A 57,671-nucleotide genomic window follows, 5' to 3' on the forward strand; every position below is an offset into this window, starting at 1 on the left:
CGGGGTCAGGCCGCGGATGTCGGCGGTGGTGGTGGTGTAGCGGTAGTAGGTGGCGCCGGACATGTCGGGCTTGGTGGAGAACTGGATGCGGTAGCGCGGTGCGTTGTTCCAGGCGTTCCAGGCGAGCTTGATGCCGAACTCGCTCTGCTCGGTGAACTTCAGGCCCGTCGGTGCCGGCGTCGCCGTGGGGGCAGCCGCGGTGGTTTTGGCGGTGATGGCGCTGGAGTAGGGGCTGAGGCTGGTGGTGCCGTCGGCGGAGATGGCGGAGACCCGGAAGTAGTAGGTGGTGTTCGGGGTCAGGCCGCGGATGTCGGCGGTGGTGGTGGTGTAGCGGTAGTAGGTGGCGCCGGACATGTCGGGCTTGGTGGAGAACTGGATGCGGTAGCGCGGTGCGTTGTTCCACGCGTCCCAGGTGAGCTTCACGCTGGTGAGTTCCTGCGAAGGGGAAACGAGTCCTGTGGGTGCGGTGGCGGTCGTCTGGCTGACAGTCGTGGCCGGCAGCGGCGCGGCCGCGCCACTTTGCACTCCCAGAACGAGCAGAAGGATCAGCAACGCGGCTACGACGCTGGTCGCCTTTGCGACGAAAGAACTGACTGAGAGGGAGCTATTCATGATTCCTCGTGGGCTAGGTATTTCGGAGGCGCGGGATGATGCATTCAAGGGACTTCGGGGCTGGAGCGCGAGGAGGCGGCGTCGGTCGTTCGGGCAGCGCAGAGGAGGAATCGCCCATTTCATGGGCGACCTCGTCAGCCGATACGACGGCGGCGTCAGCCTCTACAGGATGTTGGCGGAAAGCTCTTGGACTGGCGCCGGAGACAAGACGCCGTGGAGTAGTAGTGGCAGATGAGTCTGAGCACAGGCGCCGTGCCTGGTCCTCTCCTCGAGGAGGGATGCAGTTACGGGCCGTGGCAGTGCACTTGGGGGTATGAGCATGATGAGACCTCGAAGAACGGTAGTGCCCCCAGCGGGCATGACGAGATCATTCCACTTCCCATCCGACACAAGCCCTGAACTGCGGCAAAGTTGTCGGAATACTGCGCGCGACTTCAAGCGACACCAGCGCAGCGAGGTGGCAAGTGACCTGTCGACGTAAGACGGCTACGTGATCATGGGAGCTTGAGGCTTAGCAACAATGACAAGCTGAAGCTCATGCGACCCACGCGCCGGCGTTGCTCGATTACGTGAGCCGATACCGCCCATAACCATGGCACGGACTGGCAGCGGCGGTCTGCGGCTCGCGAGCATGTACCGGCTGCCTGAGCAGGCAGGAATCTAATCATCACTTCGGGTACCGGCTCTCCACCGAACTGCCGCCGCCTCACTAACCATGCCGGGAGACTCCATTCTCACAACTTCCCTGAAACATCTGTCTTGAGGAAACAGGTACCTACTCAAAGGGCGGAGGGAGCCGACCTGCGGGGCTCGCCGAGGCAAAGCTGTGTGATCCGGGTCGCGCCGTCAAGCCGTTGTGAAGGACGATAGGTAGGTAGCGTCGGTGCGCCGGCCCCAAACCGAGCTCAGCGGAAGGGAGCGTAGGCCAATCGAGTCGATCACGGGCACAAGTGCATCCACTGGAGCAGCGGCGTGATTCACGCCGGTGGCGTGCTGACGGCTGAAACCGCCCGCCTGAAAAACGCCGCTGCTCGACGTTGGCCTCCCGCTGCATCGATAGAAGAACGCAACTAGTGACGCTCTACCGGAGCCTTGGAAGACGCGCTTGGCCCCATGGCTCTTGTCAGACGGGCCTCTACAGCACCCGCAGTGTAGAGTGAGCCGCCCGTCCACGATAAACCTATGCCTACTTGGCTCGAAGGAAAAAGCGTGTCAGATCCCAATCTCGAAGCCATCCTCGCTCCTTTGACGGAGATTCGGAATCATCTTGCAACTCAAAACAAGCTGATCGAACATCTCTTGGCAGAAGCTAAGAAGCAGAATGAGGTGACTGCTAAGCTTCAAGTCGAAGCAATCCTATCTCGCCAGATTCAAGAATCCATGAGGAAAGCCGTCGCGGCACCCCTTCTCACCCGAATGCGAGAATCAATTCTTCCTCGCCAACTCGGGTTCTTGGAAACCCTGCAGGCGATCAAGCGGGAGAGCCTCAGTTTGACCCGCTTCGGCGACGGAGAGTTTCGGCTGATGACCCGCCCCGAATTCAATCTGTCTTTCCAGAAAAGTTCCCATCCGCTCCGCCTGGCACTCCGTTCAGCTATCCAGGCGGAAAATGCGCCGACATTGCTTGTCGGGTTTCCTATAATATTCTCCGACGTTCATTGGACGACAGTGCATCACGAAGTCTGGGATCAGATTGAGCCACTTGTCGATCGGAACTCCAGGTTGGGCGTTACTCACGTAACCCGCCCCGTCATGTTTCAGGTTTTTGGGCAGGATGCTGTAGATGATTGGCGTAGCCTCTGGGAAGGCAAGCATGCCGTGATAGTGACTGGGCAGGGATCACGTTTCGAAATGGAGCCCGCATTGTTCGACGGTCTTGCCTCGAGCCAATTTATACACTCGAAGTCCCGTGACGCATTCGTCGATATCGAGCGTCTCTTCAATGAACTTATGCATCGCGACGACGAAGTCGTCCTCATTTCCTTGGGGCCGACTGGCTCAGTGCTAGCTCACCGACTTGCTCAAGTTGGACGCCAGGCACTCGACATCGGCCACCTAAGCAGTAGCTATCACAACGTGCTCCGTGGCGGAGTCCCCCCAGAGCAAACACCGATGCACCGCTAGACGAAAACAATGTGCGCGATGATTTCATGCTCCATAGCCATCATCTCGTCATTGCGGTAACCAAACTCATTCCGTCCACCGGTGGAATAACGCAGACACCATCCGTTGAAGGGTCCATTCTGACAGTGACTCGCGAGTCCTGCCTTATGCGAATGAAATTCGAGAACGCCGCCATACCTTCGTTGCCCATCTCAAAGTACTCATTATCATCGTCGATTCCTCATTGAGCCGCCCGATTCTTGCACGTGGCGCGACGACTAGCGTGTCACCTGAAACTCGCGGGGTGAGTTTTAGACCTCTTACGGACTTGTCGCAATAACATTGTTTACACGCTCGTCCCGCTCATTTTCTAGTCTTGTGAGTAACGTCATTCCAACTACTCTTGCAACTCAAGTATCTGAAAGTGGCGCAGGAAACCGCGGCAAACTCGTCGAATCTGACGTTATTGAGGATGGTTTTCGCCGTGTTCGCCATCACAGGCGACAATCAACGCTGACTCTCGAGCAGCGCGCTCTCGATGCCACTACTCTCCGCCGACAAATCGATTGTGAAATTTGACCTGAAAGCTTCCGCCGTCCAGCGACCACTCGGGTATTGCAGGTCCGATTTACCCCAGACATAGTGAACGCGATCACCCAAGATGGACGATATAAGGTGCTCGTTCATGGCGATGTAGTTCTCACCAGCAAGGATTATCTTTAGTTTGGGCTGTGTTGCGTACATCATGTTGAAAAGTCCGCTACCGGCGAATCCGGCAACGACATCAGCGTCTCGAAAGATTCCAATCTGTTCAGATATCGCATACTGCTCGGGAAAAACTATCTCGAAGCCATGGCTGACGAAGAAGCCTTCCACTTCTGCTGTGTTGTTGCAAGACCTGGAAGGCAGCTGAGGTCGAGATATGAAGATTCGTCGCGCGTGAATAGGCGACTTGACGGCGATCTGATCAGCTATTTTCACCCAGGTTTTCGTGATCTCCGGGCTTGCCCAATGCGGGTTGCTGAACTGCGGGGTCACCCCGATCAATGTCTCGACGACAGCTTCGGTGTCGCTTTCCAAGTAGGTTACTTCCGACATCGAAATGCCAAACGCTTCAAACAGATCCCGCTGAAAACTCGGCATTGACTCCTGGTTTCGCTTTAGGCTCAGAAGAGCGCGTAACCCCGGATTAGTTGCTTTTGCCTGAGCCCAGCCCCAAAGACGAGCAAGTACCTCGGTGGATATGTGGCCGAAATGAGCAGGGTATTCTGTGTCCAGATAATAGTAGGTTCCCTCTAATTTCTTCCGGTGAAGACTAGACGGTATTTCGGTGAACCGTAAATTCGCTTCCGGCAATCCTTCGTTCGACAGTCGATGGGCGCGCGAGTGTCTGAAGGAGTCAGGGAGAGCGAACAGTTCGGTACGGCATACTTGTCTCGGGGCGCACACGACATCTTTGTATTCGCGAACAATGAGGTCTGGGATTTCCAAAGTGTCTTTGAACCGATGTGCTAGATCGGGCCGGTTCGTCGTTACCGTTGCACGTGAGGCGTACTTAAAACCCTTCGTGCGGTATAACTCCTGGCCCCAATTCTGCCCATAATGCTTCTCAAGAATTTCGGTAGCTTCGTAATCACGTAACTTGAAGAGGTGATGCCCCGACTTCTCTACTAGGCCTATTTTGCCAAAATGTTGGTAGCTTGATATAGATCTCGAAAGAGCATTCTCGTCCCGAGACAGGCTCGACGGTTTCTGACCTCGTCTTTTTTCATCGAGGAGGCGGAAGATGAACTCAGAAACGTCTTCACCGGGAATATCCGCAAGTTCTTCAATGTTCTTGGCGTGAAGGTCCTCGATAATGTACTTACCGGCGTGCGGCAAATAGTAGAACAGTTCGCGAAAGTGCGATAACTTATGGCTTTTTTTATTGGTTCCATCTTCTATAATGACTTGAGGCCGGGGGAGTCGGCTCATCACCTCGTGAGTTAGGGCGGTACTGGAGCAAGCGAATATGCTGACGTTTGGCTTTAGCTGCTCGCGGTCGTAATTAATCTGCGGACGCACCCATAGGATGCTGATTGCAACATCTGGTAGGAACTCTGCGAATGTATTGCCGGTGGCAACAGGATCTCGGCCGCTGACCAGGACTAGATGTTTAAGATCGACCTTGAGGCGACTAAGTTGGTCTTCGTAGATCGACAGGTAATCATGTTTGTTGGAGGCCTGATCGATGCTATTTTTTAGTCCGATTCGGTCCAGCGACGACGGTTTCACTTCGCTTGCCATCCTCCCTCAGTGAGCGTCGAACTCCATGTCCGAAAGTCGCAATCATAACCATTCAGCAATATTTTGTCCCTTAGATACATCTTCTGATTTTCTTATAATCTTGAGGTCAGCCGCTACATATTGCCCGCTACAGGAATTTATGTAGTTGCTTCTTCGTGGTCGAATGACCATGACCTCTAACTTGCGGTGAGGTTAGGGCCACGCGTACCGGCATGCGACGTCTGTAGGTTGGAGCGCCGGGAAGCAGTCTTTCATCTGTTTGAACGACTATCGATTTGTTTTGTCGCCCCGACCAATTCCCAGCAACGGTCCGTTCGACAATTTGTCGCGAATGATTTCGGCCTTACAAGCTGTCTTACTCAAAAGGACGCGAGCCATGCGATTTCTGCTTTTGCGCCCGACGCAGCGATCGGCGCCGATCTAGCCCTAGTCCAGCACCTCGTCGTCGGACAATCTGAGCACGATGTTGGAGAAGGTCGAGAGCGCCTCGGCTTCGTAGGAGGAGTAGTCGAATGCCCGTTGAGGGGGCCAGTCGGAGATGAAATTAGCCATACCGTTCGTGAGACCATCGACGGAATTGTCGACAAGGAGCCCGTAGCCGTCCTGCAAGATGCTGCGGGGGCCTACGACGTTCGTCGAGATCACGGGCTTACCCAGGATGAGAGCTTCCAGTACAGCCAGTCCCTGGCCCTCGTAGTTCGACGAGAAGACAAAACAGTCACCCCGCTTTATCACTGGGAAGGGATTGAGCCGTAGCCCTGCAAGAAGCACCTTCGACGTCAGTCCGAGCTGTTCTATCTGCCTCTCCAGGCGATTCCTCAGCGGCCCGTCGCCGAGAACGATGAGTTTCGCCTCCGAATGATGCTCAGTGAGAAGGGCGAAGCTCTGCAGTAGTTTGGCGTGGTCCTTCTCGGGTGAGAGGCGCCCAGCTGTCACGAAGACCGTCGGGCAGTCGCCGATCCACTCCTCGATGTCGGAAGGCACCGGTTCCTGTGCCAGTGCGACCGTTGCATCCGCGTTCACGAGGTTGTTGCTGTAGTGGAATTTTCTGGGATCCAGACTGAACCGATCCGACAACTGCTGCTTGTTCTCCTCCGCGACGCTCTCCGTGACCGAGATCAACGCATCGTAGCGAGGGTACAGACGGAACATCGATTCCAGGTACCGGAAGCGGTGCAGCCATTCGCTGTGCATGTCATTGTGCAGGAAGATCGACTTCTTTGTGGACTCTGACGGCGCCGCCGCGAAGAGTGCGGCCCAGAAGCGTGCGTACCCTTCGAAGCAGACGAGTGCATCGAAGTGCGCCGTACCGAACATGCGCCTGAATTCGCGGGCGAAGGCAGCGTGGTAGATGTCCCACTGTTCGTCGCTCTGGAGGTCACCCTGGGCGTTGAACTTGTCGACGATCCAGCGTTCCTCGGCGCTGATGAGCTGCCCTCCCACACGGGGAAGCACACGGACATGATCTGGGTTCTGTCCGAACTTCTCGATCCGCCGTTCGTCCGAGGAGACGGAGGACGGCTCGATGGCCACATAGACCTGGGTCTCCGTGGGATCGAGGTGCGAGGTCAGATTCAGGTACGAGGACGTTATCCCGTTCGGGATGAACGAGCCCTGATACATGAGCACGGTCTTCCTGTCGTCCTTTTTCCGGGGCATCGTCCACTCCGACGATCCGAAGAAGAAAAATTCCACCGCGCGGGACGACGACTCGCCACACTCCAGGCCTACGTACTCGTCAGGTGTGCCAGCGGCGACCGCCTGGGGCTCAAGTGCTCGGCGCAGCCCCTCGCGGAGCTCCGAAGCGTCTCGGCACAGGATGCCGGGCAGGGTCGCGATGTCGAGGCACAGGCCACGGCTCTGCCGGTATTCCTCGAGATCGTAGGCGTAGTAGATGACTGGGCGTCCCGTAGCCATGAAGTCGAAGGCCACGCTCGAGTAGTCGGTGATGAGGACGTCGACGACGGACAGCAGATCGTTCGTGTCGACTTCCGCCGGAACGAGGTGCGCCGCAACGCCGGCTTCGTCGAGGAGGGCCTCGGTGACAGGATGGCCTCGGAACAACAGACGTGCATCGGTTGATGACATGGCGCGTATGTCGCTCATCAGCCGGTCATTGTCGAGTTTCCTGTCCGCGAGCGAACCGCGCCAAGTGGGCGCGTACAGGATGACCTTCTGCGAGGGATCCAGTCCCAGCCGGGCGCGTAGTGTCGCTCGGGCGGCCTCCGGTAAGTCGACCGTGGCGTCGACCCTCGGGTACCCCGTCACAGCGACCTGACCATCGAAAAGCCCGGCGACTTCGTACTTGTCGAGCAGCATCGTGGCGGTGAATTCGTTGGGCGCCAGGAGATGCGTCGCATGCAGGAAGTTCCGGGTGGCATTCCGGTAATCCATGAAACCGTCCTTGATATCGCGTCCGAGCGACTTCATGGGCGTTCCATGCCAGGTGTTCAGGTACTGCTGCTCGGGGCGACGGCAGAAGTAAGGAGGGAATGTGTTGTTGTTGATCAGTCGTGCAGCCGACGCCAGGTAGCGCAGGTAGAGGTCGCTGTCCCGGGCCGCGAAGATGACGTTCGGAAGACCACGAAGCTCGTCGGGGACCCTTGTGCGATCGTTCACCACCCAGACGTGGGTCATAGTTGCGAAACGGTCGTCCTGGAGCAGGTTTCGGAAGATATTGAGCGGATTGCAGCCGATCGAGCTGCCCTGACTGCTCTCGTAGAGGATGACGTCCTCGAGGACGGGTAGCGTCTCCATGTACTCGACGTAGATCATTGCTTGTCGTTGCGCGGGGTTCTTGAGGTATGTCGCGGTGTTGACGCCGTGGGGTCGCTTGAGGAGGCGTGTCTCCTGGAAGGCTGCGGTCGCGTCCTCGAAGCGGCCGAGACGGTAAAGGAGTGAGCCGAGGGAGAAATACAGGCGGGGCTGGTGTCTTTCCGATCGTCTCACCGCCGCCTCGTAAGCCACCGCTGCTATGTCCAGGGCGCCGTTGTCCTCCGCGAATACGGCCAGACGCGAGCACTGCTCCGATGTCTGTGCGGACTGCGCTGCGGCTAGCCCGCCGGCGAGAACACCGCTGAGGTATTCGCTGGGCACGGCCGGCGACTCCTGTTGCGCTATCGGCGTCGAGTCGGTGTCCTTCTGCCCCATGAAGGCCGCACACGCTTCCTCATGGCGATGAGCGCTGGTCAGCACACTGCCCAAGCGGTATGACCAGTATTCGTTGGGCGTATTCGTGAGGGCCAGAGCATAGGAGTATGCATCGGCGGCATCTTCCCATTGACCACTGCGCTCGAGCGAGAAGCCGAGTCGGTAGTGCCACTGGGCTTGCATCGGATCCAGAGAAACGGCCATTTTGATGACGTCCGCCCCACCCTGCCAGTCGTAACAACGCTGCAGCGCGAAACCCCATCGATAGGCGACCTCGGCGTCACCCGGATTATGGCGGAAGACTGCCTCGTAGTGTGTAGCGGCCAGCCGCCATTGGCCCTTCTTCTGGAAGAACGCCCCGATTCCGAATCGTGACGACTGAAGCTCGGTGTCGGCGGCAATTGCTTGCTGGTAATGCCTCTGAACGAGGTGTTCCGAACCCGCGAGGTGGTGCGCCCAGCCGGCCTGGAAGTGAAGGTGCGCGTTGTCAGGTACCAGCCGAGCGGCCGCGGCGAAGTTGTCAGCAGCCGCTGAATGACGGTTCATGAAGAACAGCGCGTCGGCGAGTGCCGTCAGCCATTCGGGATCGTCGCGGTAGTAGCGCTTTCCGGCGGAAAGCACGTCGATCTCCTGCCACTTCGGTGCTTTCCGCTCGCGCAGCACGCGACGTCGCTCGGCGAAGACAGCTCGTAACTCGGCCGTCTCGGCCTTCTCTGCAGCACGCTGCCGTTCCAGCGCTGCTTCGATGGATTGCCGGCGATGTTCCCAGCGTTCGTGTCCCGGTTGCAGCCGCAGCGCTTCGGTGTAATGCTCTCGTGCAACCGTGAGAAGGCCCTGCTTCTCCCTGATGTAGCCGAGCCGATAGTGCCAACGCGCAACGAGCGGGTTGGCATCCAGTGCCACGGTCACGTGGTGTGCAGCAGCTTCGAGGTCGCCTTCGTGGAATCGGGCGTGGCCGAGGAGGAACTGCTCCTCCGCGGTACCTGGAGCGTCGGCGCCGGGAGCTACAGCTGGAGCATGGGCGTCGGGAATCCGGTCCTCGGACATATCGGACTCGCGTGGGGCGTGCGGGGAGGGTATCCCGATGGACATGGGTCTCCTGTTGAGGAATGAGAAGCCTGCGGGCTGGATCGAGGCTCATGGCAAGGCGGTGGACGGGCATGCCCGGTCGTCAGATAGCGTTCACCGGAATCACGGAGCCCAGCGGAAGCGAATCGACCACGCGCTGCGTCGCCGAACCGTCGCACATCGGCGCGTACGTCTCCACGAAGGCTCGGTACCGGTCTGCGTAGCGCATCCGGATGGACGGCAGGGCCTTGATGGCATTGACGACATCCGGCGTCGTCATGAGCAGCGGACCGGGAGCCTGTTCCTCGAGGTCGAAGTAGAAGCCCCGTGTGGAATCGCGGTACTGCGCGATGTCGGGGGTCAGGAAGATGATCGGCTTTCCCGTCACACAGAAGTCGAACATCACCGACGAGTAGTCGTTGATCAGGACGTCGGCGGCGAGATAGAGGTCGTTGACCTCGGGATATTCCGTCACGTCGATGACGAAGCGGTTGCCGGCGGTCTGCCGCTGGCTGGCGATGTTGTGGTGCCCGCGCAGCAGGATGACGTAGTCGTCGCCCAGTTGTTCGTGGGCGGCCTCGAAGTCCAGGTAGGTCACCATCTCGTACTGCTTCGACGTGTTCTTGGCGTCATCGCGCCAGGTCGGAGCGTAGAGAATCGCCTTGCGGCCCTCGGCGATGCCGAGAAGGTCGCGGACCGCCGTGCGCCTGGCGTCGGCGTCGGGAGCCTTCAGGGAGTCGTTCCGGGGATAGCCCTCGGCGATGACCTGCCCGTCGAATCCGAAGCAGGTGGACAGGACGTCCGCTGCGTACGGGTTCTGGGCCAGCAGGGCGTCCCAATAGGTAGCCTCCCGGTGCATGAGGTTCCAGTAGGAGAGCGAGAAGTTGGTCCGCGCAACATCGTTGCCCAGCTTCTTCAGCGGCGTCCCGTGCCAGGTCTGGATGTAGGTCTGGCCCTCGCGCTTGCGGAAGTAGAAGGGGAAATTGTTGTTGTTGACGAGCAGCTTCGCCTCCGACAGCAGCTGGTACCAGAGCCGCGAACCGATCAGGACGGGATGTGCCCCGTCGGGCACCGGCACCGAGAAGTCCGCGATGGACCAGTACATGTCAGCAACGACCCCGCGTCGCTGGAACTCCTCCAGGATCCGGCGCGTGCTGTCGGTTGCCCGGCGACCACCGAAGCACATGAAGAGGATGGCATCGCGCAGGGGGAGGTCCGCCTGCGCGATATCGTTGCGGAGCGACTGCTGGTTGAACCTGCCCAGCTCCTCGGGTGCCAGCGGCGGGCGGAAGTGTACGGTGAGCGCTCCAGCCGCGGCGGTCCTGCTGAGACCGACCTCGAGCGTGTCGCGGAGCTCCCGGGAGGGCAATGACGCCTGCAGCGAGGGGGCGGCCGGAATCCAGTATCCCGCGTTGTCCTCGGTCTTCTGCGGGATGTACCGCACGCTGTACGCGCCCGCCTCGGGCATCAGTTCCTGGCCGTCCCAGGGGGTGGAGACGAGGGGGAACCGTACGGTGAATCGGTTGCTTCCCTGGTTACGCGTGACGTTGAGGGACACCTGATCCGCTTCGATCACCGATTTGCCGCTGGAGAGCACGAGGCGCGGGGCGTGGATGCTCGTGAAATCGGCCGTTCCCAGAACCGTCAGGTACCGCCCGTCAGCGGAGACGGTCAGGTCGTCTGCTTCGACCCGGTAACGCCGTTCCTCGAGAGCGAGGAAGCCATAACCGGTGAGCCTCAGCCGCAGTCGCCGTGACCGGTCGAGGTCATGCTCGAAAGCGGCACTGCCCGGACGCCACGCGATCGGCTGGGGCGTCTTGAATCCGCTGTCCAGTCGCAGGTCCCACTGGTGTTCGGTGCGGGGAGAGGCATCGGCAGAAAGGCGCGGGACGACCAGGCGGTAGTCGGCGACGTTCCCGCGGACGTCCACGCAGACGGCGGTCTTGCGGATGGCGAGCTTCGCGCACTCGACCGTGATCTTCGACGCCAGCGGCGCGGAGTGTGCCTCCACCGTGATCGTGAGGGTGCGCCCTTCGAGCTGGACGGCCGTTGCCGAATACATGGGCGCGACCCGGACGAGGGTGAGACCGGTTCTCGGCTTGAACTCCAGAGCGACGCGGCGTTCTCCGACCATGGGCGCGATGGGCACCGTGCCGGCAGCACCCGCTGTCTCCCGGCGGGTGACGGCCGACTCCAGCACACGGTCGTATGCCTTCAACCGCAGCTTCAGCGACCAGGACGAGGTTGTCGAGTCGGCGGCAAGAAGTGTCGCGGGGTCGATGGTTGCCGTGAAACCGCTGTCCGCGTAGCTCGTCCAGTTGTCGTTGGCATCCCAGTCGATGCCGGGCTCGCGGTATCTCTCGACGCCGAGCGTCTGGATTTCGACACCGTCGGGATCGATGACGGCGGCCTCGATCGCCAGGGCGCCTGCCACGGGATCGATCGATGGGATGTAGGCGTGGCCGGTGACCCTGAGGCTCCCGTCGTCGTTCCAGTCCAGCCCGGTGATCTTGCTCGTGACCCGCAGGTCGACGTCCTGGCAGGTGAGCAGCTCCTCCGACGGTCGCCGGGTCAATTCGGCGAGGTAGGGCGGTTGCGCGAGGAGCGCCCCCTGCCGGAACGCCGTGGCGAAGGAGGACCCCAGGTCGCTGCGTGAGCCGCAGATGGTGATGACGTCGGCTCGATTGTCATCGAGCACGGCCGCGAGGATGAGGCGGTTGTGGAGTCGCACATCGTCCCAGGCGATGGACCCGAGAGCCGCCAGCTCCTGCGTCCCATGGACGAGGACTGACCAGTAGGAGTCGTCCGTGCGTGGGACGACCTCGTAGAAGGGGAAGAGGTCCGAGCCGAGGAGGCGTGTGAGCCAGCGATCCGTCAGGTCCGGCGAGGACCAGCCGGCAGCTTCGGCCATCACCCGAGTCATCCGCTGCAGGTATTCGGCCAGGATCTCGGTGCTGCACAGCTGTTCCCGGGTGAGGGAATCGCTTCCAGCGTCGCCGACGACGTCGCTGATCCTGCCAGGCAGGAGATCGATGGTCGCCGCCCGCAGATACGCGGTGCGGACCACCTCGGCCTGCCAGAGTGCGCCATCGGTATCGACGCCTGCCAGCTCCTCGAGCCAGAAGGACCTCGAGAAGACCTTGTTGCTCAGGTACGCATCACCGGCCAGGTCCGGTGAGTGCTTCAGGGTTGTCGTGAGGTTCTCGGTCCCGTGCAGCGCACTCTGGTCCACCGGCGTCACGAACTTCTGGCCCTTCCGCACTCCGACCGTGCCGACGGCAAGCTCAGCCCCGGAGGCCTTCAGGGACCTGATCGCGGCGGCGACGGCACCGGCGGCCAGGATGTCCCCCGCGGTCAGGGACATGACCCAGCGGGTGGTCGCATTCGCGACTGCCAGTTGGCGGGCTGCCGGCGTGGACAGCCCTTCCTCCGACCGGAAGGTGATGCGGCCGTCCCGCTGCACGTACGGAGCTACGCCACCGGCGATTCGGTCGTCCCCCGTCGTGTCGAGCACCACGACTTCGAGGGGAGCAGATTTCTGCGCGAGGATGCTCTTGAGCGTGGCTACCACGTTCTGCGTGCTGTCCTCGACGATCACGGAGATGGCGATCACCGGCTTCTGGACCGGAACAGCGGACAGGGCTCCGGCCGAGGCGAGGGTCGAGACCGTGCGCTTGACTTTCGCGGCGTCCGCCGGGTGGATGGACTGCCGCAGCTTCTTCCGTTGTTCCGCCGGCAGCTTCTGCCACGCCGTGCGCAGCTGCCGTTCGGCTAGCCGGCGGATGCCGGACACGGCGTCGTCTGCGGTGGTCCAACGTGCCATAAGTGCTTGTCCTTCGAGAGGTCGATCAGGCGTTCACGGTGACTCGTGCGTCGAGCTCCTGGTTTGCCCGCTCCAGGTCGTCGGCGAAGTCGACCTCCACAGCATAGAAGTTGCTGATGTCCACGGGCGTGTACTGCACGCCGTCCTTGGCGATGGTGAGCTCGATGCCGCGCTCGAAGTAGTCCTGATCGCCGACCTGCGCCAGGCGCTTGATCAGCTTCTTCTTGTCCCTGGACGAGATGTAGTTGATGCCGACGGCTTCACCCAGTGCGTTCTCGACGGACTTGGAGAGGTGCTCGATGTGTCCGTTCTCATCGACCGTGTACTTGACTTCCTCGTCGCTGACGGAGGACATGTCCACCGATACGAAGGAGAGATCCTGCTCGATGAAGGGCCGCAGGTACTTGACGATCTCGGGAGCGAAGACGACGTCACCGTTCATCCAGAGAACGCCGCCCTTGGTCGAGTTGCGCAGCGCCTTGAGGAGACTCTTCGAGGTGTTCGTCTGGTCGAAGGCCTCGTTGTAGACGAAGGATGCGTTCGGGACGTGCTCGAGGATCATCTCCAGCTTGAATCCGACGACGATCGAGAGGCGCAGCTTCTTCTTGAACTCGGAAGACAGGTTCTGCACCTGCTGCTGCATGATCGTCCGTCCGTCGCTCAGTTCGGTGAGCGGCTTCGGATGGGGGCGCGCGAGTCGAGTTCCCATACCCGCAGCGAGGATTACTACCTGCACCGTCATAATGTGTCCTGTCGAGAATTGCGCTGTGTGGGCAGGGAACATGATCGACGAGACGCCACACCACGAGACCTTTTCCAGTCGCACCACTATGCTGCGGTACCCCCGGCCACGATGATACAGGAGCGGGGCTCGATAGTAGATCCCCGGGGCTGACCCGGCTGTCATTCGGAGTTCAGAACGGCGCCGTTATCAGCAGCTCCACATTCTGGTCCTCGGCTCCGCCCGTCACCGACCCGGCGTCCAGTCCCGGACGGTTCGCTGCGAGCTCCAGGCTGAGTGCGGCCAGCGATTGCGGCGTCTGGCCGGCGTCATGCCGGACATCATCGGCGGAGGAATGATCGACGAGTGTGGCGACGATCGACAGCGTGCCGTCCTGGTTGTCCAGGAGTTCGACGACGCGCGACTGCTGGGGGAAATCGATCAACGAGGCCGTGGTGATCTCCCATATGCCCCCTGAGGCCGAACGGCCGCGATGGGCTTCCACCTTGTGGCGGTGCTCGTGACCGTTCATCCAGAGCACGAGATTCGGGAAACGCGTGAGGATCCCGAGGACGTCGTCGCGTGCAATGGATTCTCCGCCGTCCTCGTGCGACGATGCGTCGTCCTCGAAGGCCCGAAGGGGATGGTGGCTGAAGAGCACCACGAGCTTGTCCTCGACATCCGCTGTCACGGTGTTCCCCTCGTCATCGTGGTAGGTGCTGGACACCCCCTGCAGTTGCTCGGTCAGCCAGGAGGCTTGTTTCCGGTCCAGGACAGCGCGGCCACCGCCGTCGGGGCTCGTCGTGTTGAGCATGATCCCGCGGACCTCGGCCGAGAGGTCGAATGCATAGTAGAGGGCGTCCATCGCTGCCGGTTGGTCGACAGTGTCGCCGGAAGGCAGGAGAGCGGCCCTGAACCTCGGTTTGTCGAACACCTTGCGCGTGCTGGATGCGGCGATGCTCCGTGACGGCATCGCGGCGACGAGTCGCTCCCGATCCTCGTCAGTGCCGTCGGCCTCTTTCCAGAACTCGTCCTCGGTCATCCCCTCCGGCAGTTCCACCGGAAGACGGGACCCTGTCCGCACCAGGTCGGTGAGCCGTTCCCCTCCGGAGATGCGCGAGCCGCCGAACCGGCCGGTCTCGTCATGGTTGCCGAAGCCCGGATAGTGGGGGAAGGCCGCCCCCGGGGCCTCGATGGCCCGGCTCGCGGCGGATAGCAGCCCGGGGACGGTCGGGTAGCCGTACTGCTTCTTCCAGTTGTCGGGCTCGGAGTCGTCGGGCTCGGGGTCGGGGTGCCAGACGTCGGCAGCAAGGGCGCGTGGAGCCCGGCCGTGGTCCTGAATGCCCTCGTAGGAACCTCCGGGGTTCGACGTCGCGCTACCGCCGTCGAGCACCGCCACTGCCGCATCCAACTCGCTGATGGCAAAGGAGTTCGTGATGTCTCCGGTAATCACCAGGCCGTCGAGCGGACGTCCGCTCTCGGGTCCCCGCCCGAGAGCGTTGAACGCCCTGACGGTCGCGTCGAGTACGTGAAGGGTGAGGACGTCCTGCGGCCGGAACCTTCCGGATGTCGGGTAGCCGTCCGGGAAGTCCAGGTACTGCCACAGGAAGGAGAGCCGGCCCGGATTCGCCGCGTCCAGGATGTGTGGGTCCGTGATGTGTCCGAAGGCCGCTCTGGCCACCGGTTCCGGCCCGGCTCCGTCAGGTCGCGACGCGAGGTCATCGCGCAGCAGGGTCTTCATCCCATCACCGTTCTCGAGCACCCGGTAGGGCAGGTCCTCGGACAGTCGGGCCCCCAGCCGGACAGATCGTTCGCGGGTGCTCGCGCGGCGCGGCGGAGTACTCGGTAGGTCCTCGGCGGAGCAGCCACTGAGGGGCGTGAGCGTCGCGGCAGCCGCGGCCAGCGAGAGTTGCAGGAGTCTGCGGCGCGCGATGGGACGGGGCGGATTATTCGGGGACAGGGCGGGGTCCTTCAGGAGCGTCGGGGCGAGGGAGGGGGCGATACTGTGCTCCTCCGGTGGTGTCACTGCATCGCTGATCTATTGCGCGCTGAGGACACCTGTCGTCGCCTCATCTGTTCGCGGCATGAAGTCCGGAAGTCGCGTGCCGACGCCGAGCAGCTGCTCGAGTGCGGCCACCACCCGTTCGGCAGCCCTGCCGTCTCCATAGGGGTTCACCGCCGTAGCCATCGACGAGTAGTGGTCGTCGTCGTGGAGGAGCGCCGTCACCCTCTCGACGATGAGGTTTTCATCCGCCCCGACGAGCGCGACGGTACCCGCGGTGACCGCCTCCGGCCGCTCCGTGTTCTCCCGCATCACCAGGACCGGCTTGCCGAGGCTGGGGGCTTCCTCCTGCACTCCACCCGAATCCGTCAGCACGACGGCGGCCAGGGAGAGGAGGCGGGCGAACTCGCCGTAGGCGAGGGGCTCCGTGAGGACCACGTTCGGAAGCTCCCTGAGCGGAGGGACGATCGCCTCCCGCACCACCGGGTTCATGTGGAGGGGCAGCACCACGATCAGGTCCGGCTCGTTGACCGCGATCCGGGCGATCGCGCGTGCCATGCCGCGCATGGCCGCTCCCTGGTTCTCCCTCCGGTGCGTCGTGACGAGCAGGATCCGACGGCCCGTCCCGGCCAGCGCCTCGAGCCGGGGATCCGAGAACGGGTGGTGCTGTCGGACCACCTGGAGCAGCGCGTCGATGACTGTGTTCCCGGTGATGACGATGTCCCCCGCCGGGACGTTCTCCGCGAGGAGGTTCTTCCGGCTGATGCTGGTGGGGGCGAGGTGGAGTGCGGCGATCTGCGAGGTGATCTTGCGGTTCGCCTCCTCCGGGAAGGGGGACCGCAGGTTCCCCGACCGGAGTCCCGCTTCGAGGTGCACCACAGGGATCTGCCGGTAGAACGCCGCGATCGCCGCGGCGGTGGACGTGGTCGTGTCGCCCTGGACGAGTACCGCTGCGGGCGGGTCCTGAAGAAGCAGGGGACTCAGGCCGTCGATCGTCCTCGTCATGATGGAGTGCAGTTCCTGTCCGTGCTCCAGGATGTCGAGGTCGTGATCGGGCGTGATGCCGAAGAGTTCGTTGACCTGGTCGAGCATCGCGCGGTGCTGGCCCGTGACGGTCACACGGACGTCCAGGGTCCTGGACCTCCTGAGCGCGGTGATGACCGGTGCGATCTTGATGGCTTCCGGACGGGTACCGAAGACGAGCATGACAGTTTTCAAGGCATCCCCCGACGCGGCGAATAGGGCAAATCCCGAGTATAGGCGGTAGGGCAGGACGGCACGGCCGCCCGAAGATCGACGTCGGCCACTTCGGGGCTACCAGGACGCCGCGTCCTCCGTGTCGGTGTCGGCACGTACCGTGGACGCATGGCCAACTCGGACCCGATGCCCCACCCGCATGCACAGACCGCGGGGATGCTCGTCGGTGACGTGACGGAAAGCGTCCTCCTCTCGAAGATCCTGCCACTGCTGGACCAGGGCGGCGGTGCCCTGCTCGGCCCCGGCGACGACGCCGCCATCGTGGCGTCCCCCGACGGCAGGACCGTGATCAGCATGGACACCCTCGTCGAGGACCACGACTTCCGGCTGCTCCGGCCCAACGGCTTCCACACCACCGGGTACGACGTCGGCTGGAAATCCGCGGCCCAGAACCTGAGCGACATCAACGCCATGGGCGGCTCGGCGACCTCCCTGGTGGTGAGCCTGACCCTCCCGCCGCAGACACCTGTGGACTGGGTCGAGGACTGCGCCCGGGGTCTCGCCGCCGCCATCCGCGATCTCGGTGCCGCCGGTTGCGCCGTCGTCGGCGGTGACCTCGGCGCCGGAGCGCAGCTCGTCATCACGGCGGCCGTCACCGGGACACTGGGAGGCAGGCCTCCCGTGCTCCGCTCGGGAGCGCAGGAGGGGGATGTCGTCGCCGTCGCGGGGACACTCGGCCGCGCCGCGGCGGGCCTCGCCATCCTCGAGGACGGCCGGCCGGTCGGGGAGTTCGGTCCGCTGGGCGAGGAGCTCGTCGCCGCGCAACTGCGGCCCTGCCCGCCGCTCGCCGCCGGACCGGCAGCCGCGGCCGCCGGGGCGCGCGCGATGCTCGACATCTCCGACGGGCTCGTTCGCGACGCCGGGCGGATCGCGACGGCGAGCGGCGCCGGGCTCGACCTCGACCCGGAGGTACTGCGGGAGTACGCAGCTCGGCTGGCACCGGCAGCGGAGCAGCTGGGGGAGGACCCGATGGACTGGGTGCTCGGCGGCGGCGAGGACCACGGGCTCCTCGCCGCCTTCCCGCGGAATGCCCTGCTGCCCCCCGGGTTCACTGCGGTAGGCTCGATGGTGTCGGGCAAGCCGCTGGTGACACTGGCGTCACGGCCGACAGCTCTCCGGGGATGGGATCACTTTGCACACTAAGGTCACCGCTAACGCTGTTGCGATGAAGCGATGGTTGGGCAGGGCCGAAGAGTCGCTCGGCAACCACAGCGACCGGCTCAACGCCATCAACATCTTCCCCGTGGCGGATGGCGATACGGGGACCAACCTGTACCTGACGGTCCGCTCCGCAGCCCGCGCAGCACACGACGCCGAGACCTCCGACCTCGGGGAACTGCTCACCATCGCGGGCCGGGCAGCGATGGAGGAGGCCCTCGGCAATTCGGGGACCCTGTTCGCCGTCTTCCTCACCGCCTTCGCCGAGCCCCTCCACGGAACGACCCGCCTGACCTGCACCCTCCTCGCGGCCTCCCTGCACCGTGCGCAGATCCGCAGCTGGTCCGCGTTGAGCGATCCCGTCCCCGGCACCATGCTCTCGGTCCTCGAAGCGAGCGCGCGGGGATCGGCCGAGACCGCCGCAGGCCTCACCGCCGACGACAGCAACCATGCCCTCGCCCTCACGCTGAGGGCCTCCGTGCAGCACGCACTCCGGGCGGTCGTACGCACCGAGAGCCAGCTGGGCCCGCTCACCGACGCGAAGGTGGTCGACGCCGGGGGTGTGGGCTTCCTGCTCATCCTCGACGCGCTCCGTGCCTCCGCCCTCGGCGAGGAGCTGCAGGACGAATTGCTCGACGGCCTCCACGGCTACGACATCCAGTCCCCGCACATCCACAACGGTGGGGACGCCGACGGCGTCGAGGTCATGTGCACGATCAACCTCAGTCCCCTCGACGCGGCCACTCTGCGCCTCCACCTCGACGAGCTGGGCGACTCCGTGATCATGAGCGCCGTCACCGCGGTGGAGGAGGGCTACCGCTGGCGCGTCCACGTCCACGTGCCCGACGCCGCCCCCGCCCTCGCGCTCATCCACCAGGCCGGGAACCCCGTGAACATCACGGTGACCCAGCTCGCCTCGCCCCCCGTAGGAGCCGAGGCCGGTGACTCCTGACACGGTGCGGTCGGTGGCCGCCTCCGAGCTCGACGCGCCGCTCGACCGTCACCTCGGGCCGGTCGCGAAGCAGCTGGCCAAGCACTTTTCCATCTCCACCGTCGGCGAACTGCTCAACCATTTCCCGCGCACCTACCTCAAGCGGGGCGAGCTGACGCCCATCGCGGATGTCCCGGTGGACGAGGAGGTGACCCTGATCGCCCGCGTGCAGTCGGCGAACTCGCGCAGGATGCACACGCGCAAGGGGATGCTGCTGGAGGTCATCATCACCGACGACGCCGACGGCGGCATCGGCGGCATGAACCTGACGTTCTTCAACGGTTATGCCGCGGAGCGCGAACTGCGCCCCGGCGTCCGCGCCACGTTCTCCGGCAAGGTGACGGTGTACCGGGGGAGGCTGTCGCTCACCAATCCGCGCTACGTCCTCCTCGACGAGGGCGACGACGACCCCGAGTACCTCAACCGGCCCATCCCCGTCTATCCGGCGGTGGAGAAACTCGCCAGCGACCAGATCGCCGTCGCGGTCGGCACCATCCTCGACACCCTGCAGCTCTCGGACCTCGACGATCCGGTGCCCGCCTCGATCGCGCGCCGCGACAAGCTCATGAGCCTCGCCACGGCCTACGAGCTCGTGCACCGGCCGCCCCAGGTGGAGGACGCCTACCGCGCCCAGCACCGCTTCCGGTACCAGGAGGCCTTCGTCCTCCAGGCGGCACTGGCGCGCCGTCGGGCACTGGCGGCCCGTGAGGAGGCCACCGCACGGCCGCCGCACGCGGGGGGCCTGCTGGACCAGTTCGACGCGCGCCTGCCCTTCACCCTCACGCAGGGGCAGCTCGACGTCGGACGGACACTCGCCGAGGACCTCGCCCGCGACCACCCCATGAACCGGCTGCTGCAGGGGGAGGTCGGCTCGGGCAAGACCCTGGTGGCACTGCGCGCCATGCTGCAGGTCATCGATGCCGGCGGACAGGCGGCACTTCTCGCACCCACCGAGGTCCTCGCCGCCCAGCACCTCCAGTCCATCACCCGGACCCTCGGCCCGCTCGCCGAGGGCGGGATGCTCGGCGGTGCCGCGGACGGCACACGCGTGGTCCTGCTCACCGGATCGATGTCCACGGCGCAGCGGAAGAGATCCCTCCTCGACGCCGCGTCCGGAGACGCCGGCATCGTCATCGGGACGCACGCCCTCCTGTCCGACAACGTGGAGTTCTTCGACCTCGGCCTGATCGTCGTGGACGAGCAGCACCGGTTCGGGGTGGAGCAGCGGGATGTGCTGCGCACCAAGGCCCGCACCTCCCCGCATGTGCTGGTCATGACGGCGACGCCCATCCCGCGGACGGTCGCCATGACCGTGTTCGGGGATCTCGAGACCTCCACGCTGTCGGAGCTGCCCGCGGGCCGCTCGCCGATCTCCACCCACGAGGTCGGCCTCACCGAGCACCCGGCCTGGATCGACCGCGTCTGGTCTCGGGCGCGCGAGGAGATCGACGCGGGCCGGCAGGTGTATGTGGTGTGCCCGAAGATCGGCGACGACGGGAAGGCGGAGGAGGATGCCGCGGAGGCGCTCTACGCGGAGCCCGGCGCCGAGCGGAAGTCCGGAGGCCCGCAGGAACTCACGAGCGTCGTCGGGCTCTTCGGGTCGCTGGCCGGGGTCCCGCAGCTCCAGGGCGTCTCCAGCGGGATGCTCCACGGGCGCATGGACCCGCAGGAGAAGTCGGAGGTCATGGCGCGCTTCGCCGACGGCGCCGTGCAGCTGCTGATCGCCACGACGGTGATCGAGGTCGGCGTCGACGTCCCGAACGCCACGCTCATGGTCATCATGGACGCAGACCGCTTCGGCATCTCCCAGCTCCACCAGTTGCGCGGGCGCATCGGTCGCGGCGGGCACGCGGGCACGTGCCTCCTCGTGACCAAGCTCGAGCCCGACCACCCGAGCCGTGAGCGCCTCGCCGCCGTCGCCTCCACGACCGACGGCTTCGAGCTCTCCCAGAAGGACCTCGAACTCCGGCGGGAGGGCGACATCCTCGGCGCTTCGCAGTCCGGTGGCCGGTCGGCCCTGCGGTTCCTCAAGATCACGCAGCACGGGAAGGTCATCGAGAAGGCGCGCGCGGATGCCCAGGAGATCGTGGCGGGGGACCCGGACCTGCGCGACTACCCGGGTCTCGCCCTCGCGATCGACCTCTACCTGAACCCCGAGAAGGAAGCATTCCTCGAGAAGGGCTGAGGATTTCTTCTCCGCACCTGAGGATGTAGCATCCTTTCCATGACGCAGATACGGATCGGTGACGCCGCTCGCTTCCTGGGCGTCAGCGACGACACCGTCCGCCGATGGATCGACGGCGGCATCCTCGGAAGCGCCAGGGACTCCTCGGGAAGGGCCGTGGTCGACGCGCTGGAACTGGCCCGGCTCGCACGCCGGAACGCCGTCCTGCCCGGGGACCCCTCGGACATCGGGCGTTCCGCCCGCAACCGGTTCGTCGGCATCGTCACCGACATCGTGATGGACACCGTCATGGCGCAGGTGGAGCTCCAGTGCGGGCAGCACCGCGTGGTGTCGCTGATGAGCAGCGAGGCCGTCCGCGACCTCGGGCTGGAGCAGGGATCCATCGCCATCGCCGTGGTCAAGGCCACCACCGTGATCATCGAGACCCCTGGTGGGAAGGCCTGATGATGCCGCGACCGGCCCCGGCTCCGCGCCGGCGCGCCGCCCCGCGATCCGTCGCCCGATCCGCCGCCCGATCCGCCGTCGTGCCGGTCGCCGTCGTCCTGTTCACCGCCGCCTGCGGCTCGTCCGGCGTGCCCGCCGGGGATGCCGGGGGACCGGACGGGTCGGTCGACGGCAGCGTGACGGTCTTCGCCGCAGCCTCCCTCCGGGCGTCCTTCACCGACCTCGCGGCCCGGTTCGAGGAGGCGCACCCGGGCGCGGACGTCCGGCTCAACGTCGCCGGTTCGTCCGATCTCGTCACGCAGATCATCGAGGGTGCTCCCGCGGACGTCTTCGCCCCGGCCGACACCGCGAGCATGGACCGGGTCGAGGCCGCGGGCCTGCTGCGCGGGACGGCGGTCGACATCGCCACCAACACGCTCCGGCTGGCCGTCCCGTCCGACAACCCCGCCGACATCGCCTCGCTCGCCGACGCAGCCCGCCCGGGCGTGAAGACGGTCGTCTGCGCGGAACAGGTCCCGTGCGGAGCGGCCGCGGCGAGGATCGAGGAGGCCGCAGGCATCGACCTGGAACCCGTCAGCGAGGAATCGTCCGTCACGGACGTCCTCGGGAAGGTGGCCTCCGGTGAGGCGGACGCCGGCCTCGTCTATGCCACCGACATCCGGGCGGCAGGAGACACGGTCCTCGGTATCGACGTCCCCGAGGCCTCCGACGCCGTCACCACCTATCCCGTCGCGGCACTGGCCGATGCGGCGGACCCCGCGACGGCGCAGGCGTTCGTCGACTTCGTGGCCGGTCCGGACGGTCGGGCCGTCCTCGGGGCAGCGGGTTTCGGTGCGCCCTGACCCGCGCCCTGACCCGCTGTCGGTCCAGCCATGGGAGGCACAGTGGTGAGGACGACGGCGGCCCTTCCCCGCTGGGTGGTGCTGATCGCCGTCATCGGCGGTCTGTTCGTCGTCGTCCCGCTCGCGGCCATGGCGCTCCGGGTCGACTGGCCCCGGTTCATCCCCCTCGTCACCTCCGAGAGCGCCGAGGCGGCCCTGCTGCTCAGCCTGCGGACCTCCCTCACCGCGACGGCCCTGTGCATCGTCTTCGGCGTGCCGATGGCGCTCGTCCTCGCCCGGACCTCGTTCCGCGGACAGCAGGTCCTCCGGTCCCTCGTGCTGCTGCCCCTGGTCCTCCCACCGGTCGTCGGCGGCATCGCCCTGCTGTACACCTTCGGCCGGCGCGGGCTGCTGGGGAGCAGCCTGGACGTCCTCGGGATCGACGTCGCCTTCTCGACGACGGCGGTCGTGATGTCGCAGGCCTTCGTGGCCCTGCCGTTCCTCGTCCTCAGCCTCGAGGGGGCGCTCCGCTCGGTCGGTACGCGCTACGAGGCCGTCGGAGCGACCCTCGGCGCCGGACGGTGGACGGTGCTCCGGCGGATCACGCTGCCCCTCGTGCTGCCCGCACTGGTCTCGGGGTCCGTGCTGTCCTTCGCGCGGGCGCTCGGAGAGTTCGGAGCGACGCTGACCTTCGCGGGCAGCCTCCAGGGGACCACGAGGACGCTGCCGCTGGAGGTCTACCTACAGCGTGAGACGGACCCGGACGCCGCCGTCGCGCTCTCCCTCATCCTCGTGCTCGTCGCCGTCGCCGTGGTGGGTGTCGCGCACCGCGTGAGGCCCCTCGACGGGGCGGCAGGACCGTTGCCCTTCCGCGCACCCGCCATGGCACGGCCATGAGCCTCACCTTCAGGGCCACGCTCCCGGAGCGGGGTTTCGACGTCGCCTTCGACCTCGCCCCGGGGGAGACCCTCGCCGTCCTCGGGCCCAACGGGGCGGGGAAGTCGACGCTGCTCACGCTCGTCGCGGGGCTCCTGGCGCCGGCGGAGGGCCGCGCGGAGCTCGACGGGAGGGTCCTCTTCGACGTCACCGCCCGCCGGAGCGTCCTCACCGAACCCCGCCACCGCGGCGTCTCGCTCCTCGCGCAGGAGGCCCTGCTGTTCCCCCACCTCACGGCACTGGAGAACGTGGCCTTCGGTCCGCGCAGCCGCGGACAGCACCGGGCGGCGGCCCGGTCCACGGCCCGGGACTGGCTCGACCGCCTCGGGATGGGCGAGCTCGCCTCCCGCAGGCCGTCCCAGCTGTCCGGTGGACAGGCACAACGCGTCGCCGTCGCGCGTGCGCTCGCCGCCGATCCGTCGCTCCTCCTGCTGGACGAGCCGCTCGCCGCCCTCGACGTCACCGTGGCCCCCGCCCTCCGCACCCTCCTGCGGGACGTCCTCGCGGACCGCTCCGCGATCATCGTGACCCACGACCCGCTCGACGCCTTCCTGCTCGCCGACCGCCTGCTCATCCTCGAGGACGGCAGGATCGTCGAAGCCGGCGCCACGGCACACGTGCTCACGCGACCCGTCACGCCCTTCGGTGCCCGGCTGGCCGGACTGAACCTCGTGGACGGACAGGCGACTCCCGCGGGATTCAGGGCGGCCAACGGGCTGGAGGTGCCGCTGGCCGAACACGCACCGGTCGGGGCGCGCCTCGCCCTCACGGTTCGTCCGGCGGATGTGGCCGTGTCCCGCAGGGCGGAGAGCGGGCAGGGCTTCAGCTCCGTCGGAGCGGACATCGACGACGTCGAGCACCGCGGCGACCACGTGCGCGTGCACGCCGCGGGGCTGGCGGCCGACGTCGCCCCCGCCGCCGTCGTGGCACTCGGCATGGCGCCCGGCGTGCCGGTGTTCCTCGGCTTCCGGCACGAGGACGCAACCGTCTATCCGGTGTAGGACGGCGGTCCGCGCCGTGCCCCGACCGGCGATAGAGTCGGAGGCATGACGCGCATCATCTCAGGAGCCGCAGGAGGCACGACGCTCACCAGCGTCGACGGAAACGGCACGCGGCCGACGACGGACCGCGTCAAGGAAGCACTGTTCTCGAGCCTCGAGTCCTACGGCGTGGTGCACGGGGCGCACGTCCTGGACCTCTATGCCGGTTCGGGCTCGCTCGGGGTGGAGAGTGCGAGCCGCGGCGCCGCCTCCGTGGACCTCGTCGAATCCGCCGATCGGGCCGCAGCCGTCGCCCAGCGGAACGCCGACCTCGTGAACCGCGTCCTCGGCTGGACGGCCGTCCGCGTGCACCGCACGAAGGTCGAGACCTACCTCGATCGGGTGGCCCCCGAACTGACCTGGGACCTCGTCCTCATGGATCCGCCCTACACGGTGCGTGAGGACGGCGTGGTCGCCGTCCTCGATGCCCTCGAGACGCGCCTGGCGGAGGGTGCCGTCGTCGTCGTCGAGCGATCGGCGCGGACCCCGGAACCGGCGTGGCCCGCGTGGCTCGAACGCTTCTCGGACAAGAAGTACGGGGAGACACGCCTGTGGTTCCTGGAGCCCGTCGTGGAGCCCGATGTGGGGTCCGATGTGGATTCGGATGGTGACTCCGCCGGGGAAGCCTCCGCCGACTAGCAGCTCTCCCTCGCGCGGGCGCAGATAGTGCCGGGCGCAGAAAGGGCCGAGCGCAGAAGGCGCCGTGCCGGTCCTCCGGCACGGCGCCTTCTGCCATGGGCTAGGCCCGGCGTCGTGTCCTCAGCAGGGCGGTCACGCCGGCGGCGAGTCCGAGCAGGCCGGCGATGAGGCCCGCCCAGCCGACGGCCGACGTCGACCCCGGCGTGCTGGACGCCGTCTGCTCCGCGTCGATCGCCTCCGGGGATGCTTCCGGGGTCGCCTCGGCCGCGTTGTGGGACCCGCCGTGGGCGTCACCCTCGACGGCGGCCGTGGTCACGAACGAGGGCGCCGGCTTGTCGGGTTCCTCGGCGCCCTCGACGGTCTCCTGGTCCCACGCGACGACGTCACCGTCCGTATAGGACTGGGAGGTCGGGAGCAGCACCGTGGATCCCGCCTCGGGCAGGCGCCCCACCGAGATCGAGAACGTCTGGTACTCCTGCTGCGAGATCTCGGCGCCCGCCTCCGCCGTCCACACGACGGACAAGGGAGCCTCCGTGATGGTCGCGCCGTCGGAGGTGGTCACCGGCTCCGGCAGGGCACCGGTCACCACCTCCGCCGTCCACCCCTCGACCGGCTTGACGCGGACGGACGTGAAGGGCTCGTCGGTGGGCAGCTGCACCTCGAGCTTGTTCGTCGCCGCGGTCTCCGATTCGTTGGGCACGCTGAAGGTGAGTTGCGCATAGCCGTTCTCCGTGGTGGACGCCGGCGCCACGGTCACGTGGGCGCTCGCCGCGCCGAGGCCGAGGGCCATCAGGCCGGCAGTGGTGAGGGCGACGGCTCCGGTAGTGAGGGTACGCCTGGGGTAGGAAGTCATGGAAATGCCTTTCGGGGATGCTGCTCCACGTCCGCGACAGCGGGATCGCGCGGGGCAGCAGGGAAGTGGGAAGGGTGCATCGGGAAGGCCCGCCGACGTACCCCGGTCCCTGTCAGGACGGGCCGGTTCAGGCGGGCAGCGGCGACGGACGCGGCGGACCGCGCAGGGTCGGCACGGAGGCGTGCACGGACAGCGGCGCGACGGGATGCGGCACGTCGGTCACGGCACGGGGCGTCGCCGGCACCGGGGAAGTGATGGAGGGCAGGGTCAGCAGGGGCCGTAGCCAGGCCAGGAGAAGCGTGACCGCCCGGTCGCTCCGCGCGACCGCGAGGGCCAGGACCACGGTGGCTGTCGCGTGCAGGACGACCATGGCGGGAGTGCCGACCGCACCGGCCATCCCGGTCGGCGCCACCGTGGAGCAGGCGAGCTCGAAGGCGGCGTGGTGGTCCGGCATCGTCGAGGAGCTCTGGCAGACCGCCGGGACGGAGGTCAGCGCGAAGACGTGGTGCAGCAGGAACTGCCCGCCTCCCATCGCCAGGAGGGCGGGCCGGACGGAGAGCGCCCGCCGGGCGAGCAGCGTCGCGGGCGCGAGGAGGAGGACTGCGAGCAGCAGCATCACCCCGGGGGCGGGCAGGTGCCCCGACGCCAGGACGTGGGACGCCGAGGAGACCGAGAGGATCAGCGAGACGAGGATCACGGACCGGACGTAGGTCAGGCTCGTTGCAGGCACCCGTCCCTCCTTCCCGTCGCTCCGCGCAGTCGTGGAAGCCTCGCTGGATTCAGCGGCTCCATCTCAGGTTACCGTCGGCGCGCCGGCTTCCACGTCAGTACTTCGCGCGGGGCGGTCCCGTGGATGGGCACGGAAGCCGCTGCGCTCCTCCTAGTTCTTCGGGTTCGGCTGGCGGGGATCCTGCTCGCCCATGTCCGCCGCACCGAGCGCGCCGGCGGCAGGTGAGTGGCTGGTCTCGTTGAAGCGCGCCACCAGTTCGGGGTGGTGGAGATCGAGCGCAGGGCGCTCCGAGCGGATGCGGGGGATGGACACCAAGTTGTGGCGCGGCGGCGGGCAGGAGGTCGCCCACTCCAGCGAGGCACCGAAGCCCCACGGGTCGTCGACGTCGACCTTCTTGCCCTTGCGCCAGGTGATGTACACGTTCCAGAAGAACGGGATGATGGACGCGCCGAGAAGGAAGGAGCCGATGGTGGAGAACTGGTGCATTTCGGTGAAGCCGTCCTCGGGCAGGTAGTCGGCGTAGCGGCGGGGCATGCCCTGGACGCCGAGCCAGTGCTGGATCAGGAACGTGGCGTGGAAGCCGAGGAACAGCATCCAGAAGTGGATCTTCCCCCACCGCTCGTTGAGCATGGTCCCGGTGAACTTGGGCCACCAGAAGTAGAAGCCGGCGAACATCGCGAACACCACGGTGCCGAAGACCACGTAGTGGAAGTGCGCGACCACGAAGTAGGTGTCCGAGACGTGGAAGTCCAGCGGCGGTGAGGCCAGGATCACGCCGGTGAGGCCGCCGAAGATGAAGGTCACGAGGAAGCCGAGGCTCCAGAGCATCGGCGTCTCGAACGTCAGCGATCCCCGCCACATGGTGCCGATCCAGTTGAAGACCTTCACGCCCGTCGGAACGGCGATGAGCATGGTCGTGAAGGCGAAGAACGGCAGCAGGACGGCTCCGGTGACGTACATGTGGTGTGCCCAGACCGTCACGGAGAGCGCGGCGATGGCGATCGTCGCGAAGACCAGGCCCTTGTAGCCGAAGATCGGCTTGCGGCTGAACACCGGGAAGATCTCCGAGACGATGCCGAAGAACGGCAGCGCGATGATGTAGACCTCGGGGTGGCCGAAGAACCAGAAGAGGTGCTGCCACATGATCGCCCCGCCGTTCTCCGGGTCGAAGATGTGCGCGCCGAAGCGGCGGTCCGCGCCGAGGGCGAACAGGGCGGCGGCCAGGACGGGGAAGGCCATCAGGACGAGGATCGAGGTGATCAGGGTGTTCCAGGTGAAGATCGGCATGCGCCACATGGTCATGCCCGGGACGCGCATGCAGATGATCGTCGTGACGAAGTTGACCGAGCCGAGGATGGTGCCGAACCCGGCCAGGGCGAGCCCGAAGACCCACAGGTCCCCACCGATGCTGGGGGAGAAGCTGACGTTCGCGAGGGGCGGGTAGGCGGTCCAGCCGAACCCTCGCTGCTCTGCGGGGTGAAGATGCCGAGACCGACGATGATCCCGCCGAAGAGGTAGAAGTAGTAGGCCAGGGCGTTGAGCCGGGGGAAGGCGACATCGGGTGCGCCGATCTGCAGCGGCATGATGACGTTCGCGAAGCCCGCGAACAGCGGTGTCGCGAAGAGGAGCAGCATGATCGTGCCGTGCATCGTGAACAGCTGGTTGTACTGCTCCTTGGTCTGCAGGATCTGCATGCCCGGTGCGAAGAGTTCCGCCCGGATCAGCAGGGCCTCGACGCCGCTCAGGGAGAACCACACGAACGACGTGATGATGTAGAGGTAGCCGATCGTCTTGTGGTCGGTGGTCGTCATCCACTCGAGGAAGATCCGGCCGGGGGACCGGGTTCCGGGCGTTGCCGCCGGCGTCGCTGCAAGGGTCGAATCTGCGTATTCAGCGGTCACGGTCCGCTCCTGCCGGGTAGGGATGGGGGAGGTTCATGCGGCGAAGCGGTGGCTCCCGTGCGGGCGCGGGAACCGGGAGGGGCACGAGGGGAGGACCTCGGGCACGATCAGCGAGCACGAGCCGGCGGAATCGCCGACGACGGGCTGGGCTTCCAGGCCGCTGATCCCGAGGCGTTCGAGCGCGTCGATCCCCGCGATCTCGATGTGCTGCGCGCTGCTCGCATCGATCACGACGTTCGGCTCCTGCAGGATGCGGAAGCTACGGCGGACGATGGGCAGGAGAGCCCGGCAGTTCTCCTCCGTGAGGCACCCTCGCACTTCCATGCGTGCCCAGCGGAGGTCGATGTCCAGGCGGACGGTGATGCGCAATGTGTGGCTCATGGCCCAGGTCCTCCGAAGAGCGGTCCTCGATGCCCGGCTGCTCAAGCCCTTTAAGGCTAGGAGGAGCTGTCGGACCCGGGCGCGGAAGAATCCTGCTTGACAAGCACGGCGCCGGGCGACCATGGCGTGCTGAACATCAGGGTCGGAAGGGTCGGGGCGGAGCTACCGGCCCATCGGCTGCTCGAACGCCGCCCGCTCGGCGTCGACGAGGACGGCGGCGGGGTGCGGACCCGCGGCACGCAGGGCCGAGGTCCAGGACTCCGGCCACGGCGTCCTGCGTGCCGCGATGATGACGTTCCCGGCGCTCGCACCGCCGACCATGCCCGCCTCGGTGAGGACGGCCGTCGCGGTGGCCAGGGCGGAGAGCTGCCTGCTCTGCGCGCGGGCGAAGGCGAGCGGCGGGTCGTCGCCGACGTTGACGAGGACCACGCCGTCGTCGGCGCAGACCCTCAGGAGGTGCGCGGCGAAATCCGGGCCGGTGAGATGGGCGGGGGCGTCGGCCCCCGCGAAGATGTCCAGCACCACGGCGTCGAAGGCCGCATCCGGCTGCTCGAGCACGGCGTCGGCGGCGTCGCCGACGACGACCTCGCACACCGTGCCCTCGGCCAGCGGCATGGCATCGAGGACGAAGTCGACCAGTTCTGCTTCCAGGTCGACGGCGACCTGCACGGATCTCGGACGCGTCGCCTGGACGTACCGGACGAGGGTCAGGGCTCCCGCGCCCAGGTGCAGGATCCGCAGCGGAGCGCCCGGTGGCTTGACCAGGTCGAGAACTGCCGCCACGCGACGCAGGTACTCGTAGAACACCCGTTCCGGGTGGTGCACGTCGACATGCGACTGCTGCGCCCCTCCGATGCTGAGGATGAGCGCGCCGTCGATGTATGCGTCCTCGTCGATCTCGGCGTAGGCACCCGCGCCGGGAAGCCAGCGCGTGGGGACCTCGAACTCTTCGTCCGTGCCGGGAGCCGTGCTCACACGCGCTTCCGCAGGGTCGCGAGGCGCAGTGCGCCCTCCTCGATGACGTCGAACCGCTTGCAGAACGCGAACCGCAGCATCGAGCGCGTACGCCGGGCACCCTCCTCGTGGCAGAACATCGCCACGGGGATCGCCGCGACCCCGATCAGCGACGGCAGGCGCCGTGCCAGGTCCGTGGCGTCGTCGATACCCAGCGGCGCGGCATCGACCATCGTGAAGAACGTGCCCTTCGGCTCGAAGACCTCGAACCCGGCGGCGCGGAGGCCCTCGCCCAGCAGGTCCCGCTTCTTCCGCAGCATGGCCGCGGCGGAGGTGAAGAACTCCTCCGGCAGCCCCAGCCCGAGGGCGACGGCTCCCTGGAACGGTGTTCCCGAGGTGTAGGTCAGGAAGGTCTTCACGGTACGGACCTGCGCCACGAGGTCGGCGGGTCCGCTGAGCCAGCCCACCTTCCAGCCCGTGACCGAGAAGGTCTTGCCCGCGGAGGAGATCGTGAGGGTGCGTTCCGCCGCCCCGGGCAGCGAGGCGATGGGGACGTGCGGCACACCGAAGGTCAGGTGCTCGTACACCTCGTCCGTCACGATGATGGCACCGTGGCGTTCCGCCAGCCGCACGATGAGCTCGAGCGCCGGCCGGGCGAGGACGCTGCCGGTCGGGTTGTGCGGATTGTTCACCACGACGATCCGCGTGCGCTCGCTGAACGCGGCCTCCAGGCTTGCCGCGTCCGGCTGGAAGTCCGGAGCGTTCAGGGGAGCGGTGGTGTGGGTGGCGCCCGAGAGCCCGATGACGGCCCCGTAGGAGTCGTAGAAGGGTTCGAAGGTCAGCACCTCGTCGCCCGGGCCGGCGAAGGCGAGGATCGCCGCCGCGATCGACTCCGTGGCGCCCGTGCTGACGATCACCTCGGTCTGCGGATCGATGTGCAGTCCGTAGAAGCGTTCCTGGTGTGCAGCGATGGCATGGCGCAGGACGGCGAGGCCCTGACCGGGTGCGTACTGGTTGGCGCCGTCGGCGATCGCTGCACGGGCCGCGTCGAGGATCTCGCGTGGACCGTCCTCGTCCGGGAACCCCTGTCCGAGGTTGATCGCCGAATGCTTCTGGGCGAGCGCCGTCACCTCCTCGAAGATGGTGATGCCGAGGGTGCCGTCGCCGCCGAGCAGGTTCGCACCGCGCGCGGCCCTCGTCCAGGGTGCCGTACTGCTGCTCGGAATGGCTGCCGCCCGCGCGTCTGTGGTCATGACACCAGTATCGCCGGTCCCGCGCGTCCGGCCGCAGACCGCCGTGCCCTCCGCGGTATGCCGGGGGGCGGGGTGTGCGCGCGGGTGGGGAGGACTGGGTACCGTGGGGGCATGAGCCGCGCCGTCTGCCCCGGATCGTTCGACCCCCTCCACAACGGACACATCGAGGTCATCGGTCGTGCCGCCCGGTTGTTCGACGAGGTGATCGTCGCCGTGTCGACCAACTACGCCAAGAAGTACCGGTTCGACGTCGACGAGCGCATCGCCTTCTGCCGCGACGGCCTCGCGCACCTGCCCGGCGTGACAGTGCTGCCCATGGGCCCCGGCCTCGTCGCCGACTTCTGCAGGGAGCACGGCGCGGCGGCACTCGTCAAAGGGCTGCGATCAGGGCTCGACTTCGACTACGAACTCCCCATGGCGACCATGAACCGCCACCTGACCGACGTCGAGACCGTCTTCGTCCCCACCGGTACGACGTTCGCCCATGTCTCCTCCACCCTGCTGAAGGAGGTCGCGTCCCTGGGCGGCGACGTCCGTCCGTTCGTTCCCGACGCCGTCTACCGTTCCCTGCACTGATCCGGCGGCGCCTCAGACCGGTCGAGCGCACGCGGGGCGGGCCAGGGCTGCGGCCAGTGCCGTGGTCTCCTCGACGAACCGTCCGAGCCACTCCAGGGCGTCGAGGTCCGGCGTCGATTCGGCCATGGTGACGTCGGCCCCGGAGCACTGGGAGATGTTCGTGGAGGCGCGTGTCACGTGGTAGGTCGAGGTGACGACGACGATCCTGTCCCAGCCGCGGTCGCGGGCGAGCGCGGCGATCGCACGCGCCTCGCCCCTCGTGGTCAGGGGATCCGAACGGAAGCAGGTCGTGCCGGGTAACTCCGCGGCGCACAGGGCGTCGGCCGCGGAGTTGCCCGGCAGCCCCGTCGAGGAGAGCACGAGTTCGTCGGCGACGCCGCGCTCGATCAGCCGCTGGCCCGCGGGAAGCCTCTCGCCCGCGGCTCCGGCCAGCACCACCACCGCATCGGCCGTCCCGACCGTCCGCAGCGGAGGGTTGTAGAACAGCACATAGGCGAGGATCAGCCACGCGAGGAGACAGGCGGTGGCGATCCCGGCCGCTGTCCGCAGGGCGCGGACCGCCCGACGGCGACGCGGGTCGGCCGGTGCCGGGCGGGGATCGGACGTCATCGTCCGAGCGTAGACGGGTCCGCCCGTTTTGGGACTGCCCGCCTCATCGGGCTAGGATGGTACGTCGGTCATATGTTCTACAGGAGTCATCATCAACAGCGATCTCAGTTCGCCTTTGACTTTCAGCGTCAAGGATCTCGGACGCAGTCCGGGAAGCATGCGGACAGTGGAAGAACATGTACCGGCACCGAAGGATTTCGGCGTTGCGCTGATCGGCGTGCAGGAGGGTTCCGAGATGGAACTGGACCTGCGTTTCGAATCGGTGCACGAGGGAATCCTGGTGTCGGGTACGGCAAACGTCGAGGTAACCGGCGAGTGCGGCCGTTGCCTGGAGCCCCTGCGGTTCGACCGTGAGGTGGACGTCCAGGAGCTCTTCTTCTACAGCGACTCCGAGTCGCTGTCGGTGGAAGAGGAAGAAGATCAGCACAGGGTGGAGAACGATTCGGTCGATCTGGAACCCGTGCTGAGGGATGCAGTGGTTACGTCGCTGCCATTCCAGCCGGTGTGCCGGGAGGATTGCAAGGGTCTGTGCTCCGAATGCGGAGCGCAGCTCAATGACGATCCGGACCACCACCATGAAGTTTTGGACCCTCGCTGGTCAGCCCTTGCAGGGCTGACGGGCACCGCCGCCGGTAACGACGCGGCAACCAAGTCAGAGTCAGACGAGAGAGAAGAGAGTTAGCCGTGGCTGTCCCGAAGCGGAAGATGTCCCGCGCGAATACCCGTGCACGCCGGTCCCAGTGGAAGGCAACCGCCCCCAAGCTGGTCAAGACCCTCGAGAACGGTCGCGTCACCTACAGCCTCGCCCACCAGGCCAAGGTTGTCACCGATTCAGCCGGTACCCCGCTGTTCCTCGAGTACAAGGGCCGCAAGGTAGCCGACGTCTGACAACGGGGTGCGGCCCGCTGCATGCCCGGTGCTGCAGTGGGCACCCGTTCGATGCTGGATCAGCTGATGCGGTTGTGAAGAATGCAGAAGAACTCACGAAGCGTCTTGGTGTCGATATCAACACCGAGACGCTTCGTCTTGCCCTGACGCACCGGTCCTACGCCTATGAGAAGGGCGGGATCCCCACCAACGAGCGGCTCGAATTCCTGGGCGACTCGGTGCTCGGCCTCTCGGTGACCGACGCCCTGTACCGGGACAACCCCGACCTCTCCGAGGGTGAGCTCGCCAAGCGGCGGTCCGCCGTCGTCAGCACCAGGGCGCTCGCCGGAGTGGCCCGCACGCTCGACCTCGGCAGCCACGTGCTGCTCGGACAGGGCGAGAAGCTCACCAACGGCCGGGACAAGGCATCCATCCTCGCGGACACCATGGAGGCCGTCATCGGTGCCGCCTACCTGAGCCACGGGATCGAGATCGCGAGGGCCATGGTCATGAGGCTCATCGGGCCGCTCCTGCGCGACTCCGCTGTCCTCGGCGAAGGCACGGACTGGAAGACCCGCATCCAGGAGACCGCGGCCGCCCGCCGGCTCGGCCTGATCGACTACCAGGTGGTGGGCGCCGGTCCCGACCACGCCCGTACGTTCACCGCGCGCCTCGTGATCGGCGGCGTCGAGTACGGCTCCGGGTGCGGCCACTCGAAGAAGGAGGCGGAGCAGGAGGCTGCTGCCGCCTCCTGGAAGCTGCTCGCACCCGGGGCCGGGACGACGCCCGACGGCGAACCGCACGACGCGCCCGCAGCGCCCCCCGGACCCTGAGTGCCTGAACTGCCCGAGGTCGAGGTGGTACGGCGTGGGCTGGCGCGCTGGGTCACGGGCCGTACCGTCGAGGCCGTCGAGGTGGTGGACCCGCGGTCGCTGCGACGCCACGTCGCAGGCGTCGAGGACTTCCGTGGCAACGTCACCGGAGCACGCGTCACGGACGTGGTGCGGCGCGGGAAGTTCCTCTGGATGACCCTCCAGGACCCGGACGCCCCACGTGACGTCTCGCACGTCGCACTGATGGCGCACCTCGGCATGAGCGGCCAGCTGCTCATCGAGGAGCCGGAGGCCCCCCTCGAGAAACACCTGAAGGTTCGCCTTCGGCTCTCCACCGCCGTCGACGACGAGGGTGCCCCGCTCCCCGCCGACCTCCGCTTCGTCGACCAGAGGATCTTCGGGGGCATGTTCGTCGCCGATCTCGAGCCCACCGCCGACGGCGCGCCGGGTGGTCGCGGAGACACGGACCTGCCCCTCGTCCCGCATCAGGCCGCACACATCGCGCGTGACCCCCTTGACCCCGCGTTCTCCGTCGAATCCTTCCACCGGCGTCTCCGCGAGCGGAGGACGGGCCTCAAGCGCGCCCTCCTCGACCAGGGCCTCATCTCGGGGATCGGCAACATCTACGCGGACGAGGCGCTGTGGGCGGCGAGACTCCACTACGCGCGCCCCACGGACACTCTGCGCCGTCCCGACACCCTCCGTATCGTCGAGGCGGTCACCACGGTCATGACCCGGGCCCTGGACGCCGGCGGCACGAGTTTCGACGCACTGTACGTCAACGTCAACGGCGCGTCGGGCTACTTCGCCCGCGACCTCGAAGCCTACGGCCGTGCCGGGCAACCCTGCCGTCGCTGCGCAGCCGAAGGGCGCTCGACCCTCATCCGGCGCGAAGCCTTCATGAACAGGTCATCGTCCCTCTGCCCGTACTGCCAGCCGAGGCCGCGGAACGCTCGGGCCTAGTCGGCGCGGGGGGATTATGGCACCGTCGGCGCCGTAACCCAAACGTGACAACCGGAAGCTCAACGGGTACCGTTGACCCCGCGCCTGCTCCACAACGGAGGGGCGCCCCTCCTCACTCTGCCTAACCCTGTCGATGAGGACGGACCGTTCGCACTACACATTCGACAGGGGCGGGGGAACCGATAGCGGACTCAGTCCTGAGTCCTAGGGGTAAAGACGCGCGTCGACCAGCGCATGTTCGCTGGAACGAGAACAGCACGTCCGGATGTCCCATCCGAACCCGACAGCTAACTTCGCAGGCATTGGGAAAGGCATGATTATGTCCAAGAGCACTTCAGCGCGCCACCGGGCCGTCCCCACGCGCACCAACCCCCTTCTCACCGCCTCCCGCGCGATCTCCGCGAGTGCTTCGGTGGCCGGCAAGCCCGCCGCCGTCGTCGTCGCAGCATCCGGGATCATGTTCGGCGCAGCGCTCCCCGCGAGTGCCGCAGGCGAGATCACCCTGCAGGCCGCACCCGAGCAGGTCGCGGCGTCCACCGTCGCGGCGGGCACCTACACCGTCCAGGCCGGCGACACGCTGGGCAGCATCGCTGCCTCGCACGGCGTCAGCCTCGACACCCTGTTCACGGCCAACGGACTCGGCTACAGCTCGGTCATCTACCCGGGCCAGGCCCTCGCGCTCACCGGCACTGCCGCTCCCCAGCAGTACTCCGCCCAGTCCGCAACGATCGTCGCTGCCCCCGCAGCGATCGCGGCACCGGCACCCGTGGCGGCACCCGCACCCGTGGCAGCACCCGCGGTCTTCTCGGGGAACACCACCGGACTCAGCACGCAGTCCGCCTCGATCAGCCCCGCCGGCGGAGGCATCGTCGGCACGGCCATGCAGGGCATCGGCTCGGGCTACGTGTACGGCGGAACCTCGTTCGGCGGCTGGGACTGCTCCGGCTTCGTGCAGTGGGTCTACGCGCAGAACGGCATCAGCCTGCCGCGCACCACCTGGTCGCAGTTCGCTGCTCTCACCCCCACCAGCAACCCGCAGCCGGGCGACCTGGTGAGCCAGAACGGTGGAAGCCACGTCGGTATCTACCTCGGCAACGGCCAGATGGTCAGCGCCCTGAACCCCTCGCAGGGCACGCTGGTGCACTCGGTCAACGCCATGTCGGTGGACGGGTACTACACCCGCTAGGAATCGCGACCGGCGTCAGCCGGTCGTCCCAGGTACAGGTACGCGGAAGGGCGGGATGCCGGGCATCCCGCCCTTCCGCGTACCCGGGGAGAGGCGGTGGCGGCGCGTTCCCGCCCGGGGGCCGGAGTCCTCAGCCGCCGTAGTGCGCCGCGAGGCGCTGGAACCCCTGGTCGATGCTGACCGCCGGCGTCCAGTCGAGCACGGCCCGGGTCCGCCGCTGGTCGAACCAGTGTGCGGTGGACAGCTGTTCGGCCAGGAAGCGGGTCATGGGCGGCTCCTCGGCGCGGCCGAGCGCCAGCCAGGCGCGTTCGATGACCGTCCCCGCCGCCCGTGCTACCGATCCGGGCACCGACCATGCCGGTGGGCGGACGCCGGCGGCGCGGCAGATCCCTGCGAGCAGCTCCGCGATGGGCCGCGGCTCGCCGTTGGTCACGACGAAGGCCTGGCCCTGCGCCTCGCCGATACGGGCGAGGCAGGCGACGATCGCCGACGCCGCGTTGTCCACGTAGGTGGTGTCGATCAGTGCGGTGCCACCGTCGAGCAGCGGCAGCCGTCCCCGCCGGGCCCGGTCGACGACGCGCTCGACGAGCTGCGTGTCACCGGGTCCCCAGACGATGTGCGGGCGCACCGCGGCGACGCGGAACGACGCCGTGGAGCGTCCCAGCGCCAGCACCTCCGCCGCGGCCTTGGTCCGGGCGTAGTCGCCTCGTGCGGTCCCTGGGTCCGCCGGACCGGCGGACGCGCCGACCAGGGACGTGCCGTCGTGCGCCACGGAGGGCGAGGAGACGTGGACGACGTCGGGGATGCCGGCGCGCCGGGCGGCATCGAGCAGGCGCCGGGTCCCGTCCACGTTGGTCCTGTCGAAGTCGGCGGCGCGGCCGGTGAAGGAGACCTTCGCCGCGAGGTGGATCACGGCGTCGCACCCCCGGACCGCGGCGGCCACCGCCGCGTCGTCCTCGATGGAGCCCAGGACGTCGGCGGCCCCGACGATACCCGACGGGCGGCGCTGGAAGCACCGTACGTCGTGGCCGTCGGCGAGGAGCTGTCCGGCGACCGCGCGGCCGAGCATGCCGCTGGCGCCCGTCACGAGGACGGTCACAGGGAGCCGGCCCGCCCGCCGGCGAGGAACCGTCCGCTCCAGGCCGCGACGCGTGCGCGGTCGATCTTCGCATTGTGCCGGATGTCCACCGGCAGTGCGGGGACCGAGACGACCGCAGCGAGGTCCACGCCGCGCACGCCGGCCGCATCGCGGGCGGCAGCGGCGAGCGACGCATCAGCGAGCCGGGGGCGACGACCCGGCGTCGTCGTCTCGACGACCGCCACCACAGCCTGCGCGCCGGAGGGGCCGACGCCGACGACAGCTGCGAGACGGACGCCGTCGAGCGCCTCCAGCGACTGCTCGAGTCCCACCGGGGTCACCACCCCTCCCGGTGCGGTGATGACGTGGCCGAGCCGTCCTTCGACCCAGAGGCGGCCGTCGGCGTCGAAGTGGCCGACATCACCGGTGCGATGCCACGGACGCGTCCGTGCCGAGTCCTCCTGGGTGCGCCAGAGGCGGAAGTAGCGATCCTTGACGTGCGGAGCGTCGACGAGGATCTCGCCCGTCACCCCGGGAGTCCCGGTGGCTTCGCCGGTTGCCTCACCCGTGCCGTCGAGCGGGCTGACCGCGACGCGTGCGCCGTGCACCGGGAGACCCACGCACACGCCGTTGCCGGCGCCGTCCAGTCCCGCCTCTGCCGCCGTCGCGGCGGCCCGGATGCCGTCGAGGTCGATATCGGCGACGAGGAGGGACTCGGTCATGCCGTAGGGCGTGTGGAGGGCCGCGGACGGGACGAGTGCCTGGACCTCCTCGAGCAGCGGTACCGGGATCGGCGCCCCGGCGGAGAGCATCAGGGTGATCCGCTCCAGTGCCTCCCGGCCGGCCGCAGGGAGGTTGGCCGACGTCGCTAGGACGTTGCGCAGCGCCGCCGGCGACGCGAAGACGACGGTGGCGTCGATCGCGGCCGCGGCATCGGCCAGTGCCCGCGCCGTCAGGGTCCGCGGGGCGGTGACGTCCATGGCCGGGGTCACCGACGTCGCGCCGAGGGCCGGGCCGAGCAGGGCGAAGGGTGCGAATCCTGCGACGAGTGAGGCGCCCGGTCCCAGCCCGAGGGTGGATTCCACGGCGTCGCGCATGGCCGAGAGCCGGCGGTGCGTGTACACCACGCCCTTGGCCGGACCGGTGGACCCGGAGGTGAAGAGGATGGCGGCGTCGGTGTCCGGCGCGGGCGCGGCGCGCAGTGCTCCGGCGACCGGCCGGGCGGCACGGAGGTCGTTCAGGGACGCCTCGACGCGCAGCGCCTTCTTCTTAGCGGCAGGCAGGGGAGCGGCACTGATCCGCCGACCCGGCCAGCCGAAGGCCCGGGCTGCGAGGAGGGCGCGTTCGATGCCGATCACGACGTCGGGTGCGGACCCCTTGACGGCACGGTTGAGGCCGCGCGCGCCGAGGCCGGCATCGGCGACGACGATCACGGCGCCGATCTGCAGGCAGGCGTAGATCAGGACGGTGAGGTCCACTCCGGGCGGGACGAGCAGGCTGACCCTGCTGCCCGCGCCGTAGCCGAGCGCGGTGAGGCCGGCGGCCACGGCGTCGACATCGTCGGAGAGCTCGCGCCAGGTCAGCGTCCGCGGCGTGCCCGCGGGAGCCATCTCGGCGACCGCCGTCGTCCCTGCCTCGGGACCGGCGGCGAGCTCGGTGATCCGCCGGCCCAGCGGGGTGTAGGGACGGTCCTCCGGGGCGCTGTCGCCGGACCGGTCCGGTCGGGGCACGCCCACGGATCGGATGCCGAGCCACTCCATGGCGGTCGACGCCGTGTCGGCGTCCTCCTGCACCAGGTGGCCGGCCTGCTCGAAACGATGGATGTCCGCGGCGGGGAGGCGGCGGGCGAGGTCATCGAGGTAGGGGTCCGAGAAGATCGGGTCGTGCGGGCCCCACATCATCAGCACGGGCACGGCGAGGCTGCGGATGCCCTCCGCGACCGCGGTGAGGGCGGCGAAGCTCGGGTGGGACGGGTCGGCGGGGATGTCGGAGACGAAGTTGGCGATGCCCTCGCGGGCTGCCGGCGTGCGGTACGGGTCGCGGAACGCGCGGCGGACCCCACGCTCCAGCGCCGGCCGGGCGAGGGAGAGGGTCACGTCGAGGAAGGCCGTGCTGGTCCTCGTGCCCAGGCCGTGCACGCCGGGTGCCAGGGCGAGCCGCAGCGGTGCCGGGATGGGCCGGGCCGGATCCTGGTGGATGGCCGTGTTGGTCAGGATCACGCCCGCCAGGTCCCTGCGGTTGCGGTCGGCGTAGCCGAGGCTGACGACGCCGCCCCAGTCGTGCCCCACCGTGACCACGGGACCCGCGAGGCCGACGGCGGCGACGAAATCCTCGAGGTCGGTGATGCGGTGTTCGAGGCGCCGGAACGCGCCGGTGCGGTCGGAGTAGCCCATGTCGAGCTGGTCCACCGCGATCACGCGCCAGCCGGCCGTGCGACCGGCAGCGAGGTAGCTCCGCCACAGGTAGGACCAGGTGGGATTGCCGTGGACGCACAGGAGCGTTCCCGTGACCTCGTCATCGGCACCTGCGCCGAGCCCGTTGTCGAGGTAGTGCCAGCGGTGGCTGGTTCCCGGGGCGTCGGCCCCGCTGGTCGAGGGCACGTCGATGTACGCCGACCACGAGGGGTCGACGCCGGGGAGTTCTACCACGCAATCTCCATCATGGAGGTGTTCAGGCCCGAGCCGACGCCCAGGCACAGCACCCGGTCCCCGGGGGTGAGGGACTGCGACTCCTGGGCGAGGGTCATCGGCAGGGAGGCCGGCCCCACGTTGCCCCAGTGCGGGAAGGTGATCGGGACGCGCTCACGCTCGAGGTCGACGGCCTTGATGATGGCGTTGGTGTAGGAGTTGGAGACCTGGTGGGTGACGTAGCGGTCCATCGCGTCCCACGCCCAGCCGTCCGCCTGCGCCTCGTGCCACGCCGTGACGACGAGCTCCAGGCCGCCGTCGAGCAGTCCCTTCGTGTCGGTGTACATCCCGTCGATGCCGCCGACGCACAGCTCGTGGTGCTGCGTCCCCGCACGGGAGACGCCGCCGAGGATGCGGTGGGACCCGGGGTGGGCGTCGGCCGGGCCGATGACCGCGGCGGCCGCGCCGGAGCCGAGCGTGAGGGTCGCGAACTCGCTCAGGAAATCCTCGCGCGTCGAGTCCTCGCGGTTGAGGCGCTTGAAGGTGGCCTCCTGGGTCCGCTGGGCGTCCTCGCCGGCGACGATCAGGGCGTACTTGATCTGGCCGGAATCGATCATGTTCGCGGCGAGGGTCATCCCGTTGACGAACCCGAGGCAGGCGTTGGCCAGGTCGAAGTTCATCGCGGACGAGGGCAGCCCCAGCGAGTGGTGGATCTTCACGGCGACCGAGGGTTCGAGGTTGCGGCGGGTCACGGACGTGTTGATGAGCAGCCCGACGTCGCCCGGCTCGATGCCGGCCTCGGCCATGGCCTTGGCTCCCGCCTCGATCGCGGCGTCGTCGAAATCGGACCCGGGAGACCACCAGCGCCGTTCCGTCACCCCGGCCACGCGTTCGAGGAGCCTCTTCGAGAGGCGGAGCCTCTTCAGGCTGGGGGCCAGTCGTTCGTCGAACTCGGCGGAACTGACGACTACCGGCGCCTCCACACTCGTGACGGCGAGCAAGGCCGTGTTTTCATGTCGAAACGTCGCGTTACCGGTCAAATTTCCTGCCTCGTCAACTGGTCAGCGCCGGTGGTTGGCCGTGAGGGACCCACGAATGGATCGGCCCGGACGCCTCTGAATACTGGATACTGCTGAAACTTTTGTAAGCCTACTTCTGATTGCATCGGGCGGTCACGCCGAAATCGTGCGCGTCCATGGTGTTGCCTGCCCAATACTCCGCACAGTCGGTGCGTTCCAGTAGATTGGGGAGGTCCCATTCCACCTGGAGATCCTGACACTGTGCATCTGAAGAGTCTAACCGTGCGGGGGTTCAAGTCTTTCGCCTCGGCGACCACCTTCGACTTCGAGCCCGGCGTGACCGCCGTCGTCGGTCCGAACGGCTCGGGCAAGTCCAACGTGGTCGACGCCCTCGCCTGGGTGATGGGGGAGCAGGGCGCCAAGACCCTGCGCGGCGGCAAGATGGAGGACGTCATCTTCGCCGGGACGTCCGGCCGTGCCCCGCTGGGACGGGCCCACGTCTCGCTCACCATCGACAACGCGGACGGCGCCCTGCCGATCGAGTACTCCGAAGTGACCATCTCCCGCACCCTCTTCCGCGCCGGCGGGTCCGAGTACGCCATCAACGGCAAGAACTGCCGCCTGCTCGACATCCAGGAACTCCTCTCGGACTCGGGGCTCGGTCGCGAGATGCACGTGATCGTGGGCCAGGGCCAGCTCGACAAGGTGCTGCACGCGACACCCGAGGAGCGCCGGGGCTTCATCGAGGAGGCCGCCGGCATCCTGAAGCACCGCCGCCGCCGGGAGAAGACCGTGCGGAAGCTGGACGCGATGCAGGCCAACCTCGCGCGGCTGTCCGACCTCACGGCCGAACTGCGACGGCAACTGACCCCGCTGGGGAAGCAGGCCGAGGTCGCCCGCCGGGCGCAGCAGGTGCAGTTCGCGGTCCGCGACGCGCGATCCCGGCTGCTCGCGGACGAGCTGGTGACCCTCCGGTCCGGTTTCGAGCGGGACGTCGCCGCGGAGGTGGCGCTCCAGGCGCGTCGCGAGGAGGTCGAGAAGACCCTCGGCGCCGGGCAGGAACGCCAGGCGGACCTCGAGCGGGCCGCGGCGGCGTCCGTCCCGACCCTGAACAGGGCGCGGGAGACCTGGTACGCCCTGTCGAGTGCGCGCGAGAGGCTCTCCGCGCTCGCCGCCCGCGCAGAGGACCGGGGGCACCTCCTCGGCCAGGGAGGCACGGAACCCGAGTCGGGGCGTGACCCCGACTCCCTCGACCGGCAGGCCGAGCGTGTCCGTACCGAGGTGGCCGCGCTGCAGGACGAGGTGGCGTCGCTGGGACGCGTGCTCGAGGAGACACTCACTGCCCGCCGCGTCGCCGAGGACGCCGCATCGGCCGAGGATGCCCGGCTCGCCCGGCTGCTCCGCGCCGCGGCCGACCGGCGCGAGGGCGATGCGCGGCTCGCGGGCACGGTGGGAGCCGCACGCTCCCGCGTCGAGGCAGCCGTCGCCGAACTCGGCCGCCTCCGCGCGTCCATCGCTGCTGCCGAGGAGCGTCGCAGCACCGCCGAGCGTGACTTCACGGCGCTCGAGAGCCAGGTGGCCGGGGACGAGGAGGGCGAGGAGGGCCTCGACGCCGAGTACGAGGAGGCATCGGCCGTCCTCGCGTCCATCACGGACGGGCTGCGGATCCTCGTCGATGAGGAACGCTCCGCGGAGCGGGACCGCGGCGCACTGGCCGCGCGGCTGGAGGCGCAGCGCGAAGGCCTGCAGCAGCGTGACGGGTCCGGTGCCCTCCTGGCCGCCGGGCTCGACGGCGTGTCCATGCCGCTCGCCCAGCTGCTGCAGGTCGCTCCGGGCTTCGAGAAGGCCGTCGCCGCTGCCCTCGGTGCGCGGGCCGACGCCGTGACGGTGGAGGGCATCGCCGCTGCCGTCGACGCCCTGCAGCTCCTGAAGACCGAGGACGCCGGTCAGGTCTCGCTCGTCGTCGCCACCGGCGCGGTGGAGGGCGGGCTCCAGGCGAAGGCGGAGTTCGGGCCGGCGCTCCGGGATTCCGACGACCCCGTCCCCGTGCTGTCCGTCGTGACCGTTCCGCCGCCGCTCCGGGCCGCGCTCGAGAGCCTGCTGGACGGCGTCGTCGTGGTCACGGACCTCGGCCACGCCCGGGGTGTGATCGAGGACGGCAGCACCCCGGTCGCCGTCACGCGCGACGGGGACGTCCTGTCCCGGTATTCCGCAACGGGCGGCACCCCCGGCGCGGCGGGCTATCTCGAACTCCGCGCGGCCGCCGAGGAGACGGAGGAACGGCTCGCGCAGGCGGTCGCCTCGACCGAGCGCCTGCGCTTCCGGCTCTCGGGGGCGAGGACCGAACGGGACGCCGCGCAGCAGCGGGTGGACGCCGCGCTCGAGCGACTCCACGAATCAGATGCGCGGATGGCCGCCGTCGCCGAGAGGCTCGGCCGGCTCAACGCGGGCCTGCGTTCGGCCTCCGGGGAGGCCGAACGACTGACGACCCTGATGCACGCAGCCGAGGCGAACCTCGCCCAGGAGGAGACACGACTCGAGGAGGCGGCGCGGCGACTCCGGGAGCTGCAGGAGCAGCCCGTCGAGGCCGAACCCTCCACAGGGCAGCGCGACGCCCTGCACCGTGCAGCGGTCGACGCGCGCCAGGCCGAGCTGGAGGCCCGCCTCGCCCTGCGCAGCCGCGAGGAGCAGCTGTCCGCGCTCGCCAACCGGGCAGCATCGCTGGAGCGCGCGGCGCAGTCCGAGCGCCGCGCGCGGGAGCAGGCCGCGGAGAAGGCGAGGATCCGGCGGGCCCAGGCGCTCAAGGCCGCCGCCGTCGCGCGGGCCGCCCGCCACGCCGAACGGCTCGCCGCAGGATCGGTCGAGGTCGCCGTGCAGCAGCGGGACGCCGCGGAGCGCCTGCGTGAGCAGCAGGACGCGGAGCTGCAGGAGGTCCGCGCGACGAACGCCGACCTCGGCGTCGAGCTCGCCCGCCTGACCGACTCCGTGCACCGCGACGAGCTTGCACGCACGCAGCAGAGGCTCCGTATCGAAGCGCTCGAGAACCGGTCCATCGAGGAGCTCGGCCTGACGCCGGACCACCTCGTCGACGAGTTCGGTCCGCACCTGCCGGTGCCGGAGGACTCCGCCGGCGGTGACAAGTGGGCTGCGCTGCGGGCACCTGTCGACGACGACGGCAATCCGGTGCCGCAGGGCGTCCCGTTCGTCCGCGAGCAGCAGGAGAAGCGGCTGAAGCGTGCCGAACGCGACCTCGCGGCGCTGGGCAAGGTCAATCCGCTCGCCCTCGAGGAGTTCGCGGCGCTCGAGGAACGCCACCAGTTCCTGAGCACCCAGCTGGCGGACCTCAAGGCGACCCGCAAGGACCTCCTGGACATCATCCGGGAGGTCGACGAGCGCGTGGAGCAGGTGTTCACGGCCGCCTACCGCGACACGGCAGAGCAGTTCGAACGCGTGTTCGCGACCCTGTTCCCGGGCGGCGAAGGCAGGCTCGTGCTCACGGATCCCTCCGACATGCTCACCACCGGCATCGAGGTCGAGGCCCGGCCCGCGGGCAAGAAGATCAAGCGGCTGTCGCTGCTGTCCGGCGGCGAGCGGTCGCTGACCGCCGTGGCGCTCCTCGTGGCGATCTTCAAGGCACGGCCGTCGCCGTTCTACGTCATGGACGAGGTGGAGGCCGCCCTCGACGACACCAACCTCGGCCGCCTGATCACGATCTTCCGGGAGCTCCGGGAGTCGAGCCAGCTGATCATCATCACGCACCAGAAACGGACGATGGAGGTGGCCGACGCGCTCTACGGAGTCACGATGCGCGGCGACGGCGTGTCCACCGTCATCAGCCAGCGCCTCGCGGCCGAGGTCGAGCAGGTCCTCACCTAGCCGTACCGCCCCTTCCGCCCCGAGGGGCTCGCCGGCGGGACCGGCTAGGGTCGGCGCGGCGGAGCGGTTCCCGTCCTGTCGGCACCCGGCCGGCCTGCGGTCGGGTCGCCGAGGGGTACGCGGGGGAGCGTCTCCCGGGACGCCAGCCAGACGGCGGCGGCGACGACCGCCAGGGCGCCGGTGGCCACGAAGGCCATGTCGTAGGACCCCACGAACAGGCGGTCGATGATGACGCCGGCGACGATCGGCCCGAAGATCGCACCGAGGTCGGAGCTCATTTGGAAGCCGGCCAGGACCTTGCCGCCGCTGCGGCCGTTGCCGATCACATCCGCGACGGCGGCCTGCTGGGCCGGGTTCAGGAGGCCGGTGCCCACTCCGCCGAGCACGCAGATCGCCAGGAACACGACGACGTTGCCGGAGAATCCCAGGGCGGCCATGGCGGCGCCGTTCACCAGGAGCCCGGCGACCACCAGCGGCTTCCTGCCGACGGTGTCGGCGAGTCGTCCCGACACCGTCAGGGCCAGTGCGGTGCCCGCCGCGAAGAACGCCAGGGAGATGCCGGCGATCCCCGGCCCAGCGCTCAGGACCGCCGTCGCGAAGAGCGGCACCAGCGCCATGCGGATGCCGAACGAGGACCACCCGTTCGCGAAGCTCGACACGAGCGACGCCCGGTAGGCGGAGTCGCGGAGCGCCTCGCGGACCGTCAGCGGAGCCTGGTTGCGCGCGGCCTGGCGGTCGGCCAGGGACGTCCCCTGGAGCTGGAAGAAGACGACGGCGGAAGCGACGAGCAGGGCACCGGCGTAGACGAGGAACGGCACGCGGAGACCGAGACCCGCCAGCAGGCCTCCGAGGATGGGACCGCCGATGCTGCCGAGCAGGAAAGCGGTGGCGTAGGCACCGGAGACGCGGCCGCGGATGGCGGGTGGGGCCAGCCGGACGATCAGGCCCATGGCCGAGACGGTGAACATCGTCGACCCGATACCGCCCAGTCCGCGGAACACCAGCAACTGCCAGTAGTCGGCGGCGAAGGCGCACGCGGCCGTGGACAGGGCGACGATGAGCAGCCCGAGGATGTAGACCGGGCGCTCGCCGAGCCTCTCGACGAGCCAGCCGCCCGCCGGTGCGAAGAGCAGCCGGGTGAGCGCGAAGGCGCTGACGATCACGGACGCCGCGGTCACGCCGACGTCGAAACTCTGCGCGAACTGCGGGAGGACCGGGGCCACGAGCCCGAAGCCGATGGCGATCACGAAGGCCGCGGCGATGAGGACACGGATCTCGCGGGGGATGCTCTCGCGCACCGGGGCGGGTTCCTGCGTCCGCGGGACCCGACGGCTCCCGGGGAGGAACCGGAAGGGGGAGTGCTTGCGCGCGCGAGGGAGTCCGGCCATGGTCCTCGCATTCTGCCACTGCGTCGACAGGATCCTCAATCGGCCCGTATGAGAAGGTGGATCAGTGAACGACATCCTTCTGCCTGTCATCTTCGTCATCCTCGCGATCGCCGTGATCGGGTCGCTCGCGATCCTCCTGGTGCGCGGCAGGCGCACGCCGCCGGGGCTCTACTCCTCACCGCGCGACGCCGACGACCAGGTGGCGGGCCCTGCCCACGGCGCCACGTCGCTGGATGTCCTCGACCAACCGGACGGTGTCACCACGGATGTCCTGGTGCCCGACGACCTCAGCGGCCTCGAGGAGGCTCCTCCCGCCGAGCGCCTCGACACCGTGGACCCGGTCCAGGGCCGGCTGGCGCGACTGCGTGCCCGCCTGGTGCGGTCGAACAACGCCCTCGGCAAGGGCCTCCTCGCCCTGCTGTCCAGGGACAGGATCGACGAGGACGTCTGGGACGAGGTCGAGGAGACGCTCCTCCTCGCAGACCTCGGCACCGAGCCGACCCTGGAACTGGTCGATGCCCTGCGCGAGCGGGTGAAGGTGGCCGGCAGCCGCAACCCGGCCGAGGTCAAGGACATGCTCCGCGAGGAACTGGTGAAGCTCGTGGACCCGTCGATGGACCGTTCCCTCGCCACGCAGCGCCATGCCGACCGCCCCGCGATCGTGATGGTGGTGGGCGTCAACGGTGTCGGCAAGACCACCACCGTCGGCAAGCTCGCACGCGTGCTGGTGGCCGATGACAAGGATGTGCTCCTGGGGGCGGCGGACACCTTCCGTGCAGCCGCCGCCGAGCAGCTGGCCACGTGGGGTGCCCGGGTCGGCGTGCCCACGGTCAAGTCCGACGTCGACGGCGCCGATCCGGCCTCGGTCGCCTTCGAGGCCGTGAAGGCGGGCATCGAGCAGGAGGTGGACGTCGTCCTCATCGACACGGCGGGACGGCTGCAGAACAAGGTCGGCCTCATGGACGAACTGGGCAAGGTCAAGCGCGTGGTCGAGAAGCAGGGCACCGTCGACGAGGTCCTGCTGGTCCTGGATGCCACCACAGGGCAGAACGGGCTCAACCAGGCGCGGGTGTTCGCCGAGGTCGTCAACATCAGCGGTATCGTCCTGACCAAGCTGGACGGCACCGCGAAGGGCGGCATCGTGGTGGCCATCCAGCGCAGCCTCGGGGTGCCCGTGAAGCTGATCGGACTGGGCGAGGGTGCTGACGACCTCGCACCCTTCGACGCCGAGAGCTTCGTCGACGCACTGCTGAACTGAGCCCGGGCGGGGCGCCCGGTCCCCGATCGGACGCCGGCAGCGATCCGACGCAAGGGAAACCTGCCGGAAACATCGGTGTCACGCGTCTTTTACGTCGGTGAGAGTGTTGTAACTTGCCGGCAATGTGATGCCCCAGGGACGGAAACACGATCATCGCATTCTGGAGGAGCGGGAAGTCCCCGCCCCTTTGGAAGGATCGTGTTTGATGGATCTGACAGCAGGTCACGTCTGGGTGATGATCTCAGCCGCCCTCGTACTCCTCATGACCCCCGGCCTCGCCTTCTTCTACGGCGGGATGACGCGCGCCAAGGCCGCACTGAACATGATGATGATGAGCTTCGTCGCCGTCGGGCTCGTGGGAGTCGTCTGGGTCCTCTGGGGCTACTCGATGACCGGCGGGGACGGCGTCGCACAGCTCTTCGGCAACCCCTTCGCCTCCTTCGGGCTGAACAGCCTGATCGGGACCGAGGACCTCATCGGCGCCGGCTACGGGGCCACCTTCGCCATCATCACGGTGGCGCTCATCAGCGGGGCGATCGCCGACCGCGCGAAGTTCGGCGCCTGGACACTGTTCGTGCCGATCTGGGTCACCCTGGTCTACTGCCCCCTCGCCTTCATGGTCTGGGGTGGCGGACTCCTCAGCGCCGACGGCGCCGTCGGTGGTGCCGTCGGTGAGGCCATCGACTTCGCGGGTGGCACGGTCGTCCACATCAGTGCCGGCGTCGCCGCACTGGTCCTCGCGCTGATCCTCGGCAAGCGGCAGGGCTTCGGCAAGGACCCCGCGCAGCGCCCCCACAACATCCCGTTCGTCATGCTCGGCGCCGCACTCCTGTGGTTCGGCTGGTTCGGCTTCAACGGAGGCGCCGCGGGCACGGCCGAGGAGGCCGGCCTCATCTGGGTCAACACCATGGCGGCCCCCGCGGCCGCGATGGTCGGCTGGCTCATGACCGAACGCATCCGCGACGGCCGCCCCACCTCCCTCGGTGCCGCATCGGGGATCGTGGCCGGACTCGTCGCCATCACCCCGGCCTGCGCCAACGTCAGCCCGATCGGCGCCGTGGGCCTCGGGATCGTCTCGGGAGCGGTCTGCGCCCTCGCCGTCGGCATCAAGTACCGCCTCGGCTTCGACGACTCGCTCGACGTCGTCGCCGTCCACCTCGTCGCCGGTATCGTCGGCACGCTGTCCCTCGGGTTCATCGCACTGCCCGTCGAGGGTGCGGGTGGCGGACTCTTCTACGGCGGTGGCGTCGGCCAGCTCGTCGCCCAGATCGTCGCGGCGGCCATCGCCATCGCACTGTCCGCGATCATGACCGCGATCATCGGACTCGCGATCCACAAGACCATCGGGTTCCGCGTCAGCTCCGACAACGAGGTGTCCGGCATCGACCTCTCGGAGCACGCCGAGACCGCCTACGAATTCGGCGGCCTGGGAGTGGGCGGATCCTTCCACCCCTTCGCCGAGCAGGCGCTGTCCCAGCAGAAGACCGCGCAGCCACAGACCACCCAGCAGAACGTCACGGAGGGCATACATTCATGAAACTGGTGACAGCAATCGTTCGTCCCGACAAGCTCGACGGCGTCAGGGGCGCCCTGGAGAACTACGGCGTGCAGGGCCTCACGGTCAGCCAGGCCAGCGGCTACGGCCGCCAGCGCGGCCACACCGAGGTGTACCGCGGGGCCGAGTACACGGTGGACCTCCTGCAGAAGGCGCGCGTCGAGGTCCTCGTCGCCGACGCCTGGGTCACCGACATCGTCGACGTCCTGGTCTCCACGGCCAACACGGGCCGGGCCGGCGACGGCAAGGTGTGGGTGATCCCCGTGGAGGAAGCGGTCCGCGTCCGCACGGGCGAGCGCGGAGAGGCCGCACTCTAGGGACGGGGAAACACCGGGACACCGGTCATACACAACGAAGGGCTGCCACGATGTGGCAGCCCTTCCTTTGCGTATGCGTCGGGCCGGCGGCTAGGCCCGGCCGTGCGAGGACGGCCAGGACTCGGGCCCGCCCGACCCTGCCGGGTACTCCTCGAGCGGCACCCGGTCCTCCGACCAGGCGCGCAGGACCGGTTCCACGATGCGCCAGCAGTCCTCGGCGGTGTCACCACGGACGGAGAGGGTCGGATCTCCCGCGAGCACGCCGTCGAGCACCTCGCCGTAGGGGAGCAGGTCGGTCTCGTTGAGGTCCGCACTGAGGGTCGCCCGGTCCAGCGAGAAGATGTCGCCCGGTCCGTTGACGTCGAGTTCGAGCTGCAGGGTGTCGGGGCCGAAGCCGATGCGCAGCTTCGTCGGGGCGTCCTGCCCGGTGAAGCCGACGGGGAGGTGGCTGACGGGCCGGAACGTGATGACCGCCTCCTTGCGCTTGACGCCGAGGGCCTTGCCGGAGCGGAGCACGAACGGGACGCCCGACCAGCGTTCGTTGTTGATCGACACGGTGACCTCCGCGAGGGTCTCGGTGCCCCGCGACGGATCGACGCCGGGTTCCGCGGCGTAGTCGGGGATCTGCCGGTCGCCGATCGTGCCGGCGGTGTACCGGGCGCGACGGCTGCTGCCCGGGCTGTCGAGGTCCACCGAACTCGCCCGGAGGATCGAGCCGATATGGTCCCGCAGGTCGCGTTCGTGCAGGGTCGACGGCGCGTTGAGCGCCAGGAGGGCCATGACGTGCAGCAGGTGGCTCTGGATCATGTCCCGCAGGGCACCCGCGCCGTCGTAGTAGCGCGCGCGGTTCTCGAGCGCGAGATCCTCGTCGAAGATCACCTCGACCTTCTCGATGTGGAGGTTGTTCCAGACGGGTTCGAGGATCCGGTTGGCGAAGCGCAGCCCGAGGATGTTGAAGACCGTCGCCTTGCCGAGGAAGTGGTCCACGCGGTGGATGTTCTGCTCCGGGACGAGTCCGGCCAGCTTGTCGTTGAGGCTGTGCGCCGACGCCTGGTCCGTCCCGAAGGGCTTCTCCATGACGAGGCGCGTGCTCTTTGGCAGCGAGTCCGGCCCCAGGGCGCTGCAGGCCTTCTGGCTGATGGCCGGGGGCAGGGCGAAGTACAGCGCCACCGGCCCCTCCAGCGTCCGCACCAGGTCGGCCAGGCCGTCCTGGGTGACGTCGATCAGGTGGTACGAGCTGTTGTCCCGCACCTGCTGGAGCGACGCCCGACCGGCGTCGTCGGCCTTCTCCAGGGCCGCGGCGAACGCCCCATCGACGCGTTCGCGCCACTGCTCGTCCGTCCAGTCATCGGATCCCGCGCCCACGAGCTTCAGCCCGTCGGCGCGCCCGAGCCGGATGAGCCGCGCCAGACCCGGGAGCAGCAGGCGCCCCGTGAGGTCCCCGGACGCCCCCAGGATGAGGAGCGTCTTGACCCGGGTGTCGGCCTCGGCGGGAATGGTGTCATGTTCTGCGAGAGAGTGAGTATCCACCTCTTCACCTTGCCACTTATCCCTGTGCCTGTCCCGCACTCGGGCAATGCGTCGCCGGTTGCGCTCCCGGGACGTGGTGCACCGCCGCCTGCCGCCGGAAGGACACCCCTCGGCGGACCCCAGTTGGTAGGCTTGGGAGTTGGATCTCCAAATCTCCCGATGAAAGTAGTTCACGGCACGTGTTCAATTCACTCTCCGACCGGCTGACTGCGACCTTCAAGAACCTCCGCGGCAAGGGCCGCCTCACTGAGGCGGACATCGATGCCACCGTCCGCGAGATTCGTCGAGCCCTGCTCGACGCCGACGTCGCCGTCCCCGTGGTCAGGGCCTTCACGGCCGCCGTCAAGGAACGTGCACTCGGCCTCGAGGTGTCCCAGGCCCTGAACCCGGGCCAGCAGGTCGTCAAGATCGTCAACGAGGAACTCGTGGGGATCCTCGGCGGCGAGACCCGGCGCATCAAGCTCGCGAAGAACCCGCCGACCGTCATCATGCTGGCCGGCCTCCAGGGCGCGGGCAAGACCACCCTCGCGGGCAAGCTGTCCAAGTGGCTCAAGGGCCAGGGGCACAGCCCGCTGCTCGTCGCCTGCGACCTCCAGCGCCCCAACGCCGTGCGCCAGCTCCAGGTCAACGGTGAGCGCGCCGGTGTTCCCGTCTACGCCCCCCACCCGGGTGTCAGCTCCGACTTCGAGGCCGCGACCGGCGATCCCGTCGCCGTGGCCCGCCAGGGTGTCGCCGAGGCGCGCGCCCGCCTGCACGACGTCGTCATCGTCGACACGGCCGGCCGCCTGGGCGTGGACGCCGAACTGATGCAGCAGGCCGCAGACATCCGCGCGGCCATCAGCCCCGACGAGGTCCTGTTCGTCATCGACGCGATGATCGGCCAGGACGCCGTCAACACGGCCCTCGCGTTCAACGAGGGCGTGGACTTCACCGGCGTCGTCCTGACGAAGCTCGACGGCGACGCCCGCGGTGGCGCGGCGCTCTCGGTCGCGTCCGTGACCGGCAAGCCGGTCATGTTCGCCTCCACGGGTGAGGGACTGAACGACTTCGAGCTGTTCCACCCGGACCGGATGGCCTCGCGCATCCTGGACATGGGCGACATCCTGACACTGATCGAGCAGGCGGAGCAGTCCTGGGACAAGGACGAAGCGGCCCGGATGGCGAAGAAGTTCGCCGACCAGGAGGACTTCACGCTCGACGACTTCCTGGCGCAGATGCAGCAGATCCGCAACATGGGCTCCATGAAGAAGATGCTCATGATGATGCCCGGTGCCGCCAACATGCGCGAGCAGCTGGAGAACTTCGACGAGCGGGAGATCGACCGCGTCGAGGCGATCGTCCGCTCGATGACACCGCACGAGCGCGTCGCACCCAAGATCATCAACGGGTCCCGCCGCGCGAGGATCGCCCGTGGCTCGGGCGTGCACGTGTCCGAGGTGAACGGCCTGCTGGAACGCTTCACGCAGGCCCAGAAGATGATGAAGAAGATGGCTTCCGGCGGCGGCATCCCCGGGATGCCCGGCATGGCGGGCCCCGGCGGGTTCGGCGGCCCCCGCAAGACGAAGGCGGCTGCGGCCAAGGGCAAGAAGAAGCCCCGCTCGGGCAATCCCGCGAAGGCGGCCCAGGAGCTGCAGGACGCCGAGGCACGCCGTTCCGCCGCCCGTACCGCGGCACCCACCGGTGCCGCGTTCGGCGGCGGGCAGCCGGACTTCGACCCGTCGGCCATGAACCTCCCGAAGGGCTTCGAGAAGTTCCTCGGGAAGTAGCGCGGGCGGTGCCGAACCTCGAGCGGGTCGTCTTCGTCCACGGCAGCGGCAGCTTCGGCGCCGCGGCCTGGCCGAAGCAGCATGGACTGTCGCTCGACTTCGACTGCCTGTACCTGCGGCGGCACGGGTTCGCCCCGGATGCGGATCCGCTGCCGACCGACCACGGCCGTGACCAGGAGATCGTCGCCGAGGCTCTGGGCGACGGCGGACACGTCGTCGCCCACTCGCAGGGCGCGGTTTCCGCGATGATGCTCGCCGTCGAACGCCCGGACCTCGTGCGCTCCCTCACCCTCGTCGAGCCGGCGTGCCTCTCCCTGACGGCGGACCTCCCTGCCACCCGTGCCCACATCGAGCTGATGGCGCCGCTGTTCGCCGAGCGCCACGCCCTGTCCGACGAGGAGTTCCTCCGCGCGTTCGTGCGCCGCATGTTCTCCGCGGACGCGCGGCCGGCCACCTCGGGGGAGGAGCGTCGGGATGCCGCGAGGCTGCGGCTGCAGAGCCCGCCGTGGGAGGCGCCGCTGTCGATCGTGCCCGGGGTGCCGACCCTGGTCCTCACCGGGGGCTGGGAGCCGCTCTACGAGGAGGTCGCCGAGTACCTCGCCGGGACCGGGGCCGTGCACCGCGTCGTCCCCGGCGGCCACCGCCCCCACGACACGCCGCAGGGGGACGCACTGATCCGGGCCTTCCTGCGCGCCGGTACCGTGCGGGCGGCGGCGTGACCGCCGTCCCGGCCCGCCGGGCGCCGTGACGCATCCCGAGGGGTTCCTCCACCTCACCGGTACGGTGCTGCTGTCGCCGACGCGCACGGTGCCCGACGTCTACGTGCAGCACGGCCGGTTCACCTTCGCGAGGCCGCCCGGCACCCCCGTGCAGACCCTCTCGGGCTGGGTGCTGCCCGGCCTCGTCGACGCGCACTGCCATATCGGGCTCGACCGGCGGGGCCGTGTGCCGGACGCGCTGGCCGAGCAGCAGGCCCTGCAGGACCGGGACGCGGGGACGCTCCTCGTCCGCGACGCCGGCGTCGTCAACGACACCCGGTGGGTGCAGCGCCGCGCGGACCTGCCGCGCCTGGTGCGGGCCGGCCGGCACGTCGCCCGTACCCGGTGCTACTTCCGCGACTACGCCGTCGAGGTGGAACCCGCGCAGCTGGCCGGCGCCGTGGCCGACCAGGCGAGGCTCGGGGACGGCTGGGTGAAGATCGTGGGGGACTGGATCGACCGGTCCGTCGGAGACCTCGTCCCCGCCTTCCCGCCCGCCGCGCTCAGGGACGCCGTCGACGCCGCCCACGCCGAGGGGGCGCGCGTCACCGCCCACTGCTTCGCCGCCGCGACGCTCGACGGCATGCTCGACGCCGGGATCGACTGCATCGAGCACGCCACGGGCATGCTGCCCCGGCACGTTCCCCGTTTCGTGGAGCAGGGCGTGGCGATCGTGCCCACGCTCGTCAATGTCGACACGTTCCCGGTCATCGCCGACGGCGCGCAGCAGAAGTTCCCCGACTACGCGGCGCACATGCGGCGCCTGTGGGGCGGGCGGGAGGAGATGGTGCGCCGTGCCTACGACGCCGGCATCCCGGTCTACGCGGGAACCGACGCCGGCAGCGTGATCGCGCACGGCCGGCTCCCCGACGAGATCGCCGCGCTCGCCGCCGCGGGTCTCGGCGCGTCGGCGGCACTCGACGCCGGCTGCTGGGCAGCGCGGCGCTGGCTCGGCTTCCCCGGCATCGAGGAGGGTGCGAGCGCCGACGCCGTGGTGTGCTCCTCCGATCCCCGCCAGGACATCGGCACCCTCGCCTCCCTCCGGGCCGTCGTCCTGCGCGGAGCCGTGGTGCGGACCGCAGCAGCGGAATAACTTGAAGCTTCAATTAGTTGTACGGGGTGACCGACCGTCGACCGCCCGAGGAGCCGCAATGCACCCGCAGGACCTGTTGCCCACCGACACCGCCATGGGAACGCTGACCCTCAAGGTCGGCGACCTCGCCCTCCTGTCCACCTACTACGCCACGGCTCTCGGCCTCCAGGTGCTCGAGGACGGCGCCGACGCGGTCGTCCTGGGGCGCCGGGGGAAGGCCGTGGTCCGCCTCGAGGAGGCCCGGCACCTGCATCTCCCGCCGCGCGGGGAGGCCGGACTGTTCCACACGGCGCTCCTGTTCGCCGACCGTTCCGACCTCGCAGCGGCCGTCGCCTCGGCCGCCCGGCACCCGCTCAGCTCCTTCGTCGGCAGCGCCGACCACCTCGTCAGCGAGGCGTTCTACTTCACCGACCCGGAGGGCAACGGTATCGAGCTGTACTTCGACCGCCCGAGGGACACCTGGGACTGGTCGCAGGACGCGCGGGGGAACCGATCGGTCGTCATGGACAGCCTGCCCCTGTCCCCGCAGGCGTACATCGACGAGCACCTCACCGAGGCGGCCGTGTCCGACGCCGCATCGAGGAGCGCGGACGTGGGCCACGTGCACCTGCAGGTGGGCGACGTCGACACCGCGCGCCGGTTCTACGTGGACGTGCTCGGCTTCGAGCGGACTGCGGGCTGGCACGACCAGGCACTGTTCGTGTCGGCCGGCGGATACCACCACCACATGGCCATGAACGTGTGGAACAGCAGGGGAGCCGGACCCCGCAAGGACACGCTCGGCCTGGGCGAGGTCCTGATCAGCGTGCCGTCCGCCGACGAGGTGGGCGCCCTGGCCGACCGGCTGTCCTCCGCGGGCGTCGCGAACCACTCCACGGGCGCCGAGCTGCGCTTCGAGGATCCCTGGCGCAACCGGCTGCGCGTGGCCGTCCCCGGCCAGGGCGGCGGAATCGCCTAATTTCCCGCCGTCTGGCACAATGGACTCGTACTCGATCCGTGCAGCCCCTCTCTCTGTGCGTGAATTGTGTCCTTTGAACCCCTCGAAATGGCCCGCCCCACGGGAGCAGGACGACGGGTTCGCCCCTTTTCATTTACAAGGAGTGACCACACAAGTGGCCGTAAAGATTCGCCTCAAGCGCATGGGCAAGATCCGCGCACCTTTCTACCGTGTCGTCGTCATGGATGCACGCTCCAAGCGTGATGGCCGTGCCCTCGAAGAGATCGGTAAGTACAACCCCACCGAGGAGCCCTCGTTCATCGAGATCAACTCCGAGCGTGCGCAGTACTGGCTCGGCGTCGGCGCCCAGCCGACCGAGCAGGTCTCCGTACTGCTGAAGATCACCGGTGACTGGCAGAAGTTCAAGGGACTCAAGGGCCAGGAAGGCACCCTGAGGACCAAGGCAGCCAAGGAGTCGTTCGTCGCCCCCGAGAAGGGCTCGGTGATCGTCCCCGAGGCCATCACGCCGAAGGCGAAGAAGAACGACGACGCCGCCGCGGAAGCCACCGAGGCAGAGTAAGTTGCTGGCCGAAGCTCTGGAGCACCTCGTCCGCGGCATCGTCGACAACCCGGACGACGTCCGGGTCTCCGCGAAGAACAACCGCCGCGGCGAGACGCTCGAGGTGCGCGTCCACCAGGAGGATCTCGGCCGCGTGATCGGCCGCCAGGGGCGCACCGCCCGGGCGCTGCGCACCGTGGTCGCCGCCCTCGCGGACGGCGAGCCGGTACGGGTCGACGTCGTGGACACCGACCGCCGCCGGGGCTGACCCCGCCAGAGCTTTCACGGCACGAACTTTCGATCGGCCCCACTACCAGTACCTGGTGGTGGGGCCGATCTCATGTACACCGACCACACCCAGCAGGAGCAGCGCGATGGAAGTACTGGTAGCCAGGATCGGCAAGCCCCACGGCATCCGGGGCGAGGTGACGGTCCAGCTCTTCACGGACGCTCCCGAGGACCGTTTCGAACCGGGCGAGACCTTCCGGGTCGAGGACGCCGCGGTGACCGAACTGACCGTGGTCAAGGCGCGCTGGAACAAGGACATCCTGATCGTCGGTTTCGAGCAGGTCCCCGACCGCAACCAGGCCGAGACGCTGCGCGGCGCGAAGCTCTTCCTCGATACCGCCGGATCGGAGGACGCGGACGACGACGCCTGGTACGAGCACGAGCTCGTGGGACTGGACGTCCGGGTCGACGGCGAATCCGTGGGCAAGGTGACGGGCCTGCGGACCATGGCCGTCCAGGACCTCCTCGTCGTCGAACTCACCACCGGCCATGAGGCGCTCGTCCCGTTCGTCGGCGAGATCGTCCCGGACGTCGATCCCGAGGCCGGCTTCGTGACAATTGTGCCGCCGGCCGGGCTCTTCGACCTCAACACCCCGGGCTCCAACCAGGCGCCCGACGACGGCGACGACGTCGCAGCACCCGAGGACGGGGCGCGCGGCTAGTGCGGATCGACGTCGTCTCCATCTTCCCGGAGTACCTCGCCGCCCTCGACCTGTCGCTCATCGGCAAGGCGCGGCAGGACGGCGTCCTCGACGTACGCGTGCACGACCTCCGCTCCTTCACGACGGACCGGCACCGGACCGTCGACGACACGCCCTACGGGGGCGGGGCGGGCATGGTCATGAAGGCCGAGCCCTGGGCGCAGGCCCTCGAATCCGTCCTCGACGGAGCCCCCGCGGCGGAGCGGCGCCCCACCCTGATCGTCCCCTCGCCCGCCGGCGCGGTGTTCGACCAGGCCATGGCGTACGAGCTCGCCGAACTCGATCACCTGGTGTTCGCCTGCGGCCGCTACGAGGGCATCGACGAGCGGGCGATCGACTGGGCGCGCGGGGACTTCGACGTCCGGCCCGTCTCGCTCGGCGACTACGTCCTCAACGGCGGGGAGGTGGCCGTCCTCGCCATGGTCGAGGCCGTGGGGCGCCTGATCCCCGGCGTCGTCGGCAACCCGGAGTCGCTCGTCGAGGAGTCCCACTCCGACGGCCTGCTCGAATACCCGGTGTACACGAAACCCTCGTCCTGGCGGGGCCGGGACATCCCCGAGGTCCTCCTCAGCGGGAACC

At 68.1% G+C, this 57,671-nt stretch carries 45 protein-coding genes, 1 pseudogene and 1 riboswitch (1 of these 47 running past the window's edge); of the genes and pseudogenes, 27 read left to right on the top strand and 19 right to left on the bottom strand.

Translation table 11 applies throughout. The annotated features are described in order from the left end of the window. Positions 1–612: fibronectin type III domain-containing protein (locus ACX80U_RS08635; protein ID WP_459268101.1), on the bottom strand; the 612-nt coding region annotated here is incomplete at its 3' end. A gap of 1,209 nt (positions 613–1,821) precedes the next feature. On the opposite strand from ACX80U_RS08635, the gene ACX80U_RS08640 reads away from it, so the two are divergent. Further along, the gene (locus ACX80U_RS08640) at positions 1,822–2,736 is read left to right on the top strand and encodes a GT-D fold domain-containing glycosyltransferase (RefSeq protein WP_459268102.1); all 915 of its coding nucleotides are present in this window, start codon (positions 1,822–1,824) and stop codon (positions 2,734–2,736) included. 486 nt (positions 2,737–3,222) lie between these two features. Here the strand turns inward: ACX80U_RS08640 and ACX80U_RS08645 are convergent, their stop codons facing one another. From ACX80U_RS08645 to wecB, 6 genes are all read right to left on the bottom strand, one after another. Beyond that, positions 3,223–5,001: a glycosyltransferase family 61 protein gene (locus tag ACX80U_RS08645; protein ID WP_459268103.1), complete on the bottom strand. Its 1,779-nt coding sequence runs from the start codon at positions 4,999–5,001 to the stop codon at positions 3,223–3,225. Positions 5,002–5,427: 426 nt separating this feature from the next. Next, positions 5,428–9,243, bottom strand: a complete 3,816-nt coding sequence (locus tag ACX80U_RS08650; RefSeq protein WP_459268104.1) for a CDP-glycerol glycerophosphotransferase family protein — start codon at positions 9,241–9,243, stop codon at positions 5,428–5,430. A 79-nt stretch (positions 9,244–9,322) separates the two neighbouring features. Beyond that, on the bottom strand, positions 9,323–13,042 hold the full coding sequence (locus ACX80U_RS08655; protein ID WP_459268105.1) for a bifunctional glycosyltransferase/CDP-glycerol:glycerophosphate glycerophosphotransferase: 3,720 nt from the start codon (positions 13,040–13,042) through the stop codon (positions 9,323–9,325). 25 nt (positions 13,043–13,067) lie between these two features. Continuing rightward, entirely contained in the window at positions 13,068–13,784 is a 717-nt protein-coding gene (locus ACX80U_RS08660) for a phosphocholine cytidylyltransferase family protein (protein WP_459268106.1), read from the bottom strand. Positions 13,785–13,956: 172 nt separating this feature from the next. Next, on the bottom strand, positions 13,957–15,789 hold the full coding sequence (locus ACX80U_RS08665; RefSeq protein WP_459268107.1) for a metallophosphoesterase family protein: 1,833 nt from the start codon (positions 15,787–15,789) through the stop codon (positions 13,957–13,959). A 12-nt stretch (positions 15,790–15,801) separates the two neighbouring features. Next, positions 15,802–16,971, bottom strand: a complete 1,170-nt coding sequence (gene wecB, locus ACX80U_RS08670) for a non-hydrolyzing UDP-N-acetylglucosamine 2-epimerase (protein ID WP_459268108.1) — start codon at positions 16,969–16,971, stop codon at positions 15,802–15,804. A gap of 159 nt (positions 16,972–17,130) precedes the next feature. Between wecB and thiL the strand changes: the two genes are divergently transcribed. The 8 genes from thiL to rsmD are packed head-to-tail and all read left to right on the top strand — an operon-like array spanning position 17,131 to position 25,236. Continuing rightward, on the top strand, positions 17,131–18,165 hold the full coding sequence (thiL, locus tag ACX80U_RS08675) for a thiamine-phosphate kinase (protein ID WP_459268109.1): 1,035 nt from the start codon (positions 17,131–17,133) through the stop codon (positions 18,163–18,165). Positions 18,166–18,187: 22 nt separating this feature from the next. Beyond that, complete coding sequence (locus tag ACX80U_RS08680; protein ID WP_459268110.1) at positions 18,188–19,132, top strand: DAK2 domain-containing protein; 945 nt, start codon at positions 18,188–18,190, stop codon at positions 19,130–19,132. Next, positions 19,122–21,356, top strand: a complete 2,235-nt coding sequence (locus ACX80U_RS08685) for an ATP-dependent DNA helicase RecG (RefSeq protein ID WP_459268111.1) — start codon at positions 19,122–19,124, stop codon at positions 21,354–21,356. Before ACX80U_RS08680 ends, ACX80U_RS08685 begins: the two co-directional genes overlap by 11 nt. A 39-nt stretch (positions 21,357–21,395) precedes the next feature. Continuing rightward, a complete protein-coding gene (locus ACX80U_RS08690; RefSeq protein ID WP_459268112.1) occupies positions 21,396–21,800 on the top strand; it encodes a TOBE domain-containing protein in 405 nt (134 codons plus the stop codon). Further along, positions 21,800–22,642, top strand: coding sequence for a molybdate ABC transporter substrate-binding protein (modA, locus tag ACX80U_RS08695; RefSeq protein WP_459268113.1), 843 nt, complete (start codon positions 21,800–21,802; stop codon positions 22,640–22,642). Before ACX80U_RS08690 ends, modA begins: the two co-directional genes overlap by 1 nt. Before the next feature lie 30 nt (positions 22,643–22,672). After that, a complete protein-coding gene (locus tag ACX80U_RS08700) occupies positions 22,673–23,518 on the top strand; it encodes an ABC transporter permease (protein ID WP_459268114.1) in 846 nt (281 codons plus the stop codon). Beyond that, entirely contained in the window at positions 23,515–24,558 is a 1,044-nt protein-coding gene (locus tag ACX80U_RS08705; RefSeq protein ID WP_459268115.1) for a sulfate/molybdate ABC transporter ATP-binding protein, read from the top strand. Before ACX80U_RS08700 ends, ACX80U_RS08705 begins: the two co-directional genes overlap by 4 nt. 45 nt (positions 24,559–24,603) lie before the next feature. After that, the gene (rsmD, locus tag ACX80U_RS08710) at positions 24,604–25,236 is read left to right on the top strand and encodes a 16S rRNA (guanine(966)-N(2))-methyltransferase RsmD (protein ID WP_459268116.1); all 633 of its coding nucleotides are present in this window, start codon (positions 24,604–24,606) and stop codon (positions 25,234–25,236) included. Positions 25,237–25,336: 100 nt separating this feature from the next. Here rsmD and ACX80U_RS08715 read toward each other — a convergent pair whose 3' ends face one another. The 6 genes and pseudogenes from ACX80U_RS08715 to ACX80U_RS08740 form a co-directional block, all read right to left on the bottom strand. Continuing rightward, complete coding sequence (locus tag ACX80U_RS08715; RefSeq protein ID WP_133080715.1) at positions 25,337–26,089, bottom strand: DUF1775 domain-containing protein; 753 nt, start codon at positions 26,087–26,089, stop codon at positions 25,337–25,339. A gap of 127 nt (positions 26,090–26,216) precedes the next feature. Then, positions 26,217–26,819, bottom strand: coding sequence for a hypothetical protein (locus ACX80U_RS08720; RefSeq protein WP_459268117.1), 603 nt, complete (start codon positions 26,817–26,819; stop codon positions 26,217–26,219). A gap of 150 nt (positions 26,820–26,969) precedes the next feature. After that, positions 26,970–28,645 (bottom strand): annotated as a pseudogene (gene ctaD / locus ACX80U_RS08725) (aa3-type cytochrome oxidase subunit I). A gap of 108 nt (positions 28,646–28,753) precedes the next feature. Continuing rightward, the gene (locus ACX80U_RS08730; RefSeq protein WP_459268118.1) at positions 28,754–29,101 is read right to left on the bottom strand and encodes a hypothetical protein; all 348 of its coding nucleotides are present in this window, start codon (positions 29,099–29,101) and stop codon (positions 28,754–28,756) included. 162 nt (positions 29,102–29,263) lie between these two features. Beyond that, positions 29,264–30,076: a spermidine synthase gene (locus tag ACX80U_RS08735; RefSeq protein ID WP_459268119.1), complete on the bottom strand. Its 813-nt coding sequence runs from the start codon at positions 30,074–30,076 to the stop codon at positions 29,264–29,266. After that, positions 30,073–31,308, bottom strand: coding sequence for an aminotransferase class I/II-fold pyridoxal phosphate-dependent enzyme (locus tag ACX80U_RS08740; protein WP_459268120.1), 1,236 nt, complete (start codon positions 31,306–31,308; stop codon positions 30,073–30,075). Before ACX80U_RS08740 ends, ACX80U_RS08735 begins: the two co-directional genes overlap by 4 nt. 111 nt (positions 31,309–31,419) lie before the next feature. Between ACX80U_RS08740 and coaD the strand changes: the two genes are divergently transcribed. Continuing rightward, positions 31,420–31,884 carry a pantetheine-phosphate adenylyltransferase gene (gene coaD / locus ACX80U_RS08745; protein WP_133080710.1) on the top strand — a complete coding sequence of 155 codons (465 nt, stop codon included), beginning with the start codon at positions 31,420–31,422 and terminating at the stop codon, positions 31,882–31,884. 12 nt (positions 31,885–31,896) lie between these two features. Here coaD and ACX80U_RS08750 read toward each other — a convergent pair whose 3' ends face one another. Beyond that, complete coding sequence (locus tag ACX80U_RS08750; RefSeq protein WP_459268121.1) at positions 31,897–32,493, bottom strand: YdcF family protein; 597 nt, start codon at positions 32,491–32,493, stop codon at positions 31,897–31,899. Positions 32,494–32,608: 115 nt separating this feature from the next. Between ACX80U_RS08750 and ACX80U_RS08755 the strand changes: the two genes are divergently transcribed. From ACX80U_RS08755 to ACX80U_RS08775, 5 genes are all read left to right on the top strand, one after another. Beyond that, a complete protein-coding gene (locus ACX80U_RS08755) occupies positions 32,609–33,175 on the top strand; it encodes a YceD family protein (protein WP_133080708.1) in 567 nt (188 codons plus the stop codon). A 2-nt stretch (positions 33,176–33,177) separates the two neighbouring features. Next, a complete protein-coding gene (rpmF, locus tag ACX80U_RS08760) occupies positions 33,178–33,381 on the top strand; it encodes a 50S ribosomal protein L32 (RefSeq protein WP_043445822.1) in 204 nt (67 codons plus the stop codon). A gap of 74 nt (positions 33,382–33,455) precedes the next feature. After that, positions 33,456–34,193 (top strand): ribonuclease III, encoded by a 738-nt coding sequence (gene rnc / locus ACX80U_RS08765; RefSeq protein WP_459268122.1) that lies wholly within the window; start codon positions 33,456–33,458, stop codon positions 34,191–34,193. Next, positions 34,194–35,156, top strand: a complete 963-nt coding sequence (gene mutM, locus ACX80U_RS08770) for a bifunctional DNA-formamidopyrimidine glycosylase/DNA-(apurinic or apyrimidinic site) lyase (RefSeq protein ID WP_459268123.1) — start codon at positions 34,194–34,196, stop codon at positions 35,154–35,156. Between the two features lie 132 nt (positions 35,157–35,288). Beyond that, positions 35,289–35,473, top strand: a riboswitch (cyclic di-AMP (ydaO/yuaA leader). Positions 35,474–35,475: 2 nt separating this feature from the next. Then, positions 35,476–36,342 (top strand): C40 family peptidase, encoded by an 867-nt coding sequence (locus ACX80U_RS08775; protein ID WP_208741385.1) that lies wholly within the window; start codon positions 35,476–35,478, stop codon positions 36,340–36,342. 130 nt (positions 36,343–36,472) lie between these two features. On the opposite strand, the gene ACX80U_RS08780 is transcribed toward ACX80U_RS08775, so the two are convergent. From ACX80U_RS08780 to ACX80U_RS08790, 3 genes are read right to left on the bottom strand one after another with little or no spacing between them, the layout of a single operon-like run. Next, positions 36,473–37,441 carry an NAD-dependent epimerase/dehydratase family protein gene (locus tag ACX80U_RS08780; RefSeq protein ID WP_459268124.1) on the bottom strand — a complete coding sequence of 323 codons (969 nt, stop codon included), beginning with the start codon at positions 37,439–37,441 and terminating at the stop codon, positions 36,473–36,475. Beyond that, positions 37,438–40,068: an alpha/beta fold hydrolase gene (locus ACX80U_RS08785; RefSeq protein ID WP_459268125.1), complete on the bottom strand. Its 2,631-nt coding sequence runs from the start codon at positions 40,066–40,068 to the stop codon at positions 37,438–37,440. Before ACX80U_RS08785 ends, ACX80U_RS08780 begins: the two co-directional genes overlap by 4 nt. After that, positions 40,062–41,087 (bottom strand): 3-oxoacyl-ACP synthase III, encoded by a 1,026-nt coding sequence (locus ACX80U_RS08790; protein WP_459268126.1) that lies wholly within the window; start codon positions 41,085–41,087, stop codon positions 40,062–40,064. Before ACX80U_RS08790 ends, ACX80U_RS08785 begins: the two co-directional genes overlap by 7 nt. 240 nt (positions 41,088–41,327) lie before the next feature. Between ACX80U_RS08790 and smc the strand changes: the two genes are divergently transcribed. Next, a complete protein-coding gene (smc, locus tag ACX80U_RS08795) occupies positions 41,328–44,942 on the top strand; it encodes a chromosome segregation protein SMC (RefSeq protein WP_459268127.1) in 3,615 nt (1,204 codons plus the stop codon). Positions 44,943–44,986: 44 nt separating this feature from the next. Here smc and ACX80U_RS08800 read toward each other — a convergent pair whose 3' ends face one another. Beyond that, entirely contained in the window at positions 44,987–46,330 is a 1,344-nt protein-coding gene (locus ACX80U_RS08800) for an MFS transporter (protein WP_459268128.1), read from the bottom strand. 64 nt (positions 46,331–46,394) lie between these two features. On the opposite strand from ACX80U_RS08800, the gene ftsY reads away from it, so the two are divergent. The 3 genes from ftsY to ACX80U_RS08815 all read left to right on the top strand — a co-directional run bounded on the left by ftsY (position 46,395) and on the right by ACX80U_RS08815 (position 49,460). Further along, positions 46,395–47,588, top strand: coding sequence for a signal recognition particle-docking protein FtsY (gene ftsY / locus ACX80U_RS08805; protein ID WP_208741381.1), 1,194 nt, complete (start codon positions 46,395–46,397; stop codon positions 47,586–47,588). A 205-nt stretch (positions 47,589–47,793) separates the two neighbouring features. Then, a complete protein-coding gene (locus tag ACX80U_RS08810; RefSeq protein ID WP_208741379.1) occupies positions 47,794–49,125 on the top strand; it encodes an ammonium transporter in 1,332 nt (443 codons plus the stop codon). Then, the gene (locus ACX80U_RS08815) at positions 49,122–49,460 is read left to right on the top strand and encodes a P-II family nitrogen regulator (protein ID WP_043445797.1); all 339 of its coding nucleotides are present in this window, start codon (positions 49,122–49,124) and stop codon (positions 49,458–49,460) included. Before ACX80U_RS08810 ends, ACX80U_RS08815 begins: the two co-directional genes overlap by 4 nt. Before the next feature lie 90 nt (positions 49,461–49,550). Here ACX80U_RS08815 and ACX80U_RS08820 read toward each other — a convergent pair whose 3' ends face one another. After that, positions 49,551–50,990, bottom strand: a complete 1,440-nt coding sequence (locus tag ACX80U_RS08820; RefSeq protein WP_459268129.1) for a glucose-6-phosphate dehydrogenase — start codon at positions 50,988–50,990, stop codon at positions 49,551–49,553. Positions 50,991–51,169: 179 nt separating this feature from the next. On the opposite strand from ACX80U_RS08820, the gene ffh reads away from it, so the two are divergent. From ffh to trmD, 8 genes are all read left to right on the top strand, one after another. Further along, a complete protein-coding gene (gene ffh, locus ACX80U_RS08825) occupies positions 51,170–52,756 on the top strand; it encodes a signal recognition particle protein (RefSeq protein WP_133080696.1) in 1,587 nt (528 codons plus the stop codon). An 8-nt stretch (positions 52,757–52,764) separates the two neighbouring features. Beyond that, positions 52,765–53,475: an alpha/beta fold hydrolase gene (locus ACX80U_RS08830; protein ID WP_133080695.1), complete on the top strand. Its 711-nt coding sequence runs from the start codon at positions 52,765–52,767 to the stop codon at positions 53,473–53,475. A gap of 25 nt (positions 53,476–53,500) precedes the next feature. Further along, entirely contained in the window at positions 53,501–54,607 is a 1,107-nt protein-coding gene (locus ACX80U_RS08835) for an amidohydrolase family protein (RefSeq protein ID WP_459268130.1), read from the top strand. Between the two features lie 58 nt (positions 54,608–54,665). Then, positions 54,666–55,565: a VOC family protein gene (locus tag ACX80U_RS08840; protein WP_208741374.1), complete on the top strand. Its 900-nt coding sequence runs from the start codon at positions 54,666–54,668 to the stop codon at positions 55,563–55,565. A gap of 154 nt (positions 55,566–55,719) precedes the next feature. Further along, a complete protein-coding gene (gene rpsP / locus ACX80U_RS08845; RefSeq protein WP_104118496.1) occupies positions 55,720–56,124 on the top strand; it encodes a 30S ribosomal protein S16 in 405 nt (134 codons plus the stop codon). A 1-nt stretch (position 56,125) separates the two neighbouring features. Next, a complete protein-coding gene (locus ACX80U_RS08850; RefSeq protein ID WP_104118497.1) occupies positions 56,126–56,371 on the top strand; it encodes an RNA-binding protein in 246 nt (81 codons plus the stop codon). Positions 56,372–56,477: 106 nt separating this feature from the next. Beyond that, a complete protein-coding gene (rimM, locus tag ACX80U_RS08855) occupies positions 56,478–57,053 on the top strand; it encodes a ribosome maturation factor RimM (RefSeq protein WP_133080693.1) in 576 nt (191 codons plus the stop codon). Then, a protein-coding gene (gene trmD, locus ACX80U_RS08860; RefSeq protein ID WP_459268131.1) for a tRNA (guanosine(37)-N1)-methyltransferase TrmD crosses the window boundary here: on the top strand, positions 57,053–57,671 show its 5' portion. Its footprint extends 173 nt past the window's final position; the window shows 619 of its 792 coding nt (coding positions 1–619); its start codon is at positions 57,053–57,055; its stop codon lies off the right edge, out of view. Before rimM ends, trmD begins: the two co-directional genes overlap by 1 nt.

It is taken from the genome of Arthrobacter sp. TmT3-37, assembly GCF_054510835.1.

What these genes read in the sequence shown, in the direction of transcription:
- ACX80U_RS08655 (WP_459268105.1), bottom strand. Translation starts at nt 13,042, where the DNA reads ATGGCACGTTGGACCACCGCAGACGACGCCGTGTCCGGCATCCGCCGG.
- ACX80U_RS08840 (WP_208741374.1), top strand. Translation starts at nt 54,666, where the DNA reads ATGCACCCGCAGGACCTGTTGCCCACCGACACCGCCATGGGAACGCTG.
- ACX80U_RS08690 (WP_459268112.1), top strand. Translation starts at nt 21,396, where the DNA reads ATGACGCAGATACGGATCGGTGACGCCGCTCGCTTCCTGGGCGTCAGC.
- rimM (WP_133080693.1), top strand. Translation starts at nt 56,478, where the DNA reads ATGGAAGTACTGGTAGCCAGGATCGGCAAGCCCCACGGCATCCGGGGC.
- ACX80U_RS08750 (WP_459268121.1), bottom strand. Translation starts at nt 32,493, where the DNA reads ATGACGTCCGATCCCCGCCCGGCACCGGCCGACCCGCGTCGCCGTCGG.
- thiL (WP_459268109.1), top strand. Translation starts at nt 17,131, where the DNA reads ATGGCCAACTCGGACCCGATGCCCCACCCGCATGCACAGACCGCGGGG.
- ACX80U_RS08680 (WP_459268110.1), top strand. Translation starts at nt 18,188, where the DNA reads ATGAAGCGATGGTTGGGCAGGGCCGAAGAGTCGCTCGGCAACCACAGC.
- ACX80U_RS08815 (WP_043445797.1), top strand. Translation starts at nt 49,122, where the DNA reads ATGAAACTGGTGACAGCAATCGTTCGTCCCGACAAGCTCGACGGCGTC.
- ACX80U_RS08700 (WP_459268114.1), top strand. Translation starts at nt 22,673, where the DNA reads ATGGGAGGCACAGTGGTGAGGACGACGGCGGCCCTTCCCCGCTGGGTG.
- ACX80U_RS08775 (WP_208741385.1), top strand. Translation starts at nt 35,476, where the DNA reads ATGTCCAAGAGCACTTCAGCGCGCCACCGGGCCGTCCCCACGCGCACC.
- ACX80U_RS08645 (WP_459268103.1), bottom strand. Translation starts at nt 5,001, where the DNA reads ATGGCAAGCGAAGTGAAACCGTCGTCGCTGGACCGAATCGGACTAAAA.
- ACX80U_RS08715 (WP_133080715.1), bottom strand. Translation starts at nt 26,089, where the DNA reads ATGACTTCCTACCCCAGGCGTACCCTCACTACCGGAGCCGTCGCCCTC.
- ACX80U_RS08800 (WP_459268128.1), bottom strand. Translation starts at nt 46,330, where the DNA reads ATGGCCGGACTCCCTCGCGCGCGCAAGCACTCCCCCTTCCGGTTCCTC.
- wecB (WP_459268108.1), bottom strand. Translation starts at nt 16,971, where the DNA reads ATGCTCGTCTTCGGTACCCGTCCGGAAGCCATCAAGATCGCACCGGTC.
- ACX80U_RS08730 (WP_459268118.1), bottom strand. Translation starts at nt 29,101, where the DNA reads ATGAGCCACACATTGCGCATCACCGTCCGCCTGGACATCGACCTCCGC.
- coaD (WP_133080710.1), top strand. Translation starts at nt 31,420, where the DNA reads ATGAGCCGCGCCGTCTGCCCCGGATCGTTCGACCCCCTCCACAACGGA.
- ACX80U_RS08660 (WP_459268106.1), bottom strand. Translation starts at nt 13,784, where the DNA reads ATGACGGTGCAGGTAGTAATCCTCGCTGCGGGTATGGGAACTCGACTC.
- ACX80U_RS08810 (WP_208741379.1), top strand. Translation starts at nt 47,794, where the DNA reads ATGGATCTGACAGCAGGTCACGTCTGGGTGATGATCTCAGCCGCCCTC.
- ACX80U_RS08740 (WP_459268120.1), bottom strand. Translation starts at nt 31,308, where the DNA reads ATGACCACAGACGCGCGGGCGGCAGCCATTCCGAGCAGCAGTACGGCA.
- ACX80U_RS08650 (WP_459268104.1), bottom strand. Translation starts at nt 9,243, where the DNA reads ATGTCCATCGGGATACCCTCCCCGCACGCCCCACGCGAGTCCGATATG.
- ACX80U_RS08705 (WP_459268115.1), top strand. Translation starts at nt 23,515, where the DNA reads ATGAGCCTCACCTTCAGGGCCACGCTCCCGGAGCGGGGTTTCGACGTC.
- rsmD (WP_459268116.1), top strand. Translation starts at nt 24,604, where the DNA reads ATGACGCGCATCATCTCAGGAGCCGCAGGAGGCACGACGCTCACCAGC.
- modA (WP_459268113.1), top strand. Translation starts at nt 21,800, where the DNA reads ATGATGCCGCGACCGGCCCCGGCTCCGCGCCGGCGCGCCGCCCCGCGA.